Annotated in this window: 50 protein-coding genes and 1 pseudogene; 10 read left to right on the top strand and 41 right to left on the bottom strand. The window is 58.3% G+C overall.

What is annotated here, in order from left to right:
* Window positions 1–445: 445 nt before the first annotated feature.
* Entirely contained in the window at window positions 446–577 is a 132-nt protein-coding gene (locus tag HP566_RS21865; RefSeq protein WP_425348188.1) for an integrase core domain-containing protein, read from the top strand.
* A 246-nt stretch (window positions 578–823) separates the two neighbouring features.
* On the opposite strand, the gene HP566_RS11460 is transcribed toward HP566_RS21865, so the two are convergent.
* From HP566_RS11460 to HP566_RS11350, 24 genes are all read right to left on the bottom strand, one after another.
* Window positions 824–2029, bottom strand: a complete 1206-nt coding sequence (locus HP566_RS11460) for a response regulator (protein WP_249977394.1) — start codon at window positions 2027–2029, stop codon at window positions 824–826.
* Window positions 2026–2526, bottom strand: a complete 501-nt coding sequence (locus HP566_RS11455) for a hypothetical protein (RefSeq protein WP_249977393.1) — start codon at window positions 2524–2526, stop codon at window positions 2026–2028. Before HP566_RS11455 ends, HP566_RS11460 begins: the two co-directional genes overlap by 4 nt.
* Complete coding sequence (locus HP566_RS11450) at window positions 2507–5434, bottom strand: hypothetical protein (protein WP_249977392.1); 2928 nt, start codon at window positions 5432–5434, stop codon at window positions 2507–2509. Before HP566_RS11450 ends, HP566_RS11455 begins: the two co-directional genes overlap by 20 nt.
* Complete coding sequence (locus HP566_RS11445) at window positions 5407–5886, bottom strand: hypothetical protein (protein WP_249977391.1); 480 nt, start codon at window positions 5884–5886, stop codon at window positions 5407–5409. The genes HP566_RS11450 and HP566_RS11445 overlap by 28 nt, the downstream gene beginning before the upstream one ends.
* 152 nt (window positions 5887–6038) lie before the next feature.
* A complete protein-coding gene (locus HP566_RS11440) occupies window positions 6039–6188 on the bottom strand; it encodes a hypothetical protein (protein WP_249977390.1) in 150 nt (49 codons plus the stop codon).
* Window positions 6189–6535: 347 nt separating this feature from the next.
* Window positions 6536–7528, bottom strand: a complete 993-nt coding sequence (locus tag HP566_RS11435; protein ID WP_249977389.1) for a hypothetical protein — start codon at window positions 7526–7528, stop codon at window positions 6536–6538.
* Window positions 7515–10004 (bottom strand): hypothetical protein, encoded by a 2490-nt coding sequence (locus HP566_RS11430; RefSeq protein WP_249977388.1) that lies wholly within the window; start codon window positions 10002–10004, stop codon window positions 7515–7517. The genes HP566_RS11435 and HP566_RS11430 overlap by 14 nt, the downstream gene beginning before the upstream one ends.
* Window positions 10005–10268: 264 nt before the next feature.
* Window positions 10269–10487: a DUF2274 domain-containing protein gene (locus HP566_RS11425; RefSeq protein ID WP_249977387.1), complete on the bottom strand. Its 219-nt coding sequence runs from the start codon at window positions 10485–10487 to the stop codon at window positions 10269–10271.
* Window positions 10484–11779 (bottom strand): TrbI/VirB10 family protein, encoded by a 1296-nt coding sequence (locus tag HP566_RS11420; protein ID WP_249977386.1) that lies wholly within the window; start codon window positions 11777–11779, stop codon window positions 10484–10486. The genes HP566_RS11425 and HP566_RS11420 overlap by 4 nt, the downstream gene beginning before the upstream one ends.
* A 2-nt stretch (window positions 11780–11781) precedes the next feature.
* Complete coding sequence (gene trbG / locus HP566_RS11415) at window positions 11782–12774, bottom strand: P-type conjugative transfer protein TrbG (protein ID WP_249977385.1); 993 nt, start codon at window positions 12772–12774, stop codon at window positions 11782–11784.
* The gene (gene trbF, locus HP566_RS11410; RefSeq protein WP_249977384.1) at window positions 12771–13472 is read right to left on the bottom strand and encodes a conjugal transfer protein TrbF; all 702 of its coding nucleotides are present in this window, start codon (window positions 13470–13472) and stop codon (window positions 12771–12773) included. The genes trbG and trbF overlap by 4 nt, the downstream gene beginning before the upstream one ends.
* Before the next feature lie 12 nt (window positions 13473–13484).
* A complete protein-coding gene (gene trbL / locus HP566_RS11405; protein WP_249977383.1) occupies window positions 13485–14861 on the bottom strand; it encodes a P-type conjugative transfer protein TrbL in 1377 nt (458 codons plus the stop codon).
* The gene (locus HP566_RS11400; RefSeq protein WP_249977382.1) at window positions 14858–15190 is read right to left on the bottom strand and encodes a hypothetical protein; all 333 of its coding nucleotides are present in this window, start codon (window positions 15188–15190) and stop codon (window positions 14858–14860) included. The genes trbL and HP566_RS11400 overlap by 4 nt, the downstream gene beginning before the upstream one ends.
* Before the next feature lie 12 nt (window positions 15191–15202).
* On the bottom strand, window positions 15203–15931 hold the full coding sequence (trbJ, locus tag HP566_RS11395) for a P-type conjugative transfer protein TrbJ (RefSeq protein ID WP_249977381.1): 729 nt from the start codon (window positions 15929–15931) through the stop codon (window positions 15203–15205).
* A complete protein-coding gene (gene trbE, locus HP566_RS11390) occupies window positions 15928–18387 on the bottom strand; it encodes a conjugal transfer protein TrbE (RefSeq protein WP_249977380.1) in 2460 nt (819 codons plus the stop codon). Before trbE ends, trbJ begins: the two co-directional genes overlap by 4 nt.
* A 12-nt stretch (window positions 18388–18399) precedes the next feature.
* The gene (locus HP566_RS11385) at window positions 18400–18684 is read right to left on the bottom strand and encodes a VirB3 family type IV secretion system protein (protein WP_162078913.1); all 285 of its coding nucleotides are present in this window, start codon (window positions 18682–18684) and stop codon (window positions 18400–18402) included.
* A complete protein-coding gene (locus tag HP566_RS11380; RefSeq protein WP_249977379.1) occupies window positions 18681–19058 on the bottom strand; it encodes a TrbC/VirB2 family protein in 378 nt (125 codons plus the stop codon). The genes HP566_RS11385 and HP566_RS11380 overlap by 4 nt, the downstream gene beginning before the upstream one ends.
* Window positions 19055–20074: a P-type conjugative transfer ATPase TrbB gene (trbB, locus tag HP566_RS11375; RefSeq protein ID WP_249977378.1), complete on the bottom strand. Its 1020-nt coding sequence runs from the start codon at window positions 20072–20074 to the stop codon at window positions 19055–19057. The genes HP566_RS11380 and trbB overlap by 4 nt, the downstream gene beginning before the upstream one ends.
* Window positions 20071–20547 (bottom strand): CopG family transcriptional regulator, encoded by a 477-nt coding sequence (locus HP566_RS11370; RefSeq protein WP_249977377.1) that lies wholly within the window; start codon window positions 20545–20547, stop codon window positions 20071–20073. Before HP566_RS11370 ends, trbB begins: the two co-directional genes overlap by 4 nt.
* Window positions 20544–22547 carry a conjugal transfer protein TraG gene (locus tag HP566_RS11365; RefSeq protein ID WP_249977376.1) on the bottom strand — a complete coding sequence of 668 codons (2004 nt, stop codon included), beginning with the start codon at window positions 22545–22547 and terminating at the stop codon, window positions 20544–20546. The genes HP566_RS11370 and HP566_RS11365 overlap by 4 nt, the downstream gene beginning before the upstream one ends.
* A 235-nt stretch (window positions 22548–22782) precedes the next feature.
* On the bottom strand, window positions 22783–23058 hold the full coding sequence (locus tag HP566_RS11360) for an EexN family lipoprotein (RefSeq protein WP_249977375.1): 276 nt from the start codon (window positions 23056–23058) through the stop codon (window positions 22783–22785).
* The gene (locus HP566_RS11355; protein ID WP_249977374.1) at window positions 23055–23996 is read right to left on the bottom strand and encodes a LysR family transcriptional regulator; all 942 of its coding nucleotides are present in this window, start codon (window positions 23994–23996) and stop codon (window positions 23055–23057) included. Before HP566_RS11355 ends, HP566_RS11360 begins: the two co-directional genes overlap by 4 nt.
* Before the next feature lie 142 nt (window positions 23997–24138).
* Window positions 24139–24330 (bottom strand): LysR family transcriptional regulator, encoded by a 192-nt coding sequence (locus HP566_RS21745; protein WP_340163073.1) that lies wholly within the window; start codon window positions 24328–24330, stop codon window positions 24139–24141.
* An 85-nt stretch (window positions 24331–24415) separates the two neighbouring features.
* Window positions 24416–25231: an SDR family NAD(P)-dependent oxidoreductase gene (locus HP566_RS11350; protein ID WP_249977373.1), complete on the bottom strand. Its 816-nt coding sequence runs from the start codon at window positions 25229–25231 to the stop codon at window positions 24416–24418.
* Window positions 25232–25337: 106 nt separating this feature from the next.
* Here HP566_RS11350 and HP566_RS11345 point away from each other — a divergent pair, with 106 nt between their 5' ends.
* Complete coding sequence (locus tag HP566_RS11345) at window positions 25338–26231, top strand: LysR family transcriptional regulator (RefSeq protein WP_249977372.1); 894 nt, start codon at window positions 25338–25340, stop codon at window positions 26229–26231.
* Between the two features lie 140 nt (window positions 26232–26371).
* Here HP566_RS11345 and HP566_RS11340 read toward each other — a convergent pair whose 3' ends face one another.
* The 7 genes from HP566_RS11340 to HP566_RS11305 all read right to left on the bottom strand — a co-directional run bounded on the left by HP566_RS11340 (window position 26372) and on the right by HP566_RS11305 (window position 32978).
* Window positions 26372–27415 carry an aldo/keto reductase gene (locus tag HP566_RS11340; RefSeq protein WP_249977371.1) on the bottom strand — a complete coding sequence of 348 codons (1044 nt, stop codon included), beginning with the start codon at window positions 27413–27415 and terminating at the stop codon, window positions 26372–26374.
* Window positions 27416–27540: 125 nt separating this feature from the next.
* Window positions 27541–28944 (bottom strand): SDR family NAD(P)-dependent oxidoreductase, encoded by a 1404-nt coding sequence (locus tag HP566_RS11335; protein WP_425348187.1) that lies wholly within the window; start codon window positions 28942–28944, stop codon window positions 27541–27543.
* Complete coding sequence (locus HP566_RS11325) at window positions 28845–30050, bottom strand: MBL fold metallo-hydrolase (RefSeq protein ID WP_249977370.1); 1206 nt, start codon at window positions 30048–30050, stop codon at window positions 28845–28847. The genes HP566_RS11335 and HP566_RS11325 overlap by 100 nt, the downstream gene beginning before the upstream one ends.
* 44 nt (window positions 30051–30094) lie before the next feature.
* Entirely contained in the window at window positions 30095–30409 is a 315-nt protein-coding gene (locus HP566_RS21615; RefSeq protein WP_284041426.1) for an SDR family oxidoreductase, read from the bottom strand.
* A gap of 49 nt (window positions 30410–30458) precedes the next feature.
* A complete protein-coding gene (locus HP566_RS11315; RefSeq protein WP_249977369.1) occupies window positions 30459–30857 on the bottom strand; it encodes a nuclear transport factor 2 family protein in 399 nt (132 codons plus the stop codon).
* A 31-nt stretch (window positions 30858–30888) separates the two neighbouring features.
* Window positions 30889–31914 (bottom strand): NADP-dependent oxidoreductase, encoded by a 1026-nt coding sequence (locus tag HP566_RS11310; protein WP_249977368.1) that lies wholly within the window; start codon window positions 31912–31914, stop codon window positions 30889–30891.
* Between the two features lie 176 nt (window positions 31915–32090).
* Window positions 32091–32978, bottom strand: coding sequence for an SDR family NAD(P)-dependent oxidoreductase (locus tag HP566_RS11305; protein WP_249977367.1), 888 nt, complete (start codon window positions 32976–32978; stop codon window positions 32091–32093).
* 387 nt (window positions 32979–33365) lie between these two features.
* On the opposite strand from HP566_RS11305, the gene HP566_RS11300 reads away from it, so the two are divergent.
* Both HP566_RS11300 and HP566_RS11295 read left to right on the top strand, forming a co-directional pair.
* Window positions 33366–34268, top strand: coding sequence for an AraC family transcriptional regulator (locus HP566_RS11300; protein ID WP_249977366.1), 903 nt, complete (start codon window positions 33366–33368; stop codon window positions 34266–34268).
* 88 nt (window positions 34269–34356) lie between these two features.
* A complete protein-coding gene (locus tag HP566_RS11295) occupies window positions 34357–35175 on the top strand; it encodes an MBL fold metallo-hydrolase (protein WP_249977365.1) in 819 nt (272 codons plus the stop codon).
* A gap of 175 nt (window positions 35176–35350) precedes the next feature.
* Here the strand turns inward: HP566_RS11295 and HP566_RS11290 are convergent, their stop codons facing one another.
* From HP566_RS11290 to HP566_RS11250, 9 genes are all read right to left on the bottom strand, one after another.
* A complete protein-coding gene (locus HP566_RS11290) occupies window positions 35351–37336 on the bottom strand; it encodes a relaxase/mobilization nuclease domain-containing protein (RefSeq protein WP_249977364.1) in 1986 nt (661 codons plus the stop codon).
* Between the two features lie 448 nt (window positions 37337–37784).
* Window positions 37785–38372 (bottom strand): S26 family signal peptidase, encoded by a 588-nt coding sequence (locus HP566_RS11285; protein ID WP_249977363.1) that lies wholly within the window; start codon window positions 38370–38372, stop codon window positions 37785–37787.
* On the bottom strand, window positions 38369–38908 hold the full coding sequence (locus tag HP566_RS11280; RefSeq protein WP_249977362.1) for a DUF2840 domain-containing protein: 540 nt from the start codon (window positions 38906–38908) through the stop codon (window positions 38369–38371). The genes HP566_RS11285 and HP566_RS11280 overlap by 4 nt, the downstream gene beginning before the upstream one ends.
* The gene (locus HP566_RS11275) at window positions 38905–39159 is read right to left on the bottom strand and encodes a chromosome partitioning protein ParB (protein WP_249977361.1); all 255 of its coding nucleotides are present in this window, start codon (window positions 39157–39159) and stop codon (window positions 38905–38907) included. The genes HP566_RS11280 and HP566_RS11275 overlap by 4 nt, the downstream gene beginning before the upstream one ends.
* A complete protein-coding gene (gene parA / locus HP566_RS11270; protein WP_249977360.1) occupies window positions 39156–39794 on the bottom strand; it encodes a ParA family partition ATPase in 639 nt (212 codons plus the stop codon). The genes HP566_RS11275 and parA overlap by 4 nt, the downstream gene beginning before the upstream one ends.
* 286 nt (window positions 39795–40080) lie before the next feature.
* Window positions 40081–40950, bottom strand: a complete 870-nt coding sequence (locus HP566_RS11265; protein WP_425348186.1) for a replication initiator protein A — start codon at window positions 40948–40950, stop codon at window positions 40081–40083.
* A 14-nt stretch (window positions 40951–40964) separates the two neighbouring features.
* Window positions 40965–41249: a helix-turn-helix transcriptional regulator gene (locus HP566_RS11260; protein WP_249977359.1), complete on the bottom strand. Its 285-nt coding sequence runs from the start codon at window positions 41247–41249 to the stop codon at window positions 40965–40967.
* An 84-nt stretch (window positions 41250–41333) separates the two neighbouring features.
* Complete coding sequence (locus HP566_RS11255) at window positions 41334–42131, bottom strand: DUF2285 domain-containing protein (RefSeq protein ID WP_249977358.1); 798 nt, start codon at window positions 42129–42131, stop codon at window positions 41334–41336.
* A gap of 322 nt (window positions 42132–42453) precedes the next feature.
* The gene (locus tag HP566_RS11250; RefSeq protein WP_249977357.1) at window positions 42454–42804 is read right to left on the bottom strand and encodes a DUF2958 domain-containing protein; all 351 of its coding nucleotides are present in this window, start codon (window positions 42802–42804) and stop codon (window positions 42454–42456) included.
* A 243-nt stretch (window positions 42805–43047) separates the two neighbouring features.
* Here HP566_RS11250 and HP566_RS11245 point away from each other — a divergent pair, with 243 nt between their 5' ends.
* The 6 genes from HP566_RS11245 to HP566_RS11220 all read left to right on the top strand — a co-directional run bounded on the left by HP566_RS11245 (window position 43048) and on the right by HP566_RS11220 (window position 50961).
* On the top strand, window positions 43048–43338 hold the full coding sequence (locus HP566_RS11245; RefSeq protein ID WP_249977356.1) for a helix-turn-helix domain-containing protein: 291 nt from the start codon (window positions 43048–43050) through the stop codon (window positions 43336–43338).
* Window positions 43335–44297: a patatin-like phospholipase family protein gene (locus HP566_RS11240; protein ID WP_249977355.1), complete on the top strand. Its 963-nt coding sequence runs from the start codon at window positions 43335–43337 to the stop codon at window positions 44295–44297. Before HP566_RS11245 ends, HP566_RS11240 begins: the two co-directional genes overlap by 4 nt.
* A gap of 12 nt (window positions 44298–44309) precedes the next feature.
* Window positions 44310–45203: a nucleotidyltransferase domain-containing protein gene (locus HP566_RS11235; protein WP_249977354.1), complete on the top strand. Its 894-nt coding sequence runs from the start codon at window positions 44310–44312 to the stop codon at window positions 45201–45203.
* Between the two features lie 64 nt (window positions 45204–45267).
* Complete coding sequence (locus HP566_RS11230; RefSeq protein ID WP_249977353.1) at window positions 45268–47013, top strand: hypothetical protein; 1746 nt, start codon at window positions 45268–45270, stop codon at window positions 47011–47013.
* Window positions 47014–47088: 75 nt separating this feature from the next.
* Complete coding sequence (locus HP566_RS11225; RefSeq protein ID WP_249977352.1) at window positions 47089–50373, top strand: AAA domain-containing protein; 3285 nt, start codon at window positions 47089–47091, stop codon at window positions 50371–50373.
* Window positions 50374–50523: 150 nt separating this feature from the next.
* On the top strand, window positions 50524–50961 hold the full coding sequence (locus HP566_RS11220; protein ID WP_249977397.1) for a hypothetical protein: 438 nt from the start codon (window positions 50524–50526) through the stop codon (window positions 50959–50961).
* Here the strand turns inward: HP566_RS11220 and HP566_RS11215 are convergent.
* Window positions 50894–51746, bottom strand: a pseudogene (locus HP566_RS11215) (IS5 family transposase). The gene HP566_RS11220 and the pseudogene HP566_RS11215 sit on opposite strands and share 68 nt — an antisense overlap.
* Window positions 51747–51925 lie beyond the last annotated feature (179 nt).

Below are 51925 nucleotides of genomic sequence, written 5' to 3'. Positions count from 1 at the left end.
AGAAAGACCGAAGAAGAGTCTTGGTGGGCTGACACCTTCAGCCTATGCCGAGCAACTGGTGGTAAAACACGATAAAGTTACTTCTGACTCTAAACCCGGCTGCTACTGAAGATGGGGTGACGTCGCATCCATAAAGTTACCCCAGAGCCGTGGGCGGCACGTAAACGCCATTTTTATAGCGATTCGGGATGATGCGGAGGGTTGAATAGGGCTTTTTAGCGGCAGGCAGCTTATGCAATCTGCGGCCAACCGTGACAGCCTCCAGACATGCATAAGCCGATTGCTGCGTCTATTCAGATCACATGATGAAACGATTATGTTTGAGTTTTGACTCATGGGCTAGTGGGTGGGCTTTCCAAACCTGTTTCATTTCATATAAGCCCCACCTGAACAGAATAGGCTGGTAAAGCGCTTCTTCTGCTCCTTACAGGAGGAGGGTATTTGAATGCTTCAGTTCAAGATGTTGGGTCAGGCCAGTACTTTCATTGGCCGCTGGGTCCGGTACTACAACGAAGAGCGCTCACATTATTCATTGAGCCATATGGTACCCAGAGCACGCACAGCATTAGCCTCGTAGGGTGTCCAGAAAACTGGGGATCGCTTCACGCTGGATCTCCTACTACTGCCGCGCGTTCCACAGTGATACAACCATTCTATTAATCAATAGTTTTTAGTTTACGAACAGAACCTTACTGCAGAGCACTGTGCTTAGTTTTAAGTTTGAAGATGCCATCAGCAGAATGATAGAGATGCACTCTTCACGCTATTATTCCTTGGCAGCAAAAGCTGAGCACAAGCCACCAGACAATTACAGAGTAGATGCTTAGCGCGTATATAATCTAGAAACATAGCGCAAAGCAATCTCTAATAAAAAATTAGCACTTAAATGGCTACAATAGCTTTGAAAATCATCTGATTTATCGCTATTTGCCAAATCGGACACACCTTTAACGCACAAATATTTAGGTAAACTCACAATACTGGCCGAAGCAGCAAAATACACTCCATAACATTCCATATCGACTCCCGCAGCTTTTCTATGTTGAGCTTTAAACTTTTCTTGAAAAACCAAGCTCTCAACTACAGCGCTTCCAGAAACCATTGGAGCCAACTTTACAGCAGGAACATTAGCTGGCTTTTTTTCATTTATATCTTTATATATATCAATTACTTTACCACTTAACTCTCTAGCCAAAGAAACTAACTCTGAAGAGGCTTCTTTATGCTCTGGCGCGGGTTGAAACTCACCACTTTCTAACCACTTCCCAGACTGCCAATCCCAACTTCTGTCCGCTACTACTAAATCACCAATTTTAAGACCTTTATCTATACCACCACAAATACCTGGCATAAGTACTAATCGTGGTTTAAAAACTCCAACTAAATAGCTAGTGAGAGAAGAGGAAGAAACCAAACCCATCTGGGGACAATATGCACAAACTAATTTTATTTCAGCTTCATCTTGATTTATGACACCCTTCCAAAAGAAGCTGCCATTTCCTAAATCTGTTTGTTCTTCCCATTTTACAGGCAAACTAAGAACAGCTTCCAACTCAGGATCTCGTAAAGCCGTAATAAAGCATATATCGAAATCGTAAGAATTTCTAGCAAGGTCAGCCGAAAATATTCCAGAGATTAATCTTGTAAGTGACGACCGCCACTCTTCCTTAGCAGGTGAAACATGAATTATTTGAGTTGTAAGGCGTCTAAACTCGCTGTCGTATTGTTTTAGAGCATCAGAGTCAGCAGTAGTGCCAACAATTGTTCTAGGGGAAGGAAGATCCTCATCTTCAACAATTTGCTTAAGCAATTCTAAGCCAACCGAAGCGCTTGGATTTTCACCATTCCTACTTGGTAAAATCAAGTCAAGTAGCATTAACTCATAGCCATTTGCAGTTAATTTTTTTCTAGCCTCTGCTGCTGTACTAGCAACATCAATACGATTATTCTCCACACCACAACTATTTAAGCATGATTTAATAGACTTTGCTTTAGAGTCTAAATCATCAACAATCAACACTTTAATCATTTCTCATCTCCACCTGCTGCTTTTATAAGATTGTCAATCACTTCATCTAAATCATTTTTCCAGTCACCATTACTCCCAGAATAATAAATCACATCATATAAGAACCCTGAAAACTCCTCTAACAAATCATTCCTTAAATCATCTAAACTCTTAAACCTCATTCCTGGGCCTGAAAACTCTTTATATTGTGTTATAACGATAGGATAAGTTTCAGGAGACTCACTTTCTAAAAATCGTAGCACCTCTGTCCCACCAAAATTTTGTGGTTGCCCTCCCCCTTCCTTATCCTTAAGAATATCATAAGTTGGAATTGACATATCGATAATCGCAATCCAATATTTCTCACCGCCAACTTTCTTAATGGCTGTAGATAAAGATTCGGCAGTATCAATTGACAGGCCTATATTCTTTTCATTTAAATAGCTTGATATTGCTTTTCGTTTAGGAATGTCATCTTCAACTAATAGCAATCTAGCATTACTGAAAGTAGAGATCATAGCCTTCTCCTCTTCGGTATAGAGGTATAGATATAGTTAAACTGAATCTTCTATCATTAGTCACATCAACATAAAATTGTTTTTTTGAATCCGGCTGTTTGGACTTACTTACAAGCCTTGCCAATTTATGCATTCCAGAACCACCTTCTCCGCCTATTAGATTGAGACTAGGTCCGTCATTAGTAATAACTTCAATTTTTTCAAGAATACCTTTCTCAGTAAGTGAATGATAGCGACCTTCGGATAGCGGATTACTTACTTGTATAGTTAATACAGTAGCATCCTCATTAACATCAAAAGTAGCTTCTATATCGTAATCTTGAGAACTTAGACCCGAATGTTTCCAAGCGTTTTCAAAAATCACATATAAACAATCAGCAATTGTAGTCAGACCTTGAACTGTTAACTTAAGATTCAATGCGTCACTGCTAAATTTTTTAAGACTAGCGTTAAACAACCTATAAACATTTTGAGTAGATTTTAAAGCAATATCAATTGCCTCACTTAGTGTGAATAGCCTTTTTTCCAAAATTTCGTCTGCTAAAAACCAACTGGCTACAACATCACACTGAGCCTGAGTATTTGTAGAAACTTCACGCAACAAACTAATCAATGAAGAATGACTATTATCTTTAACATCAAGCTCTTCAACTAAAGAATCAAATTCGTTTTGTATATAAGACTTGATGTCATTTGAAAATACAGAATTAAGCTTTTTGAGAGGTGAATCTAAAGCACTCCAGAAAACTTCAAAACATTGTTCAATAAACATCTGCAGAGTGCTATCCTTTGCAAGGCCTGGAAACAACTGAGATGCAATGACCTTATTTACCACAATATCTATAATACCATTAGGGAATTCAGAGCTCTTAACTCTCACAAGATTTGAATTATACCATTCAACTTCTTTTTCTATGTTCTTAACCACTTTATTAAAAGTTCTATAAAGGCTTGGATCATGCGAAATTATAGACTGAGGAGCAGCATGGCTATCATTAAATTCATGGCTACCAATTAGCCTAGCCTCCTCCATTGGTCCCATTATTGTCCCTTTCAAGGAGCCATGCCTTATTCTAGAACTGAGGTAAGTATCAAGTCCATCTTCAGGATCGGATAAAAATTTTTCCAACAATCTCTCTACAATACTAACCAAAAGCACATTGCTCTCATTTTTCTTTTTATTTAAGCCTGATATAAATTTCTCGGTATTTTCATCATTCAGATAATTATATAATGCTTCCTCAAAACTTTCAGTATCGGTGTTAGCATATTCTTTTTGCCATCTCGAAAAATCATGAGCCAACTCTCTTTCAGCCCATCTTGCTATTGCACTTTCATTAACAAACACCCGAGATTCATTAATATAGCTTAACCCTAACCAAAGTTTTTCTGTAACAGTTAATTGCTTAATTTCTTCAGCATAACTTTTAGAGTTATCGCTATCGACGGTAAATAAAATTTGAAGAGCTTTGATTCTTACTCTTCTGACTTCATGAGAAGATTCAAGATCAGCTAACGATAAATTGCGCTCTATAAAAACTTCCTTAAAATAATATTTTAATTTTTCTTTACCTTTTTGATTTTCCCTATTCCACATTAATTCAAATGAATTTAAGATATCGCCTTTGAAAAGTTTCCTACATGCCATACGGCAAATATATAAAGTATTGCTATTATTGTCTTGTAAGTAAGCACAATGAGACAGGATGGCTACATCTATGTAGTTACTTTCATTAAAACTCTTCCATTTCTCGTTTTCGAATATGCAGCTTACTAAAAGCCTCCCTAACGACTCCTTACAAGCAACTTCTGAAACAGCAAAACTTAATGCGCTTTCTAAGTCACCGCTTTCTTTTAAAATTAGAAGCTTTAGGTTTTTACTGTCTTTTCCCCCACCTTTTTCCACCTTGCAAAGGTAGCTATACACTTCCCAAACATAAGTGAAACTTTTATTTTGAAGTAAAACAATTCCTAACCATATAGCTAATGAAGGTGATATCTGAACTTCACCCAACACTTTAGAACTTTTATTTTCAATTAATTCTAAAATTCCTCTCGACAACTCTGAAAATTCATTCTCAGAGCTAGATAAGTCTTGAAGTAATTGAATAGCGCAAGTCTCACTAAGTGCAGCAACATATTCTATTGAAAAGCCTTTGCTAAAAGCCACTAACCATTTTAATGATTTATTTCTGGATACCAACCCTTCGTTAGACCGAGATACCAAAGCTAATATATTTTGCCCTAGATTAATAACCTTCATGTTTATTGCATAAAAAAGCGCCGCATTGAGCCCATCTTCAATGTCTTCTTTCTTTTCTTCAATATCATTTATAGCAACACTTAGCTCTTTAGATATTTTATCGCAGCACTTAGCACCTTGATCCAGAACTAGATTATACGCAAATGATGACTTATCAATACTCAAATTTTTAATGCAACCTTTTTCTAAGAAAATAAGCTGATTAATCCTTGAGTCTTTAAATCCTTCAACATGGAGCCTACTTAATGCTTCTAATGCAACAATTTTAACCTCCTGAGAGAACTCCTCAATTAAGGCCGTCGAACAAGTATCAATAAGGGTCTCATAGCAATCATATATGGAATTATTTAGATCGTAGCTTAAACTATCGGCAAGACCAATCTCTAAATCATCAACTTGAGTTATTGCTCTATAAGATAAATAATTTTGTGCTTTTCCACTTAAGCCAATATGAGAAAAAGCTGCTCTCCATTTTGCATAAAAGGCATCTACTGAGTAATCTCTATTATTTCTATCAAGTAGCAGCTTAGCTAATAAAGATGCAATTCTTGGATTCTTATCTTCAACTAAACTCTCAGAGTATTCTCTTAATTTTTCAAATCCATGCTTTTCCCCAACTAAAAAAACATGATTTCTGCTTTCCAAACACTCCATCCGTTTTTTTGAATAAAGCTTTCAACTTCTATTATTGCTTTATCAAACTCACCATCTAAAATATAACTTTCTACATCTTTTGAAAAAGTTAAGAAAGAATTAATCTCGTCAACAAACCTCAACAGCCACTCAGTGCAGAAGGCAATTTCTTTAGATAAACTAACTTTATCTACTCCTGGAAACCAAAGTAATTCATCAAATCTTTTTTTTCCAGGTAAAGAAAAAAAAGCATATGACTTTGGCGAACTTATTCTGTATGTTGATATAAGAGAATGATACCTACTAGGTGGACTTCTTCTCTTCTGTACACCAAGTTCTTGAAATGCCTTGTAGGGATTATTGCTCCTATCAGAGTTACGAAAAGCGGTTCTTATCTTAGATTCAACACTGTTTTTTCCCATAAAAATCCTGATGATATTTTTTATTAAGATAATCATATCCATCTAATAGAAAAAAACCCAGCTAAGCTGGGCTTTTTTTCAGTTCAAAAACCAACTCACTCCCACTCAATCATCAATTAGGGCTATAACCCATTGAAGGAAAACAGTTTACAAAGTGTTGATTTGGGACGTTACCGTCGCTTTTACCGTCAGAATCACAGACTCTTGATTTCCGCAGATGATGCAGTGATTTTTCCAGCGGCAGTGTTTTCCGCACCATCATCAACCAAAAAGTATAGTACCAGAAGCGCAGCAGCATCATCCATATGCCCAAGGAATACGATGAGCTGAGGGACGAGAGACATTATAGGTATGCCAGGTTAAAAAATGGCCGACGTCAAGCCTTTTGTGCAAATCGCGTGAGGTTTCAAACCTTATACGGGCAATAGGTTAGCTCTGTCTCGTGCCGCTTGCAGGGGATGCGGCGTTGTGGTCTGGGAGCCACATAGGAGCCTTGAGAAGGCAAGCCGGACGCGCTGTAGAGGCGCTGCTGCCAAGGGATGACGAGCTTGTTTTCTCATTATGACTCATTCCTTCGCGCTCTATCCAGAACGAAGAAGGCACAGCACTGCAAGCAAGGACGGATGTGTGCTCCTTCCAGACATTCATCAAGCTTGCAGCATACTACACTGCGCCCCTTCGAACCGGTCATTCAGCGCTTGTAGCAATAGTCGATGACTTCGTTGAACCCCACCTCTTCACGCGCCAGCCTCTCCTCCAATTCGTTAAGTTGTGCAACGCTGGGTAATTCATCAGTTCCCGATATTTCAACCGAGAAGCCGGCTTTGTAACCTTTTCCAACCCTCGAGAGCTCACCGTTGAGTTGATTCAAAATGTCGTCTCTTAGCAAGAGTTGGTTTCGCCGGAAGCGAATCAGTCGGTGACAATCGAAGAAGTCTGAGCATTTTGACGAGTCATATTTTCTACCCTTCCAGCCTGTACTGCGCGTAGCACGATACAAGGCGCGCTCTTGCGTATCATTCCACACACGGAAATCGAAGTGGTTGGTCGGATTCGGGTTCTCGTGGGTGGCCGGAGGGTGGAAATTGGCTATCCCAAATTGGTTTTTGTCAAGGACTGCCAAAGTTTTGTTCTGTGCGGATAGCATGCGCTTAATTGATTTAGATATATCGAAGCGCATTAGCTTGGCTGTATCCAAGATACGTATTTCTCTGGGAAGTTCCTCGTCACCTCGATCCCAGTGCCTTTCCGTGCGTTTTGGCACCCACTGAATATGCGTACCAAAGAGGCGTACAACGCCGTCTGAGCTGAGCGAGGCTACGTGGACTTTTTCCTGCTCTGTATCATCGTGAAGGAAATAGTACGCTCTTCCGAACCAAATTAGAGACTGAGCTATTTCCTCCACCAATTTACGTATTGTTTCGTCAACCGAATGCGGTGCATATCTCGTCTTAACGTTGCCAAGTAGTTTTTGAATAAGTTCGCCGTCATTCGATATTATCTCGAATAGATTACCGTTTCGGCGGTTCATCGAGCGGAACAGTCTAGCAAAATCCTCATTAAACATCCGGCGATTGAAGTCTGGCTTCTGGCTTTCGCGCCTGACGAAGAGGCTATCAACTAACCCAATTTGCTCATCGAAAAAATGATGCTGGTGCGAAGGCTTGGCCCTAAAAATCTTCATGCTCTGCCTCTTCGTCCCCTTCACGTAACCGGCGAGCAAGGGTGGAGATGTGATGGTCAACCTCGAAGTCAATTGACTCGAGCTGCGGCACAACCTGTTTTGCAAAAAACAGATGAGACGCATCGGAATGCGACCCCAGGAACTCCCTCACGATCTTTCTTGGATGCAGCCTCCCCCGCGTCATACCCACTTGGTCCCCAAAACCATCGTGTCTCGCGAGCTGTTCGAACGATATTTTCCAGTTAATCCGGATTAGACCACGCGGAGACGCGCTCATGCTAAAACTGTACGGATTTGAAAGGAGCACCATCCGTTTAAAGTATTGTTGCTTGTCGGTTGCGAGATCAATCCAAGCATCGAATTTTGAAAGCGCGCCCTCAAACAATTTCTCATTGTCGAAATAGACTCCATAAAGGATCGCAAAGCCTAAGACTGACGCCAGGTCATTAATCACCGTTGAAATGAGATGGAGTCGGAACTCGTCGTTTATATCGAGTGATGGGTCTGCGAACTTCGAATCCGCCGCGAGAAAGGCAAGGGACAAGAACATCGGGAGAACCTTGTTCAGCTTACCTTCGTCATTTTTTTCAAGCGCGCTTATGCACGCTTCGGCCAGTTCGAAGTAAATCTGGCCAAAGTGATCCGGCAAGTCATCATTGTGCTTCTTCTCGAATATATGTCTGACCAATTCTTCCCTGCCAAGCATGGCAATTGCATCATCTCGCGCAGAAGCAAGCTGCTTGGACATCTCGCCGGTATTGATCTTAAGCAGTGCGTACTGATCTTCGGAGTAATGTTCATACTCACGATATCTCTCCAAGAGTTGAGCGAGCTCGGTAAACCAGCCCGGCAACTTCCAATGGCTATGCAAGCTCGCTAGGACCACCTGCGTGGCGGCCTCTGACATATTCAATTTTGCTAATGAGGACACGAAATCTGGAACAGTGCTTTGGTAGAAGTCGCATACATCAGGAAGGACTTTTGAGTAATGCTGCAACAGCTTTTTGACCGCCAACTGTTGGACGTATTTTTGCTTGGATAAGCGTTGCCCCTCAATCTCTTTCTCAAACTCAATACGTTCGACGATGAAGTCCAACTCCACTTGCAGAAAGGCAGGTAGACGACGCAGGGACTTCTTGCTCCACTCGTCCGCCTCAAAGAACTGTTTTAGCTCTTTCTCAAAAGTCATCATTCGGCGTAGAGTTTCTAAGCAGAGATTACTTCCCAGTGCAGCCCATGTGTCTGCAATGCCCATCTTTATCTTAGCTACTTTGTCATCCGCGGTGGCATCTGGTGCCTCGAAAGCCTGTTCGATAATTTCTTTGAACCTCATGAGCTCTTGCATGCCAACGTCGAACTGAAACTGCTGTGCATAAGCTGATATACGGATCGAGAAGCGAGCGATGAGCTTCAACGCGAGATTGAAGTCACCGACTTGAAATGCTAATTCAACGTGACCTGCCAATCTTTCAACGATCTCACTTTCAAGCCATTGGTGATCGGGCTTCTCCTCAATCAGCATTTGTTGGCTGCTACTCTGTAACGCCGTAGACGTCGCGGTGTCTCCAGCAAAAAACCATTGCTTATGCTTGTGTCGCCTCGGGAACCAATAGCTTTGCTGATCGATTGTGTGTTTCTTTTGAAGGTAATGTAAGAGCAAAGCGGCAAAGTCATCGCTCAGTGCAGGAAGATTGTCTTCCAACCTCTCCTTATCCGCCTTGATCCGGTCATCAATATAGGAGAGTTGTCCAAGAGCCTGTCGCGCCGCTTTCGAGTGATGGTTGGCTAAAGAAATCGAATTCCGAGGGTTTGCTGCGCCTTCGATGTGGCGAGCTATGCTGGGGAGTATCTCGCTGTGAACCAGCAGATTGAGGTCAAAGAAATTGAACAGCCTTTGGCCCAACGGGAACAATGCCAAAGCGCTCAACAGAGTCAAAGTCGTACCGACAGCATAAACGAACAGACCGGGTTCGAATCCAAGCAAAGGCAAGGCCGTTGCCGCTAGACAGAACATCGCTGCAAGTACCAAAACCCGAGAATACACACTGCCCACCTGCTCGTTGGTGAGCATTTGGATGATATCCCGGCGAAGTCTAGTGTAACCAGCGCTCAGTATAATGCCAATTGTAGCGAAGTAGATCGAAAATATTGCGGTGAGCAGTTGGGCGTAAAGTCTGAGCTGCTCGATATTAAACTCTTTGTCGTTTGCACCAAGTGGAGAGAGCCAAGACAGGTTGCTTCTGACATAACTCTCAGCGAGAATGAGGGCTGTCAAGCCAAAAACAACCCAAAACAAGCTTTTCGCCCCGATCCATGTGAAGGAGCCAAAAATGCGGGCGTTTGCCTTTATTTTAGTGGCTGTGGCGCTCCTCTTGTACGCGCTGCGCTCGAAGACGAAACCAGTCTTTCCTAGCCATGTTCGGAACATCCAAAACCATGCCTTGGAACTCACCCAAACTTTCAGCCGATCAATCAAAATGAGCTCACTCTCAATTTTTATTACTCACATATAGTTGGGTCCGGTTCCAACTGAGAGATTGTGAAACCACGATCGCATTGTGAGTGTTGCAGAATCTTCAGTCGTTCGGAAGCCATTTTTCTTCAAACCTTCAAGCGACGGCACGACTTCTGAATGATCGCTTAAGACTTTCTCGGATGCTGCACTGCGTCCTCAGCGAACGCCCGCCATGGCTATAACGGACATTATAAAGTTTCGTTTGAGTTTTTGTTACTTTTTGCCCTAGTTCAGCCTCCTTCGGAATCCCCGATCCCCCGCCATGAACGCTTCCAGCATGTGCGGGATCAGCGTCACCGCATCGACAGGCTCGCCGTAGGTCTGTGCATGCAGCGCCGCGTAGCGGTCAAGGTCAGCTTTCAGGCCGGCCGGGCAAGCGAAGGTCAGTTTGATGACCTCGGTCTTGGGCAGCGGCCCCAGCCGCAGCTTGCGTGTCGTGTTCATTGCGAAACTCCTCGGTTGAAAATCACCGGCTGGTAGGGCCGCAGCACCAGATCCCGATTGACGATGATGCGCACCGGCAAGCCGGGCCGGCTGGTCAGCGTGGGCTGGATGTTGAGATTGCGGCGCGTCACTTCCTGGCCGACCTGATTCACCGTGTCTTGCAGGCTGTCGCGGCCGGCGATGATGATCCGGTCGCCATCCTGGCGGTTCTCCGGGGCGGCCAGTTCGGCGCCGACGCCCAGCAGCGTCGTCAATACGGCGCCGGCGAAGATGCGATCCCAATGCCAATCGACACCATCCTCCAGGCCGGCATACCCGGCCGGGTCGGTGCCGACGAGGTTGTCCAGCGTCAGCGAGGACGTGTCCGGCAGGATCACCCGGTTCCACACCACCTGCACGCGGGTCTGCCCGTAGCTGACCTGGCTGTTGTAGCGGCCCAGGATGCGTGACCCCTGCGGAATCAGCAGGTGTTGGCCGGTGGCCGTGTCATAGATCGGCTCTGTCACCGTGGCGATCACGTCGCCCGGCAAGTCCGATTTGATGCCCGTCACCAGCGCCCCGGCGATCACCGTGCCGGCCATGACCTGATACGGCGAACCGGGCAGTTGCAGGTTCCCGGAATTGCGGGTTTCCGTAGAACCGGATTGCAGGAACGCCTCTTTCTGATCTTGCCGATTCTGAGCGGTGGTCGGGTCGGTCGGCTGCGCCGCCGTCGAGGCCGGGCCGGCGGCAAGCGGGTCGAAGGCCGCCAGGGTGTTGCCCATGCTGGGGACTCCCGGTGTCGCCTGCGCCACTGCCGCGGTGGTCTGGCCTTGGCCCGTACTGAAGAACACCGACGAAGCCGCCGCTGCTTCGGCCTCCTGGCGCAAGGCTTCGCGTTCGGCTGCCTTGGCATCATGGCCCGGTGGCGCATAGCTGGCCACTGCCGGCTGCTGTGAATGGACGATGGCCGGCCCGAGATCGCCCGGCAGGGGTGGCCCCAGTTCCGGCACGTCGGGCGGCGGTGGCGGCAACATGGAATAGTCCGTGGGGAGTCGCTCCAGCCCTTCGGAGCGCGACACGCGATCGACGTTGTATAGCTCGGACGGATCGTTGCCGCTGCGGGGCTTCGATGGCTGCAAGGACCAGAGGGTGGCGCCCAACACCGCGATGGAGAGCCCGCCAACGAGCGCGGCCAGGGTACGCCGGTTCAGCCGTGTGACCGGGCGCGGCTGGGCGCGCAACGCCACCGTTTCGGGCGCCACCTTGTCGGCCTGCGGCGTGACAATATCCGGGGTGTCGTCCTGGCTCATGGTCAGTTCCTCCGCGTCACGCCGTCGGTGCGCTCGATGCGCACCACGTCGCCCCTGTCACCGCCGAGGCGCAGTTCGGCCGCGCCGAACAGCCGATCGACGATGTAGTACGGCGAGCGGAAGCGGTAGTTCACCAGTTGCCCGTCGCCCTCTGCCCCGATCACGAACAGCGGCGGCAGCTCGCCTTGGGCGATGCCGGCCGGGAACTGGATATAGACCTTCTCGCCATCGTCGAAGGCGCGCAGCGGCTTCCAGGGCGGATTACTGCCGCTGATCGCATAACGGAAGCGCAGGTTCTCCAGCGACAGCCCTGTATCGACCGGCGCGACGACGCTGGCCGCCTGCGCCTGGCGCTGCAAGGCCAGCATCCGGTCGCGCGGGTAGTCCCAGGACACCGACGCCATCCAGGCGCGTTCGGTCGAAGTCAGTTCCAGCAAGTACGTGCGGCGGCTGGTGGTGATGACCAGATTGGTTTTCAGGCCGGAGCGGATCGGCTTGACCAGCACATTGACGCGCAGCTCGTCGCCGCTGCCGCTGGACGTGTCGCCGACGATCCAGCGCACGGTATCGCCGGCCGCCACCGCCACCAGATCCTCGCCCGGCTGGAGCGAAATCATCGTCACGCGCTCGACTGCCGCATAGACCTGATAGAGCGCGCCGTCGCTGTAGGGCCAGACCTGAATCGCATTGACGTAGCCCTCGCGCGTGGGCGCAACCCGCGCCTCGGCATTGGCGCGGGAGACGCGCACGGTTTCGTCAGCCGGCTCGGGGGCGGGCTTGGCTTCCTCGGTGTCCGGCAACGGCTTCAACTGTCCGGGCAACGGCAGTGGTTCGGGGATGGCGACGACTTCCACCGGCGCGGGCGGTTCGGGCAACGGCTGGGCCTGTACCGGCTCATCGAGCGAAATCGTCGGTGGCGGCTTGCCCTGTGTGGCGCAGCCCGCCAGGGCCAGCAGCATCAACGGTACAGCGTAAGAGCGGAAAGACGGATTCATGGCCGGGCTCCTTCGGAATCGAGTTCGCGGCTCCACGACAGGCCATTGACGTAGATGCCCAGTGGGTTGCTGCGCAGCCGTTCTTCGGTGCGCGGGGTTTGCAGCACGATGGACACAACGGCCGTCCATCGCTCCAGCCCGGCGGCCGCGCCATTGACGTAGCGGCGTTCCGTCCAGCGCACGTTGAAGGACGTGTCGCTGGCGCGCACGACGCTGGTGATCTGCACCGTCACCGACTCGCGACCGATGCGGGCGAACGGGTCGTTGGTGCGGGCGTAGTCGTTGAGCACCGCCGCACCGCGATCGGTGGTGTAGTCGTAGGCATCGAGCCAGTTCTGTCGCACCACGATCGGGTCGATGGACAGCGAGCGCACCATCGTGATGAAGCGGGCGACGTGGTGTGCCTGCTGCGCGTCGTCGGGCCGGTAGCGCGTGGCGGCTTCGCCGACCGCGCGTACCTGGCCGGCCTGATCGACCTCGACGACATAGGGCGTGACGATGGACTGCGCCGAACGCCACACCAGGCCAGCGGCCATCAGCAGGGCCAGCACCAGGCAGCCGAACGCCATCAGGCGCCAGTTCTTCGCCTGCACACGGGCCGAGCCGATGCGCTCGTCCCACACCTGGGCGGCGGATTGGTAAGGGGTCGCAGGCTGCGGTGTGTCGGCATAGCGCACCTGCGGTCGTTTGAATCGCATGGCTTGTCCTCCTTATGAATCTGAATCCCGCAGGCTCGGGGCGCTGCCCGATCCACCGCTATCGCCACTGCGCAGCGTGTGCGCGGTCGTCGTGGCGGCTTGGGTGATCTGTTGGCGGCGATGCAGGCGCTTGGCCCATGCGGGCTGCTGTTGTGGCGACGACGCGGTGGCCGGGTCGGAAGTGGTAGCACCGCCCTCCGATCCGCCTTTGGCCGCAGGGCCGTTCCAGCCAGCGCCGAAAGGCGCCGCCATGCGCTGCCCAACGGTGGAAGCACGGGAAGCCGTGCCTCGTCCGGCGGCTTGCGCGCCGGTCTTGGCGACGTTGCCCAGGCCCGCCGCCGCTCCCTTGAGGCCGCCGCCGGCTGCGGACGAACCTGCCTGGAACGCCGACCGGGCACCACTGGCCGCGGAAGTCGCGGTACGCGCGCCGCTGCCGGCCAGCTTCGCGGCAGCCGGGGCCATACGTGCCCCGGCTGCCACCGCCCCGCCCACGCCAGTCGCGGCAGCGCCGACGGCAACGGCGGTTCCGGCAGCGCCGATAGCGCCGATAGCGGCGCCGGCCATCGCCCCGGCACCCAACTGCGGCCCGCCGGAAATCAGACCCGTGGCGATGCCCGGCCCGAAGATGCCCAGCGCCAGCAAGGCGAGCGAGGCCAGCATGATGACCAGCGCGTGGTCGATGGACGGCTCGGCGGGATGCACCTGAAATTCGGCGAACAGCCCGGTGCCGATACCGACGATCACCGCCAGCACCAGTACCTTGACGCCCGAGGACACCACATTGCCCAGCACCTTCTCGGCCAGGAAGCTGGTCTTGTTCCACAGCGCGAACGGCACCAGTACGAAGCCCGCCAGCGTGGTCAGCTTGAACTCGATCAGCGTGATGAAGAGCTGGATCGCCAGCACGAAGAACGTGACGATCACCACCAGCCAGGCCAGGAACATCACCATGATGGGCGTCACGTTCACGAACACTTCCGGGAAGCCCGACAGATCGCTGACCTGCTCCAGAATCGGCATGCCCGCGTCGATGCCGGTCTTGGCCAGCCGCCCTGGTTGCAGAAACTCGTCCATGCTCAGGGTCGAGCCGGTGGCCGTCAGGCCCAGGCCGGTGAAGGAGCGGAAGACGATGCCGGCCAGCCAATTGAAGTTGTTGATGATGTAGGCGAAGGCCCCGACGTAGAGCACCTTGCGCAGCAACTTGGCGATCACGTCATCGCCCTGGCCGGTGGCGTGGTTCATGGCCCAATACAGCCCGGCAATGGTCATGTCGATGACGATCAGCGTGGCGGTCAGGAACGCCACTTCGCCTTGCAGCAGTCCGAAGCCCGAGTCGATATAGGTGGAAAAGGTGTTGAGGAAGCGGTCGATAACGGTGACGTCGTTCATGGCACGTCCTCCGTCGCGGCGTTCGCCGTCTCGTCGCCCTCATCGTCGTGCGTATCGAAGCTCGGCGGAATCGGCGGCAGTTCGGTCAGAGCGCCGTACTCATCCGGCCCGGTCTGGCCGGCGAAGAAACGGCGCCGGAAGGCTTCGGCGGCGGCCAGGCAAGCGTCCTCGTCCACCGCCTGCCGGTCTTGCGCGCACTGCGCACGCAGCGCCTTGAGCCGCGCGGGATCGGCGGCCAAGGCATCGGCCAGATCGTCGGCAGGCTGCTGGCCGCAGGCGGTCAGCAGCACGGCCAGCAGATACAGCGGCAAGGCGGGAACGCATCGCATGGCCGTCTCCCGTCAGTTGCCGTAGAAATCCACGCGCTGCGGCGTGTAGGGCGTGCCGTCGCCCAGGAAGCGGCGCGTCACCTCGCGGCCGCGCTCGATGGCGGCAGCCTGCCGCGCCAGTTCCAGCGCAGCGGCCCGTTCCTGCGTGATCTGGAGTTGCTGCGCCTGGATCGACTGCTTGGCCTGCAAGGCCAGAAGCTGGTTGGTCGCCTGCATGGCCTGCAAGGCGCCTTGCGCCGACTGGCTCTGGCTCACCAGATCGGCCAGTGCGCTTTCGTCTTCGCGCAGGTTCTGTGATACCTGCGCCTGCATCCGCATCGCGGTGTGCAGACCGTCGAGCGTGTGTTTCCAGCGTTCCTGCGCATCCTGGTACATCTGATCACCGCTGACGGTCGCGGCGTACTGCTCGGGATACAGCCGTGCGAACTCGCGGTCGAGGTTCTGCACGTCATAGGCCAGCCCCTGCGCCTCGGCGATCAGCCGTTCGGTGGTCGCCAGGGTCGAGCGCAGGCGATTGACGATGTTGAAATCCAGCGTCGCCAGATTGCGCGCCTGGTTCATCAGCATCTGCGCTTCGTTCTGAAGCTGGTTGATCTGGTTGTTGATCTGTTGGAGCGTTCGAACGGCCGTCAGCGTGTTCTGCACGAGGTTCGTGGGATCGACCACGACCCATTGCGCCTGAACGGTGGAAACGGTGCAGAGCATGGCCGCGATGGCGGCGGCGAGAAGGCGCTTCTTCATGGCAGGTTCTCCGGTGGTGGGGAAAGGAAGGGATCGCTCGCTGGTGAGAAGCCGGGAAACGCGGGCAGCAGGTCAGCCGCCCAGTCGAGGCCGCGGTGGCGCAGCCAGGCACCGGCAAAGCCCGGCACGCCGGCGTTCAGCAGCACACGGTCGATGTCGCGCTGGTCCTGTGGTGTGGAGGCGCCGGCAAAGGCGAGCGTTGCCGGCCCCAGGTCAAGGTCGAACAGGCGATTGCCCAGGCGCGACTGGTAGTAGTAGTCGCGCTTGGGTTCGGCGGTGGCGACGATCTCGACCTGCCGGGCGTTCAGCCCGAAGCCTTCGTAGATCGTGCGAATCTGTGGCTCGGTCGCCTGTGGATTCGGCAGGAAGATGCGGCTGGCGCAGCTTTCGATGATGGCGGGGGCGATGCTCGAATCCTTGATGTCGGCCAGCGACTGCGTGGCGAAGATGACGCTGACGTTCTTCTTGCGCAGCGTCTTGAGCCACTGGCGGATGCGCGCGGCGAATACCGGATCGTCCAGAAACAGCCAGGACTCGTCGAGAATCAACAGCGTCGGTGCGCCGTCGAAGCGTTCATCGAAACGCGCGAACAGGTAGCCCAGCACGGCCAGCACCGCCGCCTTGCTGTGCATCAGCTCCTCCATCTCGAAGCCCTGCACGTCGGCGCCGCCGAGCCGGTCATGATCGGCATCTAACAGCTTGCCGTGGGCGCCGCCCAGTACATAAGGCGCCAGCGCCTGGCGCAGCGCATTCGATTGCAGCAGCACGGAAAGCCCGGTCATCGTGCGCTGTTCGATCGGCGCACCGGCGAGACTGCCCAGCGCCGACCAGAGCGTGGCCTTCTCGTCGGGGCCAACCGTCACGCCTTCGTGCAGTAGCCGACCTTCCACCCATTCCGCCGCCCAGGTGCGGTAGCCCTCGGTGTCGATGCGGGCCAGCGGCTGGAAGGCGATCTCGCCATCGTTGCCCAGGTCGTAATGCTCGCCGCCCAGGCCGAGGATGGTGGCGCGCATGGAGCGGCCCATGTCGAAGGCGAAGATGCGTGAACCGGCGTAGCGGCGGAACTGCATCGCCAGCGTGGCCAGCAGCACGGACTTGCCCATGCCAGTCGGTCCCACGACCAGGGTATGGCCTACGTCGCCGATGTGCGTCACCAGCCGGAACGGCGTCGCGCCATCGGTGCGGGTGACGATCAGCGGCGGGCCATCGAGATGCCGGTTTTTCTCCGGCCCGGCCCACACCGCTGATACCGGCATCATGTGCGCCAGGTTCAGCGTCGAGACGATGGGCTGGCGCACGTTGGCGTAGGCGTTGCCGGGAACGGACGACAGCCACGCATCCACGGCGTTGAGCGTTTCGGGGATGGTGACAAAGCCCCGGCCCTGGATGACACGCTCCACTAAGCGCTGCTTCTCGTCGGCCAGGGCCGGGTCGGCATCGAGTACCGTCACCGTGGCGGTGAGGTAGCCGAACGCGACCTGATCGCTGCCCAGCTCCTGCAAAGCGGCATCGGCGTCCGCCGCCTTGTTGCTGGCGTCGGTATCCACCAGCGGACTTTCCTGCTGGAAAATGGTTTCGCGCAGCAGCGCCACCACGTTCTTGCGCTTGGCGAACCACTGGCGACGCAGGCGGCCCAGCTCCTTTTCCGCCTCGGCCTTGTCCATGCACAGAAAGCGCGTGCTCCAGCGATAGGCAAAGCCCAGCCGGTTGAGGTCGTCCAGCAGACCGGGCCAGGTCGAGGTCGGAAAACTCCGCACCGACACCACGCGCAGGTGTTGATCGTCCAGCACGGGCGCGAGGCCACCGATCAACGCGACATCGGCCAGCAGCGCGTCCAGATAGAACGGCACGTCCGGCACGCCGATGCGGTAATGCCGCGTCGAGATGGTCGAGTGCAGGTAGGTCAGCGTCTGGCTGTCATCCAGCCAGGCGATTTCCGGCATCACGCCATCGAGCAGGTCGAACACGCGATCGGTTTCCGCCACGAAGGCATCCAGCCGTCCCTGCCAATCCACTCCCTCGCCGGGCGCGTTCTCGTAGAGCACCTTGGCCGCGCGGGCGCGGGATTCCTCCGGCGGCAGGAAAACCAACGTCAGGTAATAGCCACTCTCGAAGTGCTGACTCGCTTCCTCGAACGCGGCGCGGCGCTCCTCATCCACCAGCCAGGACAGTGCCTCGGGAAAGTCGGCCGGCGGATAATCCGCCGCTGGCTGGCGTTGGGCCTCGATGAATAGTGCCCAGCCCGAACCCAGCCGGCGCAGCGCGTTGTTGAGCCGTGCCGTGGTGGCGATCATTTCGCCCTGCGTGGCGCTGTCCAGGTCCGGCCCACGAAAACGTGCCGTCCTCTGGAACGAACCATCCTTGTTGAGCACCACGCCCGGCGCGATCAACCCGGCCCAAGGCAACCAGTCGGCCAGCAGCGCGGGACGCTGGCGGTATTCGGCAAGGTTCAGCATCGCGGCATCCCCCTACACGTCCAGCAGCGGTTTGTGCTTGATGTGCCGGGCGAAGACCTGCATGAACTGCGGGTCGAGGCGCGCGCCCCAGACCGCCAGCGAATGGCCGACGATCCACAGCACCAGGCCCGGAATCCACAGTTGCAGGCCCAGCCCGACGGCTGCGGCCAGGGTGCCGTTGGCGATGGCGACCGTGCGCGGCGCGCCGCCCAGCAGGATCGGCTCGGTCAGCGAGCGATGCAGTGGAATCTCGAAGCCAGGTGCAAAGCCCGGCGTTGCTTCGTTGGCGGCGCTCATACGACGGCCCCGCCGGAGAAGCTGAAGAACGACAGGAAGAACGAGGACGCGGCGAAGGCGATGCTCAGTCCGAACACGATCTGGATCAGCTTGCGGAAGCCCCCGGACGTGTCGCCAAAGGCCAGCGCCAGGCCCGTGGCGATGATGATGATCACCGCGACGATGCGCGCCACCGGCCCCTGGATGGATTCAAGGATAGCTTGCAGCGGCCCTTCCCAGGGCATGGAGGAACCGGCCGCGTGCGCCGTGCCGGCCATCAGCAGGAACACGAGCGCCAGCAGCAGCCCCTGTTGCGCCGGCTCGGCCAGGCGGCGCAGGCGGGCAAGACGGAAAGGCGGATTGTCAGAAACGCGCAAAGCATGAGGAGGCGTCATGGCAGTTCTCCAGCGTGATCAGGGGGCAGGTAGGAAGTCGGCGACAGCTCGGGAAACGGCGTTTCCAGCGCGTCCGCCAGTTGGTAGCCCGTGGCGTCGAAGCCGACGACACGGGTGATGCTTTCGACGTGGCGATTGCGGCCACGCCCGGCGATGCGCACCACGACGTTGATGGCGTTGGCGATCAACGCACGCGGCGCGTTCGCGGCGACTTCGAGAATCAATTGCTCCAGGCGCAGCAGTGAGCCTTGCGCGGAACCGGCATGGATGGTGGCGATGCCGCCCGGATGGTCGGTGCCCCACAGCTTGACGAGATCCAGTGCCTCGCCGCCGCGCACCTCGCCGACCACCACGCGGTCGGGGCGCAGCCGCATCGTGGCCCGCGCCAAATCCCGCATGGAGGCCACGTTGCTGTGCGTGCGCAGCGGCACATGGTCGCGGGCCACGCATTGCAGCTCCACCGTGTCTTCGAGCACCAGAATGCGGTCGCCCGTGGTGGCGATTTCGGCCAGCAGCGCATTGGCCAGCGTCGTCTTGCCGGTGCTGGTGCCGCCGGCGATCAGGATGTTCTGGCGCTCGCGTGTGGCGCGGCGCAGGAACTCGGCCTGCGCCGTGGTCAGGATGCCGTCGGCCACATAGCGATCCAGGCTGATGACGTTGATGGCGCGCTTGCGCAGCGCGAACGCCGGTCCCGGCGCCACCGGCGGCAGGACGCCCTCGAAACGCTCGCCCGTCTCGGGTAGCTCGGCGGACAGCAGTGGCTGGCCGCGATGCACTTCCGCGCCGACGTGAGCGGCCACCAGCCGGATGATGCGTTCGCCATCGGCCTCGGACAGTTCCACGCCCAACGGGGCGCGGCCGGACGACAGGCGATCCACCCACAACGTCCGGTCGGGGTTGAGCATGATTTCCACCACGTCCGGGTCTTCCAGCGCGGCGGCGATTACCGGTCCCATGGCCGTGCGCAGCATCTGGATACGGCGATCCAGGGTGGACGTTTGTGGAACGGCGCTCATGAGGCACGCTCCCGCGCCTCGGCCAGTGCCGCCGCGTCCTCCATGCGCACCCCGAACTCATGCTCCTGGGGGTGCAATTCCTCCACCACGTCACGCACCAGGCTGCGGCCGCGCAGCAGGTGGCGGCCGAGTTGTTCGACGAACTGCTCGAAACGCGCCTTGCCCTGGGCGCGGGCAGCGTCCTGATGCGCTTCGGGCACCGGCGTGCTCACCGTCAGGAAGTAGCGCACGAACAGCGCCAGCGTCTCGATCTCGATGTTCTGATCGCGCTCCAGCTTCTCGAACTGGCGCGACAGGCGATCGAGGCGCTTGGCGATGGCGGCCTCGCGCTGATCGGCCGCGTCCGGTGACAGCCAGGACGCCAGCGCTGCCGCGACGATGCTGGATTTCGAGACGCCTTTCTTGGCGGCCAGCTCGTCCAGGCGCTTGGCGTGCTCGGGGTGGATAAAGAGGTTCAGGCGGTATCGACTCATAGCTGGATTCCGTCATCGGGATTGAGGGAAGCCAGCCGTGCGACGCGCTGCATGGCAGGGTCGAGCTGGCCGGGAAGAACCGGCGGCAGGTCGTCGTCATCGAGCAGCGACAAGTCGCTGGCCGGGTGTTCCGGCTCAGGGCTGTAGGCGACGGTCGCGGACAATTCGGGCTGGCGGCGCGGACCGCCGTCATCCGTGCCGCCCAGGCCATCGGCGGATGCCGCAGCCGATGTGGCGGGCACAGCCGGAATCGCCAGCCCGCTCCAGTCGTCAGGGCGGGCCGGCGGCACATCGGCGTAGCGTCCGCGTCCGGCCGCGAGCACGGGCACCGGCAGCACGCGCTGCTTGAAATTGGCGTCAAGGTAGTAGCGCAGCTTCTTCGCCTTGATAGGCGCCACACTGGACACCATCACCACGGCTTCATCGGGCGGAAGCTGCATCACTTCGCCGGGCGTCAGCAGTGGCCGCGCCGTTTCCTGGCGCGACACCATCAGGTGCCCGAGCCAGGGCGCGAGCCGATGGCCGGCGTAGTTGCGCTGCGCGCGCAGTTCGGTGGCCGTGCCCAGCGTCTCGGAGATGCGCTTGGCGGTGCGCTCGTCGTTGGTGGCGAACGTCACCCGCACATGGCAGTTGTCCAGAATCGAATGGTTCTGGCCGTAGGCTTTGTCGATCTGATTGAGGGACTGCGCGATCAGGAAGCTGCGGATGCCGTAGCCGGCCATGAAGGCCAAAGCCGTTTCGAAGAAGTCGAGCCGCCCCAGCGCTGGAAACTCATCGAGCATCAGCAACAGCTTGTGGCGGCGCTCGATGCCGTCGGAGCCGTCGAGCGATTCCGTGAGCCGTCGTCCGATCTGGTTGAGGATCAGCCGGATCAGCGGCTTGGTGCGGCTGATGTCCGAAGGCGGCACCACCAGGTACAGGGATACCGGATGCTCGGCCGCGATCAGATCAGCGATGCGCCAGTCGCAGCGTGACGTGACTTCCGCCACCGTGGGGTCGCGGTACAAGCCAAGGAAGGACATGGCGGTGGAAAGCACACCCGAACGCTCGTTATCCGCCTTGTTGAGCACTTCACGCGCTGCGGAGGCGACGACGGGATGCGGTGCATCGCCCAGGTGCTTCGTCGTCATCATCCGGTGCAGGGTCAGCTCGAACGGGCACGCCGGGTCGGACAGGAAGTTGGCGACGCCGCGCAGCGTCTTGTCCTCGCCGGCGTAGAGCACATGCAGGATGGCGCCGACCAGCAGCGCATGGCTGGTCTTCTCCCAGTGATTGCGCCGTTCCAGCGCGCCTTCGGGATCGACCAGAATGTCGGCGATGTTCTGCACGTCGCGCACTTCATGGGCGCCGCGCCGCACTTCCAGCAGCGGGTTGTAGCCAGCCGACTGCGCATCGGTCGGGTTGAACAGCAGGCAATGGCTGAACCGTGAGCGCCAGCCGGCGGTGATCTGCCAGTTCTCGCCCTTGATGTCGTGGATGACAGCCGATGCGGGCCAGCTCAACAAGGTGGGTACCACCAGGCCGACGCCCTTGCCCGAGCGCGTGGGCGCGAAGGCCAGGACGTGCTCCGGGCCTTCGTGGCGCAGGTACTGCCGCTCATGCTGGCCGAGAAAGACGCCGACGGGCTGGGTCAGTCCAGCCTTGTGGATGTCACCGGTATCGGCCCAGCGGGCCGAACCGTAAGTCGTGACTCTGCGCGCCTGGCGTGAGCGCCAGATGGACATGCCGATGGCGGCCAGCACGGCGATGAGACCGCTGCCGCCCGCGATGGCGCCGCCGATGTCGAAGACCTCCGGCGCATAGGCGCCGAAGAAGAACCACCACTCGAACAGTTTCCAGGGGTGATAGACCGGGGCGCCAAAGAAGTCGAACCAGGGCGAGCCAAGGCGTAGCTGATAGCCCAGGGCGGCGGCTGTCCATTGTGTGGCGCTCCACACACCGGCGATCACGATGCCGAATACGACGGCGATCTGCCCGAACAGCACGTTCGTCCCTTGCATGACTTGGCCTCCGACTTTTCCTGCGCTGATTCCCCATGAAAAAGCGGCACTTGGATGTGGCTGTCATGGGAGGATCGGTGCCGGGCCAGTGCCGGTCAAAGACCGTTATCGGAACCAAGGTGATGCAAAAAACATCGTTTCAGGCGGGGGCGAACACGACAAAAACGCCGCCAGCGCGGGCGCGCTGCGGCGTGTCAGCAAAGAAGAGCGGAATTTTTTGCGAGTGGCCGACGAATCAGAACGACGGTGGCGTCTCCGGCGGCGTATAGGGCACGTTGCCGTCACCGAAGAAGCGCCGGTTCGTCGCCTCGGCCACGCGGTTGCACAGCACATCGCCCAGCCGTGGCCGGTCGGTCTTGCACTGCTCGCGCAGCTCCCTCAATCGCTCGGGATCGGCGGCCAGTTCCTCCACGGTCGGCACGTCGGCTTGGCTGGTTTCCTGCCTCGGTGCCTCCGATTGGCCGCAGGCGGCCAGCGACGCGACCAGCAGTAACGGGATCATCTGTTTCATGGCTCGATTTCCTCCTGATCAGATTCGGTCGGCGGCGCGGGTCTGACACCCTCGGGCAATTCGATGGCTTGCACCCGCTCGATAAAACGGGCCAGGACTTCCGATGTCTCCGATTCCCGATGCAGCAGATACGTCGTCAGCATCGGCGAACGTCCCGCCAGTGGCCGGGCCACCACACCGGATTCGCGGCTGGAAACGATATGCGGCGCGCCAGCCAGGCCGAGGGCGAAGCCCGCCGACACCAATGCCATCATCAGGTCGCAGGAGGCCACGCGCTCGGCAATCATGGGTTCCTGTTCCGCTCGCCGTAACACCCGCTCGACCTGGCGGGCATGACCTTCGCAGACCTGTGGGTCGCACAGCACCAGCGGATAGCGCAGCACTTCATCCAGCGGGATGCGTTTGTGCTTGAGCAATGGGTGCCGTGCGGGAACAGCAACCATGAGCGGATCGCTCCAGATCGGCTCGACAGCGATACCGTCGCCTACCTCGTCTGACTGGGCGAATCCCACATCGTACAGATCGTCGTGCAGTCCTTTGATCTGCTGTGACAGTGGCACCTCGAACAGACGTATCTCGATCTCGGGTTCTTCCTGCCGGCACAGCGCCAGCAAGACCGGCAGGCGCGAAGGCGTGATGCCATCGGACAACGCGATACGCAACTGGCCGTGGAAGCCGTTGGCTGCCGCCTTCACGCTGTCGCGGGCCTGCTCCAGTGCGGTGAAGATTCGTGGGACGTGTTCCAGAAACAACTTGCCCGCCCGCGTCAGTCGCGTGCTGCGGCTGGTGCGGACAAACAACTGCTCGCCCAGATCTTCTTCCAGCTCCTTGATCGTGCGCGACAGTGGCGACTGCTCGATGTGCAAGCGCTCAGCCGCCCGTGCGAAGTGGAGTTCTTCGGCTACGGCCAAGAAGCAACGCAGGTGCCTCAACTCCATGAGGGCGACTCCTACGTCTTTTCGACGTGTGCGGTTGGGCGCCCGGTAGTACGCGATGCACTAATCGCGCTAGACGCCATGATCCTTCACCACCACAGCGAACAACTAATAGGATCGAGATAATCGATCTGCGAAGTACGAGTCATGAAGCGTCTCCTATGTTGGATCGTTCAGCCGTCCCTGGGTGGTGTAGCCATATCGCTAGCATCTGCACAAGCCGACTGATGGTCGACTGCACAATCGACAGCCGTTCCGCTGCGCGCCGGAAGCTTACTGCCTCGGTGGCGTGGACTGCGTATTTCAGGTATCGCAGGTCTAACGTCAGCTCGGGCATGACACCCGTGCGATGCTGCCAAGGATTCTCCCCAACATTCGAAGTCCCGCGCAGCAAGCGCCTGCTGTGCAGGGATCTTGTCATGTCAGCCGCGATCGGCGGACTGGGCGATCTCCTGCCGCAATTGGTCGATCTTCGCGCTCGCCCACTGCCGGGCGTCGTCGCCGAACACGAGCCGCGACGGCGCCTCGCCCTGCGAAGCAAGCCCCACGATCCGCGCGGCGAGTAGCTTCGGATCACCCGGCTGGTTGCCGTTGGCCTCGTCTATGAACGCGCAATACTGCGCGATCGCCTCGGCATAGTCTGGAATGTCGATGCTGCCGAAGCTCGCCGACTTCCGGTCCATAAAGTCCGTGCGCAGCATTCCGGGCTCGACCAAGAGCGAGCGGACGCCCAACGGTGCCAGCTCCTGGGCGAAGCCCTCCATCCATCCCTCGACCGCGAATTTCGACGCGGAGTAGACCGCTCCCCCGCCGTTGGAGACGAGCCCGCTGACCGAGGAGATGGTGACGATGAGGCCTGAGCGACGCTCACGCATGTGCGGGGCGACTGCGCGCGCGACGTTCATCGTGCCGAACAGGTTGACATCGAACTGACGCCGCACGGCGGCGTCGGTGAAGGTTTCGAAGAAGCCCAGCTCCGCATAGCCGGCATTGTTGACCAGCACGTCGATCGCACCAAACCGCTCGGCGGTCTCGGCGGCGGCCGAGGTCGCGGCCTTGGCGTCGGTGATATCGAGCGCTCGGACATGCAGGCGATCGTGTCCACCCCCGAAGGCATCGTGCACCGCGTCGGCGGACCGCGCCGTCGCCACCACCGTCTCACCTGCATCGAGTGCTGCGCGCGTAATCTCGCGTCCCAGCCCTCGGCTTGCGCCAGTCACCAACCAAACCTTGGCCATAGCCTGATCCTTTGCTCTTCTACCGTTAGGAGGTATTATTGTAGTTGTGCTAATTAATCAAGACAATGTACTAATAGGTAATAAGCCTTAGCAGCAGGGATCATCAATGCGTCCGGATCAACTCGGCGACTTCGCCGTCTTCGCAGCTATCGCCTCCGAACGAAGCTTCACGCGCGCGGCGAGGCGGCTTGGCGTCACGCAGTCGGCGTTGAGCCAGACCATGAAGCGGCTGGAGGGCCAACTCGGTTTCCGCCTGCTTGCTCGTACGACGCGCAGCGTCGCCCCGACCGCTGCCGGCGAGCGCCTACTTGCCACCCTTTCGCCAGCGCTGGCCCGGTTGGATGACGAGATCCAGGCGCTATCCCAGGCACGCGGGGCAGCGATCGGCACCGTTCGGATCACGACGGGAAAACACGCCGCGGACACATTGCTGTGGCCGATGCTTCCGTCCTTCATGCATCGCCACCCCGGCATCGAAGTGGAGGTGTGCGTGGAAGGCGAAATGACCGACATCGTGGCGGGCCGCTACGATGCGGGCATCCGACTTGGCGAGCGATTGGAGAGGGACATGATCGCGCTGGCGGTCGGGCCTCCGCTTCGTGTCGCGGTTGTTGCCGCTCCCAGCTATCTGAGTGACCATCCGGCGCCGACGGAGCCTGCGGACCTGACGGCGCATCGCTGTATCGCCTATGGTGATGTGCATGGCGACTTGTCTCCGTGGTCCTTCGATCGCGACGGCCATGCGGTGACAGTCGCGCCAGGCCGCGGACCGGTTTTCAACGACGGCGAACTGCTGGTTGCCGCCGCCCTTGAGGGATTCGGCATTCTCTACATCCTAGAGGATCTAGTCGCGGCCCCGATTGCCAATGGCCGTTTAACTCGACTGCTGGAGCCGTGGTGCCAGCCGTTCGCCGGCTACCATCTCTATTATCCCGATCGGCAGGGTACGACGGCCTTCGAACTTTTCAAGGAGGCGCTTCGAGCAAGCAAATCCGTATAATGGCCCGCCCATCACCGACCCCGATCTTCGATCGGACCTGAAATCTCGCAATATTGGAGCTCTTATGCGAGTCGCGATCTGCTCCCGGGCAAGACGCGAGCCTTCATCGACTTCGTGATCGAGGCTTTCAAACGTGAAGACTACGCACGGCGCTTTGCCGGTAGCTTGGGATAAGAACGGTCACCAGTAGCGTTCAGCAGCCAGCCGGGATATTCGATTGGCAGCCGGCTGACGACGTCCAGCGCTGAGATATCGGCATCGTCCAAAGTGATCTCGGTCGCCTCGACGTTCTCCTTCAGTTGCTCGACCCGCTTCGCTCCGATGAGCACGGTCGACACAACTGACTGCTTCAGCAGCCAGGCAATCGCAACCTGCGCCGGACTCCGCCCGTGCTTTTCTGCGACCGAGCGCAAAACCTTGATGAGCGGTTCGCCGCGAACGCGGTCGATTGGCGGGAAGTCCAGTTCGGTCTGCCTGCCGCCTTCGCCATTGCCGCCGCCGGAGTATTTGCCGGTCAGGTATCCGCCTGCGAGCGGGCTCCACACCATGAGGCCGACGCGTTCCGATGTGAGTAGTGGGACGATCTCGCGCTCGAGATCGCGTCCCACGAGGGTGTAGTAGGCCTGTAGCGACGTAATCGGCGCTAGGTGGCGGGCATTGGCGATGCCGATCGCCTTCATGATCTGCCAGGCGGCCCAGTTCGAGATCCCGATGTAGCGGACGTCGCCGGCGCGCACGAGGGTGTCGAAGGCTTCGAGCGTCTCCTCGATCGGCGTCGAGGGGTCGAAACCGTGGAGCTGATAGAGGTCGATATGGTCCACGCCCAACCGCTTCATGCTTGCGCGACACTCGGCCAGAATGTGCCGACGCGATGCCCCCTGCCGGTTCGGACCCTCGCCCATGGCGCCGAAGACCTTCGTGGCGAGGACAACGTCATCACGCGCCACGCCAATGTTCTTGAGCGAGCGGCCCAGTATTTCCTCGCTGCGCCCATTGGCGTAGATGTTGGCGGTATCGAAAAGATTGATACCCGCGTCGAGAGCGGCCTTTACCAGGGCGTCTGCCTCGTCCTGGCCTAGTTTTCCAACCTGACCCCAAAGCCCCTCAGTGCCGCCAAACGTCATGGCGCCGAAGGACAACTCCGAGACGAACAGACCGCTGTTTCCAAATTTACGCATTCGCATAGCGTATCTCCTCAGGTTTGCCATGAAGCCGAGTCATCGACCAAGACGGCCGACACGCGCCAGGGTCCTCGCAAACGCCGGCGCGGCGCCAGAATGAGCACCGTGTCGACGTTCGAAGGGTTCGATCAATCCAGGTTTCGCTGCCGCTCGCCTGTTTGCGCCGCCCGCTCGACCGCAGCAACGAGCCGGCTGTTGTGCGCGGCGTGATCAAAGCCGGGCGTGTCGTAGGTGTCCGCCGCAATGTCGCGGGCAAGGGAGGCATAGACCTCCCCAACATTGATTGCGGCGCCGGCCCAGAAATCGGCGGCGGTTGGGCCGACACCGGACGCCACCGGGGCGTTGGGCGGGTCGAACACAACACTTGCTGACAGCGTTAGATCACCGACCTGAACACCGGCGAGATGGTTGCCGGTGATCTTCAGCCAGCCCTCGGAACCACGAACTTCAAACGTGAAGTTCGCGTCCTCCGCCGGCACGTTGGCCAGAACCTGCACGGACACGGGCGCACCGCTGGCGGTCTTGGCGATGAGGTCGACGTGATCCGGGATTTCTCGAACGGACGTTGCGCCGGTATCGACGATTTCGATCTCAGGCCAGAGAAGCTCCGTGCGTGCGTCCACCTCGACGATGTTGCCGAGCACGGCCTCGATGACGTCGAGGACATGTCCGGTCGTGATTGTCAGGAAGCTCGCACCGGACGCCGCCTTGTTGAAATAGTCATAGTTGCTTGGCGATTGGGGCCCATAACCGAAAGTCGTCGCGTTGACGCGAGCCGACAACAAGCGACCGATCTTTCCAGCGGCCACCAGTTCTGCTGCGCGGCGGACGGCAGGACTATGGCGACCTTGCAAACCGATTGCAGTGTGCGACGAACCGACTGCGGCCGCCATCTCCTCGGTCTCGGCAACCGTCGCACCCAGTGGTGACTCGGAATAGACTGCCTTGCCGGCCTGGAGGGCTGCGAGTACGAGTTCCTTGTGCGCGGGCACTTTCACCGCGATCGTGACGACGTCGATGGTTTCGTCCCTGATCAGCGCATAGGGATCCGCATACCAGCGCTCCGCTCCAAACGCCTCGGCTGCGGCCTTCGCGCTTTCTTCCCAGCGTGTAGCCACTGCGGCAAGAAGCAGCCCTGGTTGTGACTGGATAGCGGGGACATGGGAGGCGCCCGCCCAACTTGACTTCGTATCCGCGCCGATGATGCCCACGCGCAGTTGCTTGACCGACATGCTCAATGCTCCAGATGGATGAAAGTTGAAAAGGCTCTGATAGCTAACAGGCGTAGCCGAGCGCCGCACCGCTGCGGGATCGCCGCTGTCTGCCTGAATCGCCAAACCGCGTCGGCCTTTCTGCTCGATGCTCCGCACGACCGCGACCGCCTTGTCGGTCGAGCGCAGGAATGTGATGGCAACATCCGCTCCGCGCTCGGCTAAGGCCAGTGCAATTCCGGCACCGATGCCACGCGAAGCGCCGGTGACCAGGGCGCGTTTTCCACGCAGGTCGTCAACCTGTCCGAACCTGACACCCACCAGTGTGAGAACCCCTGAAACTCATCATCTAGCCGTATCACTTCGCCGATGAGTGGTACCACCAAGCGATACGGTTGGCCTTCACTGGCCTTGACGATGCGTTCGAAGGGTTCATCCCAGTCGTGGGCGGCGAGGGAGAAACGGCCCGAGTGACCCGGCAGCAGAATCTGCGTGCCCAGGTCGAGGGCTGCCTGTGCGGCCTGTTCGGGAGTCATATGGACATTGGCCCAGCGGCTGTCGTACTGGCCCATGTCCAGCGCGACCAAGTCGAAGCCGCCCAGGCGCTCGCCGATCTCGCGGAAATGCGGGCCGTAGCCGCTGTCACCGCTGAAATACAGCTTGCGCTGAGACGTTTCCACGGCAAAGGCCACCCACAGCGTTTTATTGCGGGTGAACATGCGCCCGGAGTAGTGGCGCGCCGGCAGGACGTGAATGCGCAGGTCTGAGGCGAGTTCCAGGACGCTATTCCAATCCGCTTCATGGATGCGTTCGACGGGATAACCCCAGCGCCGGAAGTAGTCGCCCACGCCCAATCCCGTCACCACGTGGCGCACCCGCCCCCGCAGCGTGACGATACTGGGATAGTCGAGATGGTCCCAGTGGTCGTGGGTGATCAGCAGGTAGTCAATGTCCGGAAAGTCGTCGGCGGTGTACGGCGTCGTACCGGCAAAAGCGGTATTGAGATATGGGGCCGGCGCAGCCTCGGTGGAAAACACCGGATCGATCAGGATGCGGTGTCCCGCCACCTGCACGAAGTAGGACGAGTGTCCCAGCCAGACCACCACGTCCTGCGCCGGATCGAGCGCCTTGAGATCGCGCCGCACCGACGGCAAGGCCGTATCTGGGTTCAGGCGCGGATTTCGATCGAACAACATGGACATGACGATACCCACAAAGCCGCGGCTCTCACCGGTGCGTATAGGAGTATCGATCAGATTGCGGAACTCACCGTCGACGTAGTTCGGCGATATCTCAATGGCGCGCAGGGATTCGCCCTCGGGCAGCGCCCCAAACTTGGGATGTTGCAGATAGGCGTAGCTACCCACTGCGAGGGTGGCACCCAAAAGCAGCAGTACCAAAGCGGTACGACGTAGCCACTTCTTCATTAACCATTTTTCTCCATCACAGCGAAACCCGAGCCCTGTCTCGCTCATACGTTGAACCCGCCGTCCACCGTCACCACGGATTCGGTGGCGTAGCTGGCCTCCGGGCTAGCAAGGAAGGCCACGACGGCCGCCACCTCGGCCGGCGTGCCGTAGCGTTCGAGCGCCGTCAGGTCGGGAAACGCGACGTGTTCGGCCATCGACGAACCGATGGTGATGATGCGCCCCCCTTGCTTGAAGTACGGAATGGACACCTGAGACGCCAATACGGCCGCACGCACATTCACATTCACGTTCAAGAGCATGACGATGTCGTCCTGGCTCACGTCCACGAAGGCGCGCTTACCAATCAGATCACTCATTGTTCATTCCTAGATAGTGTGATGGTCGACCTTCCGGACTTCCCCGGGATCAACCGAAAATTTCAGCCGCGTGCATCAGGTCGGTGTATTCCTTCACTTCCACGACCTTTCCATCGCGAAGCCTGAAGAGCATGTGGTAGTCGTTCTCGTAGATCTTTCCGCTCCTGGTAGCGGCATGGGAGCGCACTTCGGCAGCCACACGACCGCCTTCCGCGATCATGCCCACGACATCCATACTCAGGCCGCCATCCAACAGCGCGTAGAGGTCACGCCAGACTTGCGCCATCTCCGCCTTGGTCTTGATGCCCGCGCCGGCAAATAGATGCGGCTTGCCATTGACCCACCAGGTTGCATCGTCACTCATCATTTCAAGCACGTCGTCGATGGCGGCGCGCTCGAAGTGACCGCAGAACACTTCGACGATGCGTTTGTTATCTTCGGCGTTCATTTAATGTCCTTTCAAAGTATTCGCGAAGCGATCAGTTCACTCGCGCGATCAGCTTGCCGTGGTTCGGGTTTTTGCTGTCGAACAGCTTCAGGAAAGCGGCGGGGATGCTGTCGAGGCCATCCACGAACTCCTCGCTGTATTTGATCTTTCCCTGTGCCACCAGCGGTGCCACTTCGGCAAGGAAATCGGGATAGCTGGCGACGTGATCCGGCATCGCGAAGCCCTGCACCTGAATGAAGCGATACAGGAACAGCTTCAGCATATCCGGCAAACGGTTCGGGCCGGCCGCGGCGCCAGGATGAGCGTATTGGGCGATCAAGCCGGCTATGACTATCTGCGCGTGATGATTGAAGTGCGGCATAAGCGCCTCGAACATGGTGCCGCCAACGGTGTCGAGCAGCGCGTCCAACCCGTTGGGCAGGGCGCGGGACAGTTGCTCGGCGAAATCCGCTGCCTTGTAGTCCACCGCGTCATCGAGGCCGAGTTCTTCCTTCAGGTAGCGCACTTTGTCCGCGCCGCCGGCGATGCCTACGACGCGATGCCCGCGCAGCTTGGCGAGCTGGGAGGCGAGCGAACCCACCGAGCCGGCCGCGGCCGTCACGACGAAGGTACTGCCGGGCTTCGGGTTCATGAACTTGGTGGTGCCCAGCCAAGCCGTCAGTCCGGTATGGCCGAGCACGCCCAGCGCGGTCGACGGTGGTGGCGCCTCGGGATCGATCTTCCTGAGCTCGGCGCCGTTGGACAGTCCGTACTGCTGCCAGCCCGACCACGCGACGACATGGTCGCCCACGGCGAAATTCGGATTCCTGCTCTGCTCGACGATGGCTACCGCCGGGCCGGACATCGGCTGGCCGAGGTCGATCGGCGGCAGCTCGGTGGACGCATTGCCCATCAGGCTGCGCTGATAGGGGTCGATCGAGATCAACAGGTTGCGAGTCAGGACTTCGCCTTCGCCGGGGGACGGAATCGTCCCTTCGACGAAATCGAAGTCGCTCAGCTTGGCATTGCCGTTCGGGCGTGCCGCGATGACGATTTGGCGGTTCGACTTGTGTGTCATTTCATTTCCTTTTATCGATCGTTCGACGGTGTTCAGGTTGGAGAGGTCCGCGCTCTGCCCAGGTCATCATCATTTGCGAATCGAGCGTTCGATACAGAAATGAGAACGAAAGCACGCCAAAGGATGGCCGCCTTCTTATCAATGGTCAGAGGGCGGCCGGCACGGAGATTGCGGAATCAGGCATTGAATCCCGCGTCGACGGTCACCACGGACCCGGTCATGAATTGCGCGGCGGGGCTCGCCAGGAATGTCACGGCAGCCGCGATGTCGGCAGGAGTGCCGTATCGGCCGAGCGCTGTCAGGCTCCGATTCGGCTCGGCCCACTCGCCGTCGGCTGGATTCTGATCCGTGTCGATCGGTCCGGGCTGGATCAGGTTCACGGTGATGTTTTGAGGCCCTAGTTCGCGGGCAAGTCCCCGGTTGAAAGCAAGCAGCGCCGACTTCGACATCGAATACACCGTGAGCCCCGGATAAGGAACACGCTCCCCCAGGCAGGAGCCGATGGTGATGATGCGGCTACCGCTGCGCAGGTGCGGAATGGCCGCCTGCGCGGCGAGCACGGCCGAACGCGCATTGACGTGCAGGACGTCGTCGATAACGGCCAACTCCATCTCGGCCAATGGGCCGGAACGCGAGATGCCCACGTTGTTGACCAGGATGTCAAGGCCTCCGAGTTCTTGCACCGTTTCTGCGACCGAGCGCCGCACCGCTGCAGGATCGCCGCTGTCGGCCTGGATCGCCAAACCGCGCTGGCCCTTCTGCTCGATATCCCGGACGACCGCGGCCGCCTTATCGGTCGAGCGCAGGTAGGTGATGGCAACATCCGCACCGCGCTCAGCGAGTGCTAGTGCAATGCCGGCACCGATGCCACGCGAGGCGCCGGTGACCAGGGCGCGCTTTCCACGAAGGTCGTCAACCTGAGCGCCTCGCTCTTGTGGCTGTGGTCCCGATGCCGTTGCGGAAAAAGCCGGGGCGGCGAATGCGGCTACGCCAGCAGTAGCCGCGCCGAGCATGAACCTCCGTCTCGTGGTCTCGACCTTGTTATCGTGGCTGTCTTGATGCATGTTGAACTCCAGAAGTAATGGTTCTCATCGGCCATGGTTGAGGATGGATTTTGCAAACCCAGCACGTGCAAGGCTCGCCACTATTCGCAATCGAGTGCCAGTCGGTGTCGTTGATAACAACTGTAGGAACAATTTCAGGCGTCGACTATGCAGTTCCAATCAGCGATTGACCCACTTCTCTCAATGCGATCAAGTGCGGGGAAAGTAGTGCCCATGGCTGTCGCGGGAAGATTGCAGCCGCGAGACCTGGTTGAGATAATCGAGCGCACCCCTGATAGAAACTGCATAGCGCTCGACACCATTGAACGGTGAAATCGTAGGGACGTCGGAGAAGCCGACTGCGAATTTCGAGACCGACCTCCTATTACAGATAGGACATCAACCCCCATGATGAAACCAAAGTTTTCCGACCTGCTGAACGTCATGGAGCGCCATGCCCGATACGACTACGTGACGCCGATCGACGGGCTGAAGGTTGGACGAACGGATCTCCCATCCGAAGTCGGGCATTCCATCTATCAACCCTCGTTCGGGTTGGTCGGAAGGGGCGTGAAAGAGATGATGGTCGCCGAAACCCCGTTTCGCTACGCTGCGGGAGAATCCCTGCTGTGCGCAGCTGATGTGCCCGTCACGTCGCAGGTCACCGAGGCGAGTCCGTCTGCACCTTATCTAGCGATCCATCTGGACATCGATCCAACTGTCGTTGCCGACCTGTTGCGCCAAGAGTCCGGTTTACGCCCGAAGACGGACGGCGCGTCTGTCGCAGGAAAACACACGCTTGATCCCGACCTCTACGACCCCCTCATTCGGTTAGTGTCATTGTTGGAGCGACCACGCGACATACCTGTCATGGCTCCGCTGATCCGCCGGGAGATCACCTGGAAGCTCTTGCACACCCAGCACGGGTTGCTGCTCAGCCAGCTTGCGTTCGCCAATGGACACGCGACCAGGATCAACCGGGCCACCGCGTGGATCAGGGAGAACTATGCCGAGACGCTCAAGATTCCCGATCTCGCCTCCCTGGCAAGTATGAGTGTTCCCAGTTTTCATCGGCATTTCAAAGCGGTGACGTCCATGTCGCCGCTCCAGTTTCAGAAGCGTGTGCGGTTGCAGGAAGCGCGTCGTGGCCTGTCGAGTGCCAGCGCCATTTCGGCCGTAGCTTATGAAGTCGGCTATGAGAGCCTCTCGCAGTTCAATCGCGACTATCGCCGCCTTTTCAATCTGACACCGAGTGATGATGCAGCGACGTTGCGCGCGGTACTCAGCCGCGATCATGGACAGGCTCGCTAATCAGCTCTGGCCTAAAACGCTTCAATTGATTCAAGTCGACTGCGTCAGAGTTGGCGCGATAGCGGCTTCTACGCCGATAGAGGTAAGAATGATGATCCCTCGGAAACACCATCGCGTCAGAAGCATCAGGATAAACCGTGGCCTTGTCGCCCTGGTTTTTGGTGTTGCATCGGTTCTAGCTGCTGTCTTTACCGGTCTCGCTAGCGTTGCTGCGCAGTCGGAACAATCCACTGCCGAACAATGTCAGTCCGACAGTGGCGACATCTTCGTCTGGGCGGTTCAACAGATGAGCGTGGTGATCCAAACTCCGGACGGCGTCATCTACACAGATCCGACCGGCAGCGGGCGGCGCTACGCCGGATATCACGCGCCGGACCTCATCCTCATTTCGCACGAACATGGCGAGCACTACGATGCGCGAACGCTGAAAGATCTTGTCGGACCCAGCACTCGGATCGTCGTTCCCCCTTATGTGATGGAACGCCTTCCGGAGAGCTTGAGAGGCAGCGCCGTCTCACTTGCAAACGGGAAAAGCATGGAACTTGGAGCTATACGGATCGAGGCAATTCCGTCCTATGGCCTAAGCGGTCAGGCCGAACGCTGGCATCCGCGGGGACGCGGCAACGCCTATGTGGTCACAGTTGACGGCCAGAGGCTTTACATAGGCGGCTCGACTGAAGCGGTTCCCGAGATGCTGGCGTTGCGCGATATCGACATTGCCTTTTTGCCACTCTATCCGCCATATGCATTGGGTCCGGCAGAGGCGGCGAATGCCGTTTCGGTTATGCAGCCACGATCAGTTTACATCTACCAGTACAACAGTGTTCGCACCCGAGATGATTTCGTCCAGCGCATCGGCAGCAATTCGACGCGACCACGGATCGTCGCACCAGATATTGGCCGTTGAATAAGACGGTCCAGCATCGGATGTCCTGAAAAGTGGGAACAGGTCGAACGCGGCTTGCTCGCCGCGATCTCCCCGATACCGATGACTTCGCTCTCGCGCAGCGTTTGATGCAGCGTAAGTTGATTCACACAAGTGCTGAATCGGCAACGTTATGCATATACCTTCGTATGCGTTGTTACCTCACTGACATACCGCGCTGCCGTCCAACTTCCCATGACACGCCACCGCCTCGCATCGTCGCGGTAATTTGCTGCCCCAGCCGCTGTTCGATCACCGGCTTCCACGGCACCAGACTGAACCCCATGCCGTCATCGAGCATTGCGTAGCGACCGCTGGCGAGCATGACGGAGCGCCGGTAGATGCCAGCCACGCGCTGTCCGTCGGTCACAGGCCGGTGCTCCAGGCCGGTGTCGGCAGCAATGTCCTTGGCGGCCTGCGCCAGTTCCCGGTTGCGCAGCGTGCCCAGCAGGTTCCGGGCGAGGATCACGCGCTGCCCGCGCCGTTCGGCCAGCCCTTGTTCGGCAAGGAAATCGGCGCGTTGCTGCATGGCCTGCTTGGCTTCGCTACCAAAGCCCAGGTCGCCCAGCCCGCGACCGCCGCCGATCAGTTGCTGGTCGAGCCAGGTGGCGCCGATCACGCGGGCTTGCCGCTCAATCGGCAAGTGCGATTTCAGCTCCACGGCCACGCCACCCAGGCGCTGCGCGTCATACTGGCGGCCACGCTCAGGCAGGTCGCTCGGCACCTTCCACAACCCTTCGGCCACACGCTCCCCGATGCCGGCCCGCCGTAAGGCTTCCAGCCGGCGGACGTGGGCCGCAACGACTTCTTGCGGGTCGCGGCCGGGTTTGGCTCGGCCTTGCTCGATCGCCAGGTGATGGTCGGTGCGGTACAGGCCATCGCTCGCCAGCGCGGCGATGTTGCGATCTGCCGCCCGCACCTCGGCGGAACCGCGCACTTCCACCACCGATCCAGTAGGATAGTTCGCCAGCTCATCGCGGGCGTTGAGCGCGACGTAATGGGCCTTGCCATCCACGCCGTCGATGACCAGATAACCCCGGTCGCGCAGCTCGTCGGCCAGACCCTTGGCGGACACGCGGCCGACGATGGTGCGGCCATCTTCACCCGGCTCGAACACCGCCAGTTCGCGCGGGTGACCGCTCATGGCCCGCTGCATGGTGCGGATGATGTCACTGCGCTCGCCTAGGGCGCGCAAGGTCTTCTCCGCGTCCGCATGGACGGCCCAGGTGCCGGACTGCACTTCGTCGGCCAGGCCCAGGCGCTGCAAGCGTTGCAGGCGGCCGATCAACAACAGGCGCTGACGTTGCAGCCGCGGTTCGTTGAGGCGTTCGACATGCACCAGACCATCGTCGCCAAGCTCGCGCTTGAGCGTGCGATCCAGGCTCGTCCACCGCTCTTGCTCCACCTCGCGTTGCAAGGTCTGTTGGATCTCCAGCTCGGTGCGCGGCCCCAGCCATTCGGTCGCCAGCTCGGCGGCGCGATGGCGGAAGCCATCGGCGATGTAGTCGCTTGCGATGATGAGGTCTTTGCCCGTGTCGTCGCGCCCTCGCACGACGATATGGGTGTGCGGGTTGTCGGTGTTCCAGTGATCGACAGCCACCCATTCCAAGCGCGTGCCCAGGTCGGCTTCCATGCGGCCCATGAGGTGCCGCGTATAGGTGCGCAGGTCTTCCAGTTCCGCGCCATCCTCGGGCGAAAGGATGAAGCGGAAATGGTGCCGATCGTCGGTGCAGCGTTCCTTGAAGGCGTCGAGGTCGGCTTCATCGGTCTGCGGCCCATAGGTCCGGCCCGGTTCGCCATCGCGGCCCACTCCGCCGCGCTCGATGTAGCGCAGATGCTTGGCGAGTGACTGCGGGCTGGCCTGGCGCTGATTGACCAGCAGAGTCTTGATGGTCACGCGCCGCGACATGGGTGTCAGCTTCGCCCCCGCGAAGCGCGCCGCCGTGTGGCCGCGCCCCAGACGCGAGCCGGGGCGCTGGCCGGTGCCCTTGCTGCCACTGCCCGCCGATGCCGGACGGCGCACCAAGGACTTGCCGCTGCTGGCCTTGCCGGCCTGCTTGAGCACCTTGGAGACGAAGCCCTGGCCCCGGTGCTTCGGGGCACTGGGGCGGATGCGGAAATCGTCGTCGCGGCGATCGGTCATGGTTGCCTCCCCGTAAAGTTGCGGCCCAAGTTGCAGCGTAGGCCGGCGTGCGAAGCACGCTGGCAGCCCTGTCTTGGCGCAGGTCTCGCGCCCCACGCGGCACGGCGGCGAAGCCGCTCCGTGCCGCGCCACCCCCATGTGCAGACTGGCTTTGCGGGCGGCCGGGTGCCGCACCCTTTTGTCTTGCCTTCCGCCTTTGCCCCTCGCTGTCGCTCCAGGCAGCGGCGGCCCGGCGGCGCTGCTGCGCGAGCAGCCAGCGCGCCGGCGAACGCGGCGACGGCCACAGGCCGGGCGCATTCGAGGCAAGACGCCTGCACGTGGGACGGCTGCGCCGGAGGCAGCGCGACGTGCGGCGTGGATACGCCCGCACTGCACGCACGACAACACGGCGACGGACAATGGAAGAACACTCCGGATGGCACGATGAAGCGCAGCGAGTCGGCAGCCATCATGGGCGTGCCTCCAGCCGGACCGGGCGCGCGGCGCCGATCACGGCAGAGGCTCTGACCGGCCCGAAATACCGGCTGTCGAACGACGCCGGATTGGTCATGCTGAGCAGGAACAGTTCACCAGGCCGAAGCTGCCGACACTGCGGCCAGGCTGGCAGCGGTCGGCCCAGCCGGTCGGTGGGTAACACGGCGGCCACCGGCACGCCGTCGATGCGTACGGTCCCGCCAGCGATGCACACCTCCTGCGGTGCGATCGCACCCACACGCTTGAGCAGTGGAACGTGCGTCGGCAGGTAACCGCGCTGCGCAGCGAGCGTGGCTGCTGCCGGCGGCAACGTGGTCAGGATGATGCTGCCGACCGGCAGCGAACCAGCCCGATGGTCGAGCGGTTCGACGCGATACCAGCCGACCGGCACGCTGTCGGACGGGTTGTAGATCAGACGCGGCAGCGGCTGCACGAAGGATGCCCAGGCCAGCGCAGCGAGGCCGCAGACGGACAGGGCCGCCAGCACGAGGCGAGCGCGCAGGGGCGAGCGAGGATGCGGTGGGATGCCAGTCGCGCCGATCATGGCGGATTGGTGCGTCATGGCAGCGCCCTCCCGCTCAGCCAGGCGGCGTGCCGTTCGGCGGTGTAGTCGGGCAGCGGCACGCGCGCGGCGAGCCGGTTGGCGAGCGTGCGCCAGTACGCGGGCGAGACGGCGGTTGGCGCGATACCCAGCGCCTCGATGGCGTCGATGCGTTCCAACACGGCGCGCACCGGGTTATCTCCCTCCGCGTGCAGCAACAGGTGTGCGCCTGGCTGCACGCCGGGGATGCGCTGCATGGCATCCAGTGGCGTGCAGGCTTGCATCACCATGAGCTGCCAACGAATCGTGCCGTAGTCGTTGGCCTGCCAGCGGACGCGGCAGAACACGACGTTCGGCAGGAACACCGCGACGCGCCGCCAGCGGTCGAGCCGGAGGGTGCGCGCGGGTTCGCCAAAACGCAGGTAGAGCTTGAAGCGTGATTCGATATAGGCCAGCGATACGCGGGTCAGCGGCACGTTGTTGGTTTGGCCGGGGAGTACCGAAAGCGACGGCGGCGATGCGGCCGCATTCGCGGCAGGCGAAGCGGATGTGGTCATGGTGTGTTCTCCGGGGGAAACTCCCGTTCCAGCAGGCCGCGCAGCAGTTCGGCCACGGTCACGCCCTGTGTGAAGGCCGACACCTTTATGCGTGCCCGCAGCGCGGGCGTGATGTCGAGGGTCAGGCGCGCGGTGTAGAGGTCGCCTTTCTGCAAGGCATCGGCGTCACCCTGGCGAATCCACGCTTCGGCCTGCGGATTCGCCGGCGGGCGCGCGCCGATGGCGATGCGTTTTCCGCGCTCCTTGCTCATGACGGCCACCGCAACAGTTCATCCACCAGGGCGGTGATTTCTCGGGCGGCGGCGCTGTCAGGCACCGTCTCGCGGGCGAGCCGGCCAGCGGCCACGCTGTCGGCAAAGACGATGCGCTGGCGCACCTCGGCGCGCAGCGCGGGCAACGGCTGGTCGGCGAGCGCCTGGCGCGCTTCGCGCCCGATCACGGTGGTACTGACGCGCCGGTTGATGACGAAGGCCGCCTGCAATGCAGGGCGAAACACCTGCGCCTCGCGGATCAACGCGACCATCTCGGCGCTGGCCCACAGGTCGTAGGGGCTGGGCTGCACCGGGATAAGCACGCGCTCGGCCGTCAGCAGCGCGGAACGCGCCAGGGCGGCGATGCGCGGCGGGCCGTCGATGACGATGTGATCACAGCGCCGGGCGAGTTCCGGCGCTTCCTGGTGCAGCGTTTCGCGTGCGAGGCCCACGGCGCTGAACAGCCGTGGTAGTCCCTGCTGGCTGCGCCGCTGCGTCCAGTCCAGTGATGACCCCTGCGGGTCCGCATCCAGCAGGATGACGTGCTGACCGCGCAGCGCGAGTTCGCCGGCGATGTGGGTGGCGAGCGTGGTCTTGCCCACGCCGCCTTTCTGGTTGAGCAAGGCGACGATCATGGTGCAGCCCTCCGTGGTGGAAAGCGACGCCATAAACGACTTGAAAAACGCTTGTGCTGTTGGTGGTCGGCGGTTATCCACCGGCCCAATAACAGGGTTTTATCATTCGTTAGAAAGATGTTTAAGTTAGATATAAAGTTAAGGGGCGAAAAAATCCTTGTGGCTATTGAAGTTAGATGCGATTTGCGCGCCTGATAGCACGATACCGGTGCGCCTGATAGCACGAGTCTTGGCGCGCCCGATAGCACGAGTCCATTCACAGCTTGTTCCGTTTTCATCCCCAGGCTTATCCCCGTGCCGTTTGCGGCACGGGCCGGAATGCGAGGATTTCCGGCGCGCCGGGCCAGCGTTCGATGGATAGCTCGTAACCGGGCAGCGACTGCCGCGCCACCAGGGCGCGCAGATCGCGGGCAAAATCGCGGGGCTGCGCCAGGCTGCCAGACTTGCGATACAGGTAGGGAACGTCGAACTGCCAGCCGTCGCGCTGCTTGCCACCGTGCTTGCGCACCAGACGGTACAGCCAGCGCTCGATGCCGCCGGTCAGGCGGAAATACGCCCGGTCGATGGTCAGCACCAGGGCGGCGTCGAGTACGCCCGCATAGAACCAGTCCGGCAGGATCAGCTCGATGCCCAGCGGTTTGCCGCTGGCATCGGCCAACTCCTTCCATTCGTTGATCCAGGAAAAACGATGCAAGCGCCGCCCGGTGGTCTCGCGGATGGACGTGGCCACCGTGGTCGATTGCAGCCGGTCGAGCGCGGCCTTCAGGCGCTGGTAGTCGCGCAACGATGTACCGCGCCCGATGAAGCGCAGGATCTCGTAAGGCGTAGCCTGCATCCTGCGCGACGGCTGGATGCCCGCATCGCGGGCTTCCACGATCTGGCTGGCGGCCCAGATCAGGATGTCGGCGTCCCAGATGGTGGCGATGCCGTGTTCCTGCGTGCCCTCCACACGCAGGGTGACGTTGCCGCTGCGAAAGTCGATCGGCGCCGTGCGCCGCGACTTGGCCAGCGAGAAGAACGGATAGGCCATCAAGTCCTGGGCGTCGCGCGGCGCCATGTCCTCGCCCGGCAGTGCGCGGAACAGATCGAGCTGTTCCCGCTGCTGCGCTGGCCGATGCCGGGGCGGCAGCGATGGGCTGGACATGACGATGGCCACCGGCGCGCCGACGATCAGCGGCCATCACGGTAGTCGCCCGCGTGGCGTTCGGCGTATTCGGGGTCGGACGTGGCCTCGTAGCTGCGGGCATCGGCCCAGGTATCGAGGTCGGCCACGGCGTACATGACACGGCGGCCGAACTTGCGGAACTTCGGGCCACCCCCGATCACGCGCTGTTTCTCCAGCGTGCGCGGCGACAAGCGCAGATACTCGGCGGCTTCGTCGTTCGTCAGGTAGCGTTGGGGCTGCGCAGGCGCAGCGGCAGTAGCGGCGGCAGGTCTTAAGGGAGCGGGTCGCATGAGATGAACCTCCATCGGTTGAAAACGCCCCGGCCACACAACGCGGCCGGATGGAGGCAGTCTCAGAAAACGCAGGGCTCCTGCTCAGGGACGTTTTGCTGCAAGAGCAGTGCGTCCCTGTTCAACGGGTGGAAGCTGTGCCAGGCGGCGATAGCCGCCGCGCATCAGCGCATCGCCTCGGCGCACCAGCCGACGCACGCGGGCGCGCAGGGCGCTGTCGGCGTGCCAGTCGTCCGCGACGGCATCGACGCCGAACAGCCCTTCGGCCACCTCGCGCAAGGACGCGCCCGCCAGGGTCGCGTCGAGCGCCTGCAAGGTGTGCAGTTCCAGCAAAGGCGTCAGGGGCGGCCGGGGCCGCGTCAGGGCTACGGGTGGAATGCCGATGGCGGCGGTCAGCTCGTTCAATGAGGTCGTCAGCGCCTGACAGCGCGCGTGGGGCATGTCACAGGCCCGGATGGCATAGACGTACGCCATGCCATCGGCCAGGCCGGGCGCCAGTGCGAGGCGCAGGTAGGCACCCGGCCAACGGGCCACCAGCAGCAGGCGCCGGCCGTCGTGGATCAGGTGCTTGTGGCCGGGAATGCGCCACAACGCGAAAGCCACGGCAGTGGGCGGTGGGTCGGCATCCGGGTAGAGCTGGAGCACGGCGTCGTGGTCGGGAAACCACACCGGATGCGCGTCGCGCGCATCCAGGGTCGGGTCTTCCAGCAGGCGCAGTCCCCAGCGCTGCGCCGCGTCCGACCGACGGCGACGGCGCAGCCAGTCGCGGCGGTAATCGGGATGGCGGCGCAGGTATTCCCAGGCCAGCGCCGGGCCATCCAGGTGCAGAACGTAGAGATAGGCCGCCGTCGGATACCAGGACTCGGTGCTGCGATCAGCCATGACGCAACCTCCCTCGGTTTGAGGTACGTCGCCACGGCGCAAAGGCGCGCTATGAAGCCATCATCGAAACGTCATCGGTGAAACGATAAACTGTCAGCGTCAAGACCGATTGGCTCCGGTGCATTGCGAGTTTCGTCCGAATGCGACGGCGGCCTGCCCCAAAATGGCGTGCCGCATTGGCCAGCCTGCCAAAAGCCACGCCGGGCATCATGACTGTTTCGATCAGGCACGCACTACTTGGATGCAAGGTTGCCCATTGAGACCGGAACGGTCTGGGGTCAGACCGAAAAAGACACAACGCGCTGCCGCTGACTGTGGCTGTTCAGTCGGTGATCGAACCGTTTTCCTCGGCCAGCCGCAGGTATTCCGACAGTCTCCGCACCGGCTGGAAGTAGCGATCACGCATCACGGGTTGCCGATGCGGCCCGACGATGGACACCAGATCAGAGAGTTTCACCGTTCCCAGGGCAGGCATTCCGATTCCCAGGTCGATCAGGCCGTGGGCCGTATCGCCGTCCGCGGGATCGAGCGAGGCCAGCAGCCAGGTGGCGTGTGCGTCCGGGGTGAATAGGCGTACCACCGGCACCGGGTCGGTGTCCTGGCCTGCGGCGCGTGCTTGACCGTTGGCGAGCAATTGCGCGCGCTCAGGGGTGGTGGTGAGCGGCTGGGGCATGGTCGGCAATCCCACAAATCCAATGATGCACGAACGCAGTTTTACGCCAAAGCGCAGAGCTTCAAACCCGGATTCTTGCCTTCGTGCGCAAACACAGATACGGCTCTGTGGCTTTGCTGGAATCCACCGATGTGGATTTCTGTAAAGGCACGAATACGGAGGGTAGCACCAAATGAACACTATAGGTTGTAGCTCTATAGAATTCAATGGGGTGTCATCTTGGTTTTTAAGGGGAAACCATAGGTGGCGACAGAGTATTCGTTGGCAAAGGCATTGAAGACCGTCAGGAAGGCGCGTGGCTTGAGCCAGGAAGCCTTCTCCGACGTGTCCAGCCGCACCTACATGAGCACCCTGGAGCGCGACCTGAAAAGCCCCACTTTGAGCAAGCTGGCCGAGCTGTGCGAGGTAATGGAGGTGCATCCGCTTACGTTACTAACGCTGGCTTATACGGAGAACGACCAGCACAAAACTAGCCAGTTGCTGGATCAAGTCCAGCGTGAATTGGATGCGATCGTTGAGGGTAAAAAGGAATGAGCGACGCCACCTCCTCCTCATCACTCTCCAAGGAATACGCTAGCGACAACGTATGCCGTGTCCTTGCTCTTGATGGCGGTGGTGCAAAGGGCTTTTATACACTGGGCGTTCTCAAGGAAATTGAGGCCATGCTTGGATGCCCACTATACAAGCGGTTCGACCTTGTATTCGGCACGAGCACTGGGGCGATCATTGCTGCACTCATCGCTCTAGGATATGAAGTAGACCAGATACACGCCCTCTACACCGCGCATGTGCCGCGAGTTATGTCCAGCCGATCAGCTTCGGAAAGAACAGCAGCACTTCAAGATTTGGCGAAGGAAGTGTTTACAGACAAGACTTTTGAAGATGTCAAGACGGGTATCGGTATCGTCGCTACCCGTTGGATGACCGAGCGTCCCATGATCTTCAAGGGTAGCGTTGCGCAGGCACATGGCCGCAAGGGAACCTTCAGCCCTGGATTCGGAGTCAGCATTGCTGACGCAGTGCAAGCGTCTTGCTCGGCCTATCCATTTTTCAATAGGAAGACGGTCGTCACTGCAGCCGGCGACAAGATCGAATTGATCGATGGAGGCTATTGCGCAAACAATCCCACCCTTTTTGCAGTAGCAGACGCGACTGTCGCCTTAGAAATGGAACGCAAAGATATTCGGGTCGTGAACGTCGGCGTCGGTACTTACCCTGAACCAAAGCCGGGATTACTGATGCGGATAGCCAAAAAATGGCTTGCCGTCCAGTTGCTTCAGAAGACCCTTGAAATTAACACGCAATCAATGGATCAGTTGCGCAGCATTCTATTCAATAACATTCCAACAATTCGTGTCAGCGATACCTTCGAGCGACCAGAAATGGCGACAGACTTGCTTGAGCACGACCTTGATAAATTGAATCTCCTTCGACAGCGCGGCAGTGAATCGTTCGCAGCGCATGAGGCACAGCTAAGGGAGTTTTTGATGTGAGGGAGGCAGAGCATGGGAATACCTGAGTCACAGCTCGAAGTCTGGTCCCACCAAGGATCTATCAAGCAGTCAGCTGCAACCTACCATAGCATCAAAGATGCACTGGAAGCCGCGAGTGCTACGTATAACGGAAAGAACTATCAGGTCTTCCTGCAAGGCTCCTATGGAAACAATACGAACATCTACTCGGAAAGTGATGTGGATGTAGTTATACGACTCGACGATGTCTACTACAGCGATCTGACATCGCTTTCACCTGAAGATAAAGCGATATATGACCAGGCACGTATTCCGGCCACTTACGCATATGACCAGTACAAGAAGGATGTGATAAAGGCGCTTACTGACCGTTTTGGCTCCGACGTCAAGGTCGGAGACAAGGCCATTGCCGTAGCGGCGAATGGCAGCAGACGGAAAGCCGATGTCATCACGGCGATGCAGTTCCGGCGTTATTGGAATTTCAAGAGCATCCATGACGCGCAGTACATCGAGGGTATCTGTTTCTTCAATGGAGCAGGAGAACTCATTGCCAACTATCCGAAGCAGCATTCGCAAAACCTGACCGTTAAGCATCAGGGCAGCAATCAATGGCTCAAACCTATGGTTCGCGTCCTGAAGAATATTCGAAGCAAGCTCGTTGATAACGGCACATTGCAACCTGGAATCGCCCCATCATACTACCTTGAAGGCTTGCTCTATAACGTGCCGAGCGACAAATTCAGTTCCAGCTATGCGGACTCCTTCGTCAACGCAATAAATTGGATCCAGAATGAAGCGGACAAGACTAAATTAGTGTGTGCCAATGAGCAGTACTACCTGCTCCGTAGTGGAACGCCAACTTGTTGGGAAAGCTCTGACGCGGAGACATTTATCAACGCCAGCATTGATCTCTGGAATACTTGGTGAGGGATGCCAAAAAACAGGAATTCGCCGTGAAGACAGTGCGGCCTGCAAGCAGGTGGAGCTAAGTATGGGTGGTCGAGTCATCAACCTTTTCATGTGGGGATACCAAGAGCACTACAGAATAAGTCTTCAAATACTCGCTCGCGATGTCCTCAAGGCTTTGGGGGCGCCGACGGAGGCGGAGGTGCTCCTTGTTGGAGCGCGCAGCCCCAATAGCGAAGACCCGAGCCCGGTGTGCGTAGAGCCAGAAGATGGAAAATGGCCCCTGTCGCTATTCGATGGCTTGCTCGATTCAGTCGAATCGACTTACCGCAACCACGATATGCAGAACCTTTTTTTTGGTGACGAGGCAAGTATGCGGGACAAGCCTGAATGGATGCGCCGAGATTCGGTACGCATATCTGTTGGGCAGGCTCTCAAAGTCTTCGATGCCGAGCACGACGTAGCTTCGTTCTGTGGCGAAGTCAGACGCATTGATGATTACTACATTACCCCGGTCATACAGATTCCAAAAGCAACTTTTGTGCAGTTCCCGCCGTTGCCTTCCAAGCCTGTTGATGAAGGACAACAAGGAAGTGGGCTTCGCAGTTTGATACATGCAGCGATGTATGCAGTTCTTCATGAGGCTACTGAAGAGTTGCAGAACCCTCAGCCTGGACGATTTATCCAAAACAGTATGAGAGATGCAGAAGAAATCGTACGCATTGCTGCGAAGAATTTCCTGCATACTCCAGGACTCTCAATCGAGAAGCGGTATATTCATGCCGATCTTTTCGATGTAATGAACCTTATCTCATCTCTCATGTATGAAGGGGCGAAAGGTGTTGGCCAGCTTACTCTCGTCGATCCCGAGAACGATGCGATCGAATTCCTAGCAAAGTTTGCTCAGCCGGTTCCTTTTCGTGAGCCACGATGGGCGCGGAAGGTCTTGCAGATGGCGACAACAGGTGTTGGCATCATTGCAGACAGTCAGCGCATTTACGGACTTGGTAAGCTGAGGGATCCGCACGATTTCAGCGCACAGGATGCGTTCACAGTAGCTTTTATCGATCACTATCACTGGGAGCTGCGTTGTGGCAATCAAGTACTGCTGCGCAGTCACTATGCTGTGCCCAAGCTTCCGCAGGAACCTTTCGACAAGGCTGCCTTCCTCTCAAACTATACTCGCCTGTTTCCACAAGCTTCACAGGAAGATGGGTTGCACCTATGGAGCCTATTGCTGGCCCAGACTAGACAAGAGTACGGCAGCATGATTGTCGTCGCTGCCGACGCGGCCAGCGAAGCGCGACGGCTTAGAAAGCAGGGTACCTGTATAGATCCAACCTTGCTTTCTGAATCGTTGATGCAGAGTGTCAGTGGAATCGACGGTACCATACTGCTCGACCCCTCTGGCTTTTGCCATGCCATCGGGATCATTCTCGATGGCGAGGCGACCGATCAATGTATGCCTTCAAGGGGCTCTCGATACAATTCCGGCGTTCGCTACGTAAAAGCGAGCGGTCCCAGAAGGCTTGCCATTGTCGTATCTGATGATCGCACCGTCGATATTATTCCTCGGCTCCGACCGCTGGTTAGCCGTGCGAAGATAGAACAGCATATAGCTCGGTTAGAAGCGGCGACACTGGACAACTATCACGACTCTCGGAACTGGCTGGACGACCATCGGTTTTACATCAATAACGAGAAATGCTCTCGGATCAACAAGGCAATCGAAAGATTGGATGCTCTTCCGAAGGAAGTGGGCTTGATCTACATCGGAACGGAAAAGTTTGAATCTCATCCCGAGATGGATGAAAGCTATCTTACTGACTAGCCGATTACTGCCGCGCTATGGAGTCGTAAGCTCCACCGCAAAGGGCCTCACCAACTGTAGGAATAGGAAAGAGCTTTGAAAGTACAGGAAAGCATTGTCCGGTATTGGCATGCCGTTGAATTGCTGCAACCGCAGTCTGCCCCTAAGTTGAAGAAACGCAGCAGTTCCTACGGTGCGTTCATTCACAACACGCCCATAGGGAATCCTATCCCTCCTTGGTCAACGGCAAGTATTGTTGCAAAGCAACACTTGCCCAAGCGGCGCGTCTGGAGCCACACACTCTTTGCCCATATTTATGACAGCCGGCGTATCACTGAACACCTCAAGGAAGTCTATGGCGCTGATCAGGGCTATCGTGAGCCACAGTATCGAGAGTCGGCCCTGTTCGCAGCGAAATTCACTATGACTGGTCAGTTCGTCGATGACAGTTTCGTGCTCTCCAGCGAAGCATGGTTTCTGGGGCGGGTGTTGACGGGAAAGGATTGGACCAGAGGGTTTGAGGAGGATCAAACAGCCATCGGCGAACAGGTGAAAGTGCTGTTCGAAGGTCAGGTATCCAGCGGAGCGCTGCGTGAACTGACACACTGGATTCTCCAATACATCGGTGTAGCGGGTTTCTTTGGTGACATGGACGGCCATGTATTTCGCTTTCGCTCCCAGCCAGTCAATCCCAACAAACCAGAGTCGGAAGACGATCCACTCAATAGCTTCCTGCTCGAAGATCTGGCCAACGTCGCCGACAGCATCAGCAAAGGAGGAAAAAACAATCCGTTAGATCAATACTTATACCAGCACGATGCACGACTACGTTTGCAAATAGACGATGATCGCGAATCGCTCCCATTAATCGATCGATTGATGCCAGACGCCTATCCCGCGAGCTGCTGGCCCTCGGACCAGCATCTGGGACTGGTGCATTCCCAGCAGTTGGCTGTCAATACGATCCTCGCCACGCTTGGCAATAGCCAAGGACTGTTGGGTATCAATGGCCCCCCAGGCACAGGCAAGACGACGCTGCTGCGTGATTTGATTGCCGCCATTGTTACCAACCGGGCCGATGTGCTCGCCAAGCTACCCCGCGCCTCCGATGGGTTTGTCCGAAACGGACGCGAAGCAGCCAATGATGGCGGTAAGGAACAGTCGTGCTTCAAACTCGATCCAGCTCTGTATGGCTTCGAGATCGTTGTGGCTTCGTCCAATAACGGCGCGGTGGAAAACGTCACGCTCGAATTACCCCAGCGCGACAAGATCGACGAGAGCTGGCTGCCCGAGGCGGAGTATTTTGCCGAGCTGGGCGAACTGGTGAGTGGAAAACCTGCGTGGGGATTGATTTCCGGTGCGCTGGGTAGCAAAACGCGGCGAACCAAGTTCGTGGAGCGCTACTTCTATGGTCAGCGCCCGTTCGGCAGCGACGACAAGGCAGGCCCTGACGCCGAAGAGGAAGCCGAATTAGATGATGAATTTGGCGATGCTGTAAATGCCTTGTTTTCTACGCCTTCCACGGCAGAGGAGAAGTTTGGTGCAAGCGAGGAGAACGACGAGGCACCGTCTGACAAGGAAGAAGGACCGAAAGGCTTTCTCGGATGGCTCAGTGCATGCGCTGAGGTCAACAAGACTCGCTCCCCGGAACAACGCCAAGCCTTGTGGCAGCAAGCCATCGTCGATTATGACGCTGCCAAGACAGAGGTGCGCAAAACGTGTGCTGCTGCCAATCGCATCCGCGAGCTGATCCAAGCCCTCTGCAAGACAAGAAAGCAGGTCGCGGAACAATCTGAAGCGCTACTTACTCTCGAAAGTAATCTGGCCGATGCGGTCAAGCAACTCTCTCGCCTGGATACCGAAGAGAGCCGTCCAGCTAGCATGGCGCTGAAACAGTGCTTGTATGAACTTGAGGAGCATCAAGCACGAAAGCCGGGATTTTGGGCGAAAGTTTTCAGTTTTTGGGGCGCGCAGCGAGACTGGGATGCTAAGCGGAAACGGCTCGAAAGCCACCACGACTTGGCCAAATCCGAGTTTAGCCGGATAGCACGCCTCACCAAGCAACTGGGTGCTTCGCGGGAGAGCTTAGAAAAGCATACCGCCGATACGCGACGTGCGCTTCAACGCTTGCGCAGCCAATGCCAAGCACACATGCAAGATGCCATCGACGTGGCAAGGGAAGGCCAAGCCGATCACCTGCTCGTATGGCTGGAAGACGGCGCTATTGGTCGCGGCGATGCCATCGAGCTGGCCGAGCCTTGGCGTTTTGAAGGCTGGCGCCAAGCGCGGGCCCGCGTCTTCATTCAGGCACTCAAGCTTCATCGGGTGTTCTTTGAGTTGGAAGCATCCCGTATGCGCTCAAATCTGTTTCTCATCAACGGAATGTTGACTGGCACCCGCTACCACGGCATCTCGCGTGACGCTATTCGCTCTGCCTGGGCGTCCCTGTTCATGGTCGTGCCGGTATTGAGTAGCACCTTCGCGTCGTTTGCGCGCTCATTCGGCTCGTTGGGGGGCGGCGATATTGGCTGGCTGTTGGTGGACGAGGCTGGCCAGGCATCACCCCAAGCAGCTGTCGGCGCGTTATGGCGGTCCCGGCGTGCATTGCTGGTGGGCGATCCGCTTCAACTCAAGCCGATCGTCACCGTCTCCGATGCCGTGCTCGAACATATGCGTACACGCTACCAAGTCGATACACACTGGCTCCCCAATCGACAATCCGCACAGACACTGGCTGATGAAGCTACCCGCTGGGGGCGCATTGCTGGACCGACCGATGGCAAGACTTGGGTAGGATTACCGTTGGTTGTTCACCGACGCTGCGACAAACCCATGTATGCGCTCGCTAATCGCATCGCCTATGACGGAGCGATGGTGTATGGAACCCTCACACCGCGCCCCGACAAGGAAACACCTGCCAGCTTCCTGACCGGATGGATTCAAGCCAGCGGAACGTCACAAGACAACTGGGTACCAGCCGAAGGCAAAGCCCTTCAGGACCTGCTTGCGCTGTTGCATAGGGATGGCGTGAAGGCTGAAGACATTGCGGTCATCACTCCGTTCAAAGCCGTTCAAGAGAATCTTAGAGGCATGCTCTCTGACAAGATGGTATCCGGCACAATCCATACCATGCAGGGCAAGGAAGCGCCTATTGTCATTTTGGTGCTGGGCGGGAATACGGCTGGCTCGGGAGCCCGCAATTGGGCAGTTTCGGAGCCGAATCTTTTGAATGTAGCGGCAACGCGCGCCAAACGACGCCTCTATGTGATTGGCGACAGAAACGACTGGAAGAATCGACCGTTGTTTTGTGATGTCATGGATCTGTTACCACTGCAGACCATTTCGGCACGCGAGCAGGAACAGATGCCAAATTTTCCGTAGTCGCCCACTCGAACCGATGAGAGTGCTCATAGTGTAGTTGGTGAGTGGTGTGGAGGTACCTCAACGTCTATTGGATAGTGTTTGCTGAGATACCGACGAATTCGCTTTGACTCAATATGCTATGGAACACTACAACATTGAGGATCGACCATGAGTTCAATAGGAACAATGAATCCACAGCAGATCTGCGAAGACTTTCTCCGAAAAGAAATTCATTACAACAGCGAACATCATATCCTGCCAAGCGAAAGCGCCGTCGCGGATCGGCTGCTAGATCGTGGGATTGAGATGAAGCACGTCTATGAAGAACTGCATGGAAAGCTTCACCTCCACCCACCAGCACTCTCGCTCCTCCTTGGTTTGGTTCTGAGTGCAGCCGCGTTCTGGAGCCCGGAGAAAATACAGAGGGCGCGAACTGCGCGAGACGATCTCACCAAAACCAATCACCAAATTGCAAAGAAGGCGACAGAGTTAGCAATGCTGCTGGAGCGACGTTCTGACCTGCATAATACATCTGGCTTTAGGCTTTGTCCGAAAAGTCTGCTCGCAGGCAACGGTCTATGCACGCCAGGCATACCATGGCCCTGAAGCTGCTGGCCAACTTGTCGTAACGTGTGCAGACCCGGCGTAGCTCTTTCATCCAGCCAAAGCAGCGCTCGATGATGTTCCGGTCGCGATACGGGGTTTGTCAAAGCCTCTCGGCGCGCCAGGGCGCGGTTTCCGCTTCATCTTGCGTCGGGCAATGATGGGCTTCATGTGGTGCCGATCGCAGTAGTGGCGAAGCGGATCGCTATCATAGCCTTTGTCTGCCACGATGAAACGACAACGCTTGAGGGGTCTGCCTACGGGACCAGGCAGGTGGACGTGCTCCATGGTCGGGGTGAAATGCCGCGTATCCGAGTCCTGTCCCGGTGACAGCGTGAAGGTCAGCGGCAAGCCATTCCGGTCACAGACCATGTGAATCTTGGTGGTCAGGCCGCCTCGGCTACGGCCCAGGGCATGATCTATGGGTTCTTGGTGCCCCCCTTTTTGCCGCCTCCAGAGGCGGCGCGAGTGGCGCGGATCGACGTCGAGTCGATCATCCAGGTATCCAGGTCCATCAGGCCATCCTCTCGCAGCTTGAGCTGAAGACGCGCCAGGATGGCCTCGAAGGTGCCGTCATCACGACATTGGCGGAAGCGGTCATAGACGGTCTTCCATGGGCCGTAGCGCTCTGGCAGATCGCGCCACTTGGCGCCCGAGCAGAGGATCCAGAAGATACCGTTCAACACCTGGCGGTCATCACGGCGGGGGCGTCCTGTCCTCTGCAGTGGCGACACGATGTCCTCGATGAGGGCCCAGCCGTGGTCGGAGATCTCGTAGCGTCCTGCCATGGGTCACCTATGCTGCTGCGGCATAGGTGACATTAGCAAATTCGAGTTTTCGGACAAAGCCTTGTGTCTCTCCGGGCTTGTTGATTAGCTACCAGCAGGCCCTGGCATCAGGGTGAGCATCCACAAAGCCTGAGGCGTCACAGCCTGGAACCTAGATTATGCCCCCTGATGCCCTCTAT

Origin of the sequence: Vreelandella olivaria (assembly GCF_023507745.1) — a bacterium.
Classification (GTDB): Bacteria; Pseudomonadota; Gammaproteobacteria; order Pseudomonadales; family Halomonadaceae; genus Vreelandella; species Vreelandella olivaria_A.
Note: the sequence above shows the minus strand (reverse complement) of the source record. Positions and strands in the feature narration are given on the sequence as shown.

Coding starts and splice junctions, on each gene's coding strand:
- HP566_RS11250 (WP_249977357.1), bottom strand. CDS start 42,804: ATGCCCCAGCCGCTCACCACCACCCCTGAGCGCGCGCAATTGCTCGCC.
- HP566_RS11425 (WP_249977387.1), bottom strand. CDS start 10,487: ATGAACACGACACGCAAGCTGCGGCTGGGGCCGCTGCCCAAGACCGAG.
- HP566_RS11440 (WP_249977390.1), bottom strand. CDS start 6,188: ATGTCTCTCGTCCCTCAGCTCATCGTATTCCTTGGGCATATGGATGAT.
- trbG (WP_249977385.1), bottom strand. CDS start 12,774: ATGAATCCGTCTTTCCGCTCTTACGCTGTACCGTTGATGCTGCTGGCC.
- trbE (WP_249977380.1), bottom strand. CDS start 18,387: ATGCTGAACCTTGCCGAATACCGCCAGCGTCCCGCGCTGCTGGCCGAC.
- HP566_RS11355 (WP_249977374.1), bottom strand. CDS start 23,996: ATGGAGTTGAGGCACCTGCGTTGCTTCTTGGCCGTAGCCGAAGAACTC.
- HP566_RS21745 (WP_340163073.1), bottom strand. CDS start 24,330: ATGCCCGAGCTGACGTTAGACCTGCGATACCTGAAATACGCAGTCCAC.
- HP566_RS11230 (WP_249977353.1), top strand. CDS start 45,268: ATGGGTGGTCGAGTCATCAACCTTTTCATGTGGGGATACCAAGAGCAC.
- trbB (WP_249977378.1), bottom strand. CDS start 20,074: ATGAGCGCCGTTCCACAAACGTCCACCCTGGATCGCCGTATCCAGATG.
- HP566_RS11455 (WP_249977393.1), bottom strand. CDS start 2,526: ATGATCTCTACTTTCAGTAATGCTAGATTGCTATTAGTTGAAGATGAC.
- HP566_RS11435 (WP_249977389.1), bottom strand. CDS start 7,528: ATGAAGATTTTTAGGGCCAAGCCTTCGCACCAGCATCATTTTTTCGAT.
- HP566_RS11360 (WP_249977375.1), bottom strand. CDS start 23,058: ATGAAACAGATGATCCCGTTACTGCTGGTCGCGTCGCTGGCCGCCTGC.
- HP566_RS11285 (WP_249977363.1), bottom strand. CDS start 38,372: ATGACGCACCAATCCGCCATGATCGGCGCGACTGGCATCCCACCGCAT.
- HP566_RS11240 (WP_249977355.1), top strand. CDS start 43,335: ATGAGCGACGCCACCTCCTCCTCATCACTCTCCAAGGAATACGCTAGC.
- HP566_RS21615 (WP_284041426.1), bottom strand. CDS start 30,409: ATGAGTGATCTGATTGGTAAGCGCGCCTTCGTGGACGTGAGCCAGGAC.
- HP566_RS11300 (WP_249977366.1), top strand. CDS start 33,366: ATGATGAAACCAAAGTTTTCCGACCTGCTGAACGTCATGGAGCGCCAT.
- HP566_RS11295 (WP_249977365.1), top strand. CDS start 34,357: ATGATGATCCCTCGGAAACACCATCGCGTCAGAAGCATCAGGATAAAC.
- HP566_RS11460 (WP_249977394.1), bottom strand. CDS start 2,029: ATGATTAAAGTGTTGATTGTTGATGATTTAGACTCTAAAGCAAAGTCT.
- HP566_RS11260 (WP_249977359.1), bottom strand. CDS start 41,249: ATGCGACCCGCTCCCTTAAGACCTGCCGCCGCTACTGCCGCTGCGCCT.
- parA (WP_249977360.1), bottom strand. CDS start 39,794: ATGATCGTCGCCTTGCTCAACCAGAAAGGCGGCGTGGGCAAGACCACG.
- HP566_RS11365 (WP_249977376.1), bottom strand. CDS start 22,547: ATGCAAGGGACGAACGTGCTGTTCGGGCAGATCGCCGTCGTATTCGGC.
- trbF (WP_249977384.1), bottom strand. CDS start 13,472: ATGCGATTCAAACGACCGCAGGTGCGCTATGCCGACACACCGCAGCCT.
- HP566_RS11380 (WP_249977379.1), bottom strand. CDS start 19,058: ATGACGCCTCCTCATGCTTTGCGCGTTTCTGACAATCCGCCTTTCCGT.
- HP566_RS11315 (WP_249977369.1), bottom strand. CDS start 30,857: ATGAACGCCGAAGATAACAAACGCATCGTCGAAGTGTTCTGCGGTCAC.
- HP566_RS11340 (WP_249977371.1), bottom strand. CDS start 27,415: ATGCGAATGCGTAAATTTGGAAACAGCGGTCTGTTCGTCTCGGAGTTG.
- HP566_RS11235 (WP_249977354.1), top strand. CDS start 44,310: ATGGGAATACCTGAGTCACAGCTCGAAGTCTGGTCCCACCAAGGATCT.
- trbL (WP_249977383.1), bottom strand. CDS start 14,861: ATGAACGACGTCACCGTTATCGACCGCTTCCTCAACACCTTTTCCACC.
- HP566_RS11280 (WP_249977362.1), bottom strand. CDS start 38,908: ATGACCACATCCGCTTCGCCTGCCGCGAATGCGGCCGCATCGCCGCCG.
- HP566_RS11445 (WP_249977391.1), bottom strand. CDS start 5,886: ATGGATATGATTATCTTAATAAAAAATATCATCAGGATTTTTATGGGA.
- HP566_RS11305 (WP_249977367.1), bottom strand. CDS start 32,978: ATGCATCAAGACAGCCACGATAACAAGGTCGAGACCACGAGACGGAGG.
- HP566_RS11345 (WP_249977372.1), top strand. CDS start 25,338: ATGCGTCCGGATCAACTCGGCGACTTCGCCGTCTTCGCAGCTATCGCC.
- HP566_RS11400 (WP_249977382.1), bottom strand. CDS start 15,190: ATGCGATGCGTTCCCGCCTTGCCGCTGTATCTGCTGGCCGTGCTGCTG.
- HP566_RS11255 (WP_249977358.1), bottom strand. CDS start 42,131: ATGGCTGATCGCAGCACCGAGTCCTGGTATCCGACGGCGGCCTATCTC.
- HP566_RS11370 (WP_249977377.1), bottom strand. CDS start 20,547: ATGAGTCGATACCGCCTGAACCTCTTTATCCACCCCGAGCACGCCAAG.
- HP566_RS11350 (WP_249977373.1), bottom strand. CDS start 25,231: ATGGCCAAGGTTTGGTTGGTGACTGGCGCAAGCCGAGGGCTGGGACGC.
- HP566_RS11420 (WP_249977386.1), bottom strand. CDS start 11,779: ATGAGCCAGGACGACACCCCGGATATTGTCACGCCGCAGGCCGACAAG.
- trbJ (WP_249977381.1), bottom strand. CDS start 15,931: ATGAAGAAGCGCCTTCTCGCCGCCGCCATCGCGGCCATGCTCTGCACC.
- HP566_RS11275 (WP_249977361.1), bottom strand. CDS start 39,159: ATGAGCAAGGAGCGCGGAAAACGCATCGCCATCGGCGCGCGCCCGCCG.
- HP566_RS11290 (WP_249977364.1), bottom strand. CDS start 37,336: ATGACCGATCGCCGCGACGACGATTTCCGCATCCGCCCCAGTGCCCCG.
- HP566_RS21865 (WP_425348188.1), top strand. CDS start 446: ATGCTTCAGTTCAAGATGTTGGGTCAGGCCAGTACTTTCATTGGCCGC.
- HP566_RS11325 (WP_249977370.1), bottom strand. CDS start 30,050: ATGAAGAAGTGGCTACGTCGTACCGCTTTGGTACTGCTGCTTTTGGGT.
- HP566_RS11310 (WP_249977368.1), bottom strand. CDS start 31,914: ATGACACACAAGTCGAACCGCCAAATCGTCATCGCGGCACGCCCGAAC.
- HP566_RS11220 (WP_249977397.1), top strand. CDS start 50,524: ATGAGTTCAATAGGAACAATGAATCCACAGCAGATCTGCGAAGACTTT.
- HP566_RS11385 (WP_162078913.1), bottom strand. CDS start 18,684: ATGAGCGCCGCCAACGAAGCAACGCCGGGCTTTGCACCTGGCTTCGAG.